We start from the raw sequence: 53658 nt of genomic DNA on the forward strand, positions 1-53658 counted from the left end.
GACGTTGGGTCAGTCGCCATCACCGGCAACTGATGCTGCGCTTTCGCGAGCAGGCTCGCTCCCACAGTAATTTGCGCTGGTAAAAAACAACCGGAGGTTCGACCTGTCATCTTCGGCAACGTAGAATGCGCGCCTTTCCCGGGCAATCGTCCCCACGATGGCGCCCGCGCATTTATCGGAGCACTTGACCATGACCGTCACCAAGACCAGCGAGTACCTGGAAACCCTCTACGAAGGCTACGGCCAGCGTTTTCGCATGGAAAAACTGCTGCACGAAGTGCGCACCGAACACCAGCATCTGGTGATCTTCCAGAACCCGCGCATGGGCCGGGTGATGGCGCTGGACGGCGTGATCCAGACCACCGAAGCTGACGAATTCATCTACCACGAGATGCTCACCCACGTGCCGATCCTCGCCCATGGCACTGCCAAGCGCGTGCTGATCATTGGCGGTGGTGACGGCGGTATGCTGCGCGAAGTGACCAAGCACGCCGGCGTCGAGCACATCACCATGGTTGAAATCGACGGCACCGTGGTCGACATGTGCAAGGAATTCCTGCCGAACCATTCCGCCGGTGCCTACGACGATCCGCGCCTGAACCTGGTGATCGATGACGGCATGCGTTTCGTCGCCACCACCACTGAAAAATTCGACGTGATCATCTCCGACTCCACCGACCCGATCGGCCCGGGCGAAGTGCTGTTCTCGGAGAACTTCTACCAGGCATGCCACCGCTGCCTGAACGAAGGCGGCATCCTGGTGACTCAGAACGGCACACCGTTCATGCAAATCGACGAAGTCAAAACCACCGCCGGTCGCCTGCGCAGCCTGTTCCCGGACTGGCATTTCTATCAGGCCGCCGTGCCGACCTACATCGGCGGTTCGATGACCTTCGCCTGGGGCTCGACCAACCCGGCCTACCGCAAGCTCAGCCGTGAAACCCTGCAACAGCGCTTCATCGGCAGCGGCATCGTCACCCGTTACTACAACCCGGAAATCCACATCGGCGCGTTCGCCTTGCCGCAATACGTGCTGCAGGCGGTCAACAAGCCGAGCAACGACTGATCACGCTGAAGTCGCTCTGCAAGGGAGCTTTTGTGGCGAGGGGATTTATCCCCGTTGGGATGCGCAGCATCCCTGAACCGGCCTGCGCGGTGTCTCCGTCAAACCGCAATGGACGGTGTTACGACTGCTGCGCAGCCGGACGGGGATAAATCCCCACGCCACACAGTCCGCCCTATCGATCGGATGGTTATTTTCACCGTTGTCGGCTGTAATCCTTTTGAACCAACTATCGCGGAAAAAAGTCGAGATAGAGGTAAGCCCATTTACGGGTTGATCGAGGAGGCACTGATGCAAAAGTGGAAAGTCACTTTCGTGGATGATCACGGTGAAATTGTCGATGAAGTCTTCGAACGTGAGGAATGCCCGTCCGATGATGAAGCCGCACGGCTCGTCAAAGAGCGGCTTCTTCCGGTCGCCGCCAAGCTGGATCTCAACGATCTGGAAGGGCGCACCGCCGATGCCGGGGTGAAAAACCTCAAGACCCAGAACGGCATCGAAATCCGCAGCATCACCCCTGTCTGAACACTTCCTGTCATCTCGTAAACCAGGCCTTGGCAGCAGCGCTCTCTTGGGGCTACTCTGCAAGCGAGATCAGCGAATGGATCGCTAAGGTCTGGTCTTGTCAGCTACATGCTTGTTTCCCGCGCGCAACCACGTTGCCGTAGTACTTAGGCCAAAAGGCCCGGGGCGGGAATACGGAAAGTCTATCCATCAATCGAGGGGGACGATTCATGAGCACAGCCTATCAAGAAGACATCAGCAGCAACGTTCTGCGCCGCATGAAAGAAGGCGGTTTCGATTTTTCCCGGTTCCATCCCATCGAGTTCTACGCAATTTTCCCGGACGAGGAGCGGGCGCGCAGGGCAGCAGGCAAATTTCGTGGTGAATCCATCAATGCCCAGGTCAGTGCGCGCGACGACGGCGCCTGGTCGCTGGAATTGAGCAAAGTGATGTACGCAACCTATGACGACATCGGCGATTTCGAGCAAGGCTTTTCAGCCGTGGTCGAACCGCTGGGCGGCATTATCGAGGGTTGGGGCGTGAAGCAGGAGGTGCGCAATCGTTACCGGTTGAATTGATATTGCGCATTGTCTGTCGGGCAACGGCTGACCTTCGGGTCGGCCGTTGTCGTTTCTGGCTTCTGCACATCGCAGTGGCAAAACCCTGAAACAAGAATCCTGGGCAAAAAAAAGCCACCGGAGAGGGTGGCTAAAAGGGAAGACGGGTATGCAATAAAGTCCTGTCGGGACGGGGCTGCCAAGGCAGTTCAGATCAGTTGAGCTGTCTACTTCGCGGCGGCGTGCCGGGGAAGTTTTGCAGCGAATGCGCGGATTATCCGCAGTCGTGGCCGGGCAGTGAAATCAACTCTGACTATGCTGGTGATAGGCGATGCAGTGCGTCGCAATGAAGCGGGGGCAATCGGACCGGGGCATTTGCCGCACAGGAATGGTGCGCAGCCTTCGGCGTGGATCTACAACCGATTGAAATCAAAGCGTTTATGCCGATGGCACGGGCCTTGCGAAGGCCTGTATGTCCGGAGTGACAAGGAGTACGGCATGATCCGCACCTATTTTGACGAGATGTACGATGCCGGCGGCCTGGTCCGCCCGCATTACCGGGAATTTGCCCGATGGCTGGCCGAGACGCCCGACGAGCTGCTCGCGCAGCGCCGCCGCGAGGCCGATCTGCTGTTCCACCGAGCCGGGATCACCTTCACGCTCTATGGCGACGAGCAGGGCACCGAGCGCCTGATTCCGTTCGATACCATTCCCCGCAGCATCCCCGCCAGTGAATGGCGGATTGTCGAGCGCGGCTGCATCCAGCGGGTCAAAGCGTTGAACATGTTTCTCGCCGACCTCTACCACGAGCAGCGCATCATCAAGGCCGGGATTATTCCCGCCGAACAGGTGCTGGCCAACGAGCAATACCAGTTGGCGATGCAAGGCCTGGATCTGCACCGCGACATCTACTCGCATATCTCCGGCGTCGATCTGGTGCGCGATGGCGATGGCACTTACTACGTCCTCGAAGACAACCTGCGCACCCCCAGTGGCGTCAGCTACATGCTCGAGGACCGCAAGATGATGATGCGCCTGTTCCCCGAACTGTTCTCCGCCCAACGCATCGCCCCGATCGATCACTATCCCAATCTGCTGCTCGACACCCTGAAAAGCTCAAGCCCGATCGACAATCCGAGCGTAGTGGTGTTGACGCCGGGACGCTTCAACAGCGCGTTCTTCGAACATGCGTTTCTTGCCCGGGAAATGGGCGTGGAACTGGTCGAAGGTGCGGATCTGTTCGTGCGTGACGACAAAGTCTTCATGCGCACCACCGATGGCCCGAAAGCGGTCGACGTGATCTATCGTCGCCTCGACGACGCCTTCCTCGATCCGCTGGCATTCAACCCGGACTCAATGCTCGGCGTGCCTGGGCTGTTGTCGTCCTATCGCTCCGGCAATGTGGTGCTGGCCAACGCAATCGGCACCGGAGTGGCGGACGATAAATCGGTGTACCCGTTTGTCACCGACATGATCCGTTTCTACCTCGACGAAGAGCCGATTCTGAAAAACGTGCCGACCTGGCAGTGCCGCAACCCGTCCGAGCTGTCCCACGTGCTGGCCAATCTTCCGGAACTGGTGGTCAAGGAGACCCAAGGCTCCGGCGGTTACGGGATGCTCGTTGGGCCAGCCGCGACGACGGCGGAAATCGATGCCTTTCGCGAGCGCATCAAAGCCAAACCCCATGCCTACATTGCGCAACCGACACTATCGCTGTCGACCTGTCCGACCTTTGTCGAAAACGGCATCGCGCCGCGCCATATCGACTTGCGTCCGTTCGTGCTGTCCGGCCGCGAAACCCGGGTCGTGCCCGGCGGTTTGACCCGTGTCGCGTTGCGTGAAGGCTCCCTGGTGGTGAACTCCTCCCAGGGCGGCGGCACCAAGGACACCTGGGTAGTCGAGGATTGAAGGAAGCTTGCCATGTTAAGTAGAACTGCCTCGGATCTGTACTGGATGTCGCGTTACCTGGAGCGTGCGGAGAATCTCGCGCGCATGCTCGACATCAGTTATTCGCTGTCGCTGATGCCGCAGGACGGGCGCGGCGACGGTCTGCACGAACTCGCCATGCCGTTGCTGATCACCGGCACCCTGGACGATTACCTTGAACGCCACGGTGACCTACACGCTGAACGCTTGCTGCATTTCTTCGCACTGGACGCGGCCAACCCGGCGAGCATCTACAGCTGCCTTGGCGCTGCGCGGGCCAGTGCCCATGCCGTGCGCGGGCGAATCACTGCGGACATGTGGGAAAACATCAACGCGACCTGGCTGGAAATTCGCGGCATCGCCGAACAGGGCTTGAGCCGCTATGGCATGAGTCGTTTCTGTGAATGGATCAAGGAACGTTCGCACCTGTTTCGTGGCGCCTCATACGGCACGATCATGCGCAACGACGCGTTTCGCTTTATTCGTCTGGGCACGTTTATCGAGCGCGCGGACAACACGCTGCGCCTGCTCGATGCCCGTTACGAAATGGCCGGAGATCAGGCCGAAGCAGTCAGCGACGGCACGGCGCACGCCTATTACCAATGGAGTGCGCTGCTGCGCGCCTTGTCCTCATTCGAGGCCTACACCGAAATCTACCGCGACGCGCCCGGCGCCCGACATGTCGCCGAACTGCTGCTGTTACGCGCCGATGTGCCGCGTTCGCTGCGTGCCTGTACCGAAGAGATCGACCAGATCCTCGCGCAACTGCCAGGCGCCAACGGCCGACCGGCACAACGCCTGGCGGCGGAAATGGACGCACGCCTGCGCTACACCGGCATCAACGAAATCCTCGAAGAAGGCCTGCACGCCTGGCTGACCGAATTCATCCCGCTGGTGCGCCAGTTGGGCAACGCCATTCACAGTTCCTACCTGGAGGCTGCATGAGACTTTCCATAAGCCACGAGACCACCTATCACTACGAAGATCAGGTGCGCGCGAGCATCCAGTACCTGCGCCTTACGCCCCACGACAGCGAGCGCCAGCATGTCCTCAGTTGGCAACTCGACCTGCCGCGTCCGGTGCGTGCGCAGCTCGATCCGTTCGGCAACATCCTGCATGTGCTGACCATGGACGAGCCGCACGAAGCGATCATCATCGGCGCCCGTGGTCAGGTCGATATCGATGAATTGCGCGAGGCCGAACATGAGAGCCAGTCGGCGCTGCCGTTCCTGCGCTTCACGCGCCTGACCGAAGCCGATGAAGCCTTGCGCGAATTTGCCGCGAAGAACTGCAAGCAACGGCGTGATCGCACCGCGCTGATCGACTTGATGCACGGTTTGAATCAGCACATGACCTACACGCCGGGCTCAACCGAAGTCGACACCAGCGCCGCCGAAGCTTTCGCCGGTCGCGCCGGGGTTTGTCAGGATCATGCCCATGCGTTTCTGGCCTGCGCGCGCAGTCTTGGCGTGCCGTCGCGTTACGTGTCGGGGTATCTCTACAGCGAAGATTGCGAGCATCTGGCCAGTCATGCCTGGGCAGAAGCGTGGCTGGATGACGCGTGGTACAGCTTCGACGTGACCAACCAACTGGCGCGTCCGGAGCGACACTTGAAGCTGGCGGTCGGCCTGGATTATCTCGATGCCTGCCCGGTCCGTGGCATGCGCCGGGGCGGCGGCTGCGAGCAAATGCACGCCAAGGTATTCGTCTCGCCGACGCCGGTTATATCCGTCCAGCAACAATAGATTCGGGATACCGCTATCGCTGGCAAGCCAGCTCCCACAGGATGACCGGTGATTCGAACTCTGCGCATACCCTGTGGGAGCTGGCTTGCCAGCGAAGAGGCCAGTAATAACACCCTAAGGCTTACGGCTTGGCTTTGCGCCCGGCCATGTGCTTGAGATAGCCCACCAGCATTTCCAGGTCTCCATCCGGCAACACCTGCGCGGAAAACCCGGGCATCTTCGCCTGCGGCCACTGACGCAAACTCTGCGGATCGCGGATGTAGCGCTTCAAGAAATCCGCCCCGAAATACTCGGTCGGGCTATACGGAATATTCAGATCCGGACCGAACTGCGCGTCTCCGGCACCATTCAACCGGTGACAGGCCAGGCAGTTTTTCTGAAACAGGGCAAAACCCTTGTTCACCGGATCATCGGCCTTCAAGGCAGGATCGGGCAGCAGGGCAGGGAAGCGTTGGGCCACCGGCGCCATCAGCTTGATGCTGGCGACTTCGAACGGCCACTGTTCGGGGCTGATATTACCGGCCTGCGGATCGGTCCAGACCAGATAGAACGGCCCGGCGCTGTGCTTGCCGGCAGACAGCGGTGGCCACGGCCGCGCCGGGTCCTCGATTGCCAGCCATGCTCGTGCGCCGTCCTTGTTCAGCAAGGGCGCGGCGGCCAACTCTGCGGCAAAGCCATCCAGCGCTACCGCCTGCAAGTGATCCTCCGGCTTGACTCCCTTCAGCAATGCGACCAGAGGCACAGCCTGATAGGTCATGTCCTTCTTGTAGGAAACATCATTGTTGATCGTGAGCGTTTGCAGCTGAGGATGCTTGAGCAGCTCTTCGGTCTGCCAGGTGCGGCTGTTTGCGCCCAACTGCAGATCCAGTTGTGCGGCGGACAAGGGCAAGCTCAGTAGCAAGGCACCGAGCGCAATGAGCGTTTTCAAATGATCGCCGTCCATGTCGAGGAAGTGCGCAAAGGTTGGCACAACCACGCTGGCCCGGGTAGCGGGCCAGTCACATTTTCAGTGGCGATATACCGCACGCGACGTTTGAATCAGCCGATGACCTTGGTCAGATTCGGCAAGATCAGCAACAGCGTCGTGGCGAAAAGAATGAGTCCTGCTTGACGTACTTTCGGTTGTTTGAACATGGCTTGACCGCCTTTATTGTTATTTCCTGATGCATGCCTGACTGCATATCCCTGACGGCACGCGTTGCACTTCCTGTTAAAGGACGCCCGTCTCGGCAAAACCCGACGACGATGGCGTACATCTTCACCTTAGAGCCCGCGTCTCCCTTCGCTTAGATCCATTTCATATGGAGTTCTTTGCAAAAGCTCTTAAAACGGCATGAGGCGTATTGCCAGCTTCTTTGCCGCCCGCTGGCTAGACAACTCGGCGACCTGAACCGGTTCACCTGATGACGGATGACCGTCCGTCTGAGCGTGTGCGTCAAGCGCTTTGAGCAATGTGGTCATTGCTTGCCAGTCGGCGCAGGGCGAAAGTGAAGTGACAATAAATCAGGTTCGAGGACGTCATGACTGAAGCTTTGATTTTCGATGCGTTGCGCACCCCGCGTGGCAAAGGCAAGGCCGATGGCGCGCTGCACAGCGTGAAGCCGGTCAACCTGGTGGCCGGTTTGCTGAGCGCCTTGCAGGCGCGCACCGCGCTGGACACCAGTCAGGTCGATGATGTTGTCCTCGGCTGCGTCACGCCGATTGGCGATCAAGGCTCGGACATCGCCAAGACGGCGGTGCAAGTGGCCGACTGGGACGTCAGCGTCGCCGGTGTGCAGATCAACCGTTTCTGCGCTTCGGGTCTGGAAGCGGTGAATCTTGGCGCGATGAAAGTGCGCTCGGGCTTCGAGGATCTGGTGGTGGTTGGCGGCGTCGAGTCGATGTCGCGGGTGCCAATGGGCAGCGATGGCGGCGCCTGGGCGCTGGACCCGCAGACCAACCTGCACAGCCATTTCACCCCGCAAGGGGTCGGCGCCGATCTGATCGCCACCCTCGAAGGCTTCAGCCGGCAGGATGTCGATGCCTACGCACTGCACTCCCAGCAAAAAGCCGCGCGAGCACGGTCCGACGGCTCGTTCAACAAGTCGCTGGTGCCGGTGCAGGATCAGAACGGCATCATCCTGCTTGATCACGATGAGTTTATCCGCGCCGAATCGACCCTCGAAGGCCTGGGCAAGCTCAAGCCAAGTTTCGAAATGATCGGGCAGATGGGCTTTGACGCCACGGCGTTGCGGGTCTACAGCCATGTCGAGCGGATCAACCACGTGCACACGCCGGGCAACAGTTCCGGGATTGTCGACGGTGCGGCGCTGATGCTCATCGGCTCCGAAGCCAAGGGGCGCGCGCTGGGGCTGCAGCCACGCGCGCGTATCGTCGCCACGGCCGTCACCAGCACAGATCCGACCATCATGCTCACCGGCCCGGCGCCGGCGACTCGCAAAGCGCTGGCCAAGGCCGGATTGCGGGTGGAGGACATCGATCTGTTCGAGGTCAACGAAGCGTTTGCTTCGGTGGTGTTGAAATTCATCAAGGACATGGCCGTCGACCCGGGCAAGGTCAACGTCAACGGCGGCTCGATCGCCATGGGCCACCCGCTGGGCGCCACCGGTTGCGCGATCCTCGGCACCCTGCTTGATGAACTGGAAGCGCGCAACTTGCGCTACGGCCTGGCGACGCTGTGTGTCGGCGGCGGCATGGGCATTGCCACCATCATCGAACGCCTCTGAGCCCCGACTTCAAGGAACCCTGTTATGAGCGAAGCCATTCGTTACGAAAAAGGCCAGGACGGTATCGTCGTGCTGACCATGGACATGCCGGGCCAGAGCGCCAACACCATGAACGCCGTGTACCGCGAGGCCATGGCCGCTTGCGTCGCCCGCTTGCTGGCCGAGAAAGACAGCATTTCCGGAGTGATCATCACCTCGGCGAAGAAAACCTTTTTTGCCGGCGGCGACCTCAATGAACTGATCAAGGTCGGCAAGCCCGAAGCCAAAGCTTTCTACGACATGGTGCTGACCCTCAAGGCGCAATTGCGCAGCCTGGAAACCCTCGGCAAACCGGTGGTCGCGGCGATCAACGGCGCCGCGCTGGGCGGCGGCTGGGAGATCTGTCTGGCCTGTCACCACCGCATTGCTGTTGATGACGTCTCGGTGCAACTCGGTCTTCCGGAAGTGACCCTGGGCCTGCTGCCGGGCGGCGGCGGGGTGGTGCGCATGGTGCGCATGCTCGGCATCGAAAAAGCCCTGCCGTACTTGCTTGAAGGCAAAAAAGTGCGCCCGCAACAGGCGGTGCAGGCCGGGCTGATTGATGAACTGGCAGCGGATCGCGGTGAGCTGTTGGCCAAGGCGCGCGCCTGGATTCTCGCCAATCCGGCGCCAGTGCAGCGCTGGGACGTCAAGGGTTACCAGATTCCTGGCGGCACGCCATCGAACCCGAAAGTGGCGCAAATGCTGGCGATTGCGCCGTCGATCCTGCGCGCGAAAACCCAAGGCACTCTGCCGGCGCCGGAGAAGATTCTATGCGCGGCGGTGGAGGGCGCTCAGGTCGATTTCGACACCGCGCACCTGATCGAAACCCGCTACTTCACCGAGCTGACGACCGGGCAGATCTCGAAAAACCTGATCGGTACGTTCTGGTTCCAGTTGAACGAGATCAACGCCGGCGGTTCAAGACCGCAAGGTTTTGCGCCCTATAAAACCCGCAAAGTCGGTGTGCTCGGCGCCGGAATGATGGGCGCAGGCATCGCGTTCGTCAGCGCCTCGGCCGGTATCGAGGTCGTCCTCAAGGACATCAACCTCGCCGCTGCCGAAAAGGGCAAAGCGCATTCCGCAGCGCTGCTGGACAAGAAAGTTGCCCGTGGCCAAATGACTGCCGAACAGCGCGAAGCGGTGCTGGCGCGAATCGTTGCGAGCGAAAGTGATGCCGATCTGGCCGGTTGCGATCTGATCATCGAAGCGGTGTTCGAGGATCGCCAGCTCAAAGCCAGGGTGTCCGCCGCCGCGCAACAGGTCGTGGGCGACGAAGCGGTCATTGCTTCCAATACGTCGACGCTGCCGATCACCGGTCTGGCGACGGCGGTGGCCGATCAAAGCAAATTCATCGGCCTGCATTTCTTCAGTCCGGTAGAAAAAATGCCGCTGGTGGAAATCATCAAAGGTGCGCAGACCAGCGCCGAAACTCTCGCTCGCGGTTTCGACTTCGTCCTGCAAATCAAGAAAACTCCGATCGTGGTCAACGACAGTCGCGGCTTCTTTACCTCGCGGGTGTTCGGCACGTTCACCAACGAAGGCATTGCCATGCTTGGCGAGGGCGTCAGTGCGCCGATGATCGAGGCCGAAGCGCGCAAGGCCGGGATGCCGGTCGGGCCGCTGGCAATCTCCGACGAAGTTTCCCTCAGCCTGATGAGCCATATTCGTCAACAGACGGCCAAGGACCTACATGCTGAAGGGAAACCGCTGATTGAGCACCCGGCCTTTGCCGTGATTGACTTGATGCTCAATGAATTCAAGCGACCGGGCAAAGCTGCCGGAGGCGGTTTTTATGAGTATCCAGCGGGCTCGCAGAAGCATTTGTGGCCGGAGCTGAAAACGCGCTTCGAGAAGGCCGACGGACAGATTTCTACGAAGGATGTGCGTGATCGCCTGTTGTTCGTGCAGGCCATCGAAACCGTGCGTTGCGTGGAGGAGGGCGTGCTCACCTCGACGGCGGATGCCAACGTCGGTTCTATCTTCGGCATCGGTTTCGCCGCATGGACCGGCGGGGCGCTGCAGTTCATCAACCAGTATGGCCTGAAGGACTTCGTCGCCCGCGCGCAGTATCTGGCCGAGCAATACGGCGAACGCTTTACCCCGCCAGCGCTGCTGCTGGACAAAGCGGCGAAAGGTGAAATGTTCTAGGGCCAGCGAGCATTTCGGGGCTTGCCTTGGCCACGCGTTTCAAGGCAGGCTCTGGGGTGTTCATTATTCCCATCACGTGTCAGGTATTTTTTATGTCGCTGCGCATCTGCATTCTCGAAACCGACATCCTGCGGCCCGAATTGATTGACCAATATCAGGGCTATGGGCAGATGTTCCAGCGCCTGTTCTCGCAGCAACCGATCGCCGCTGAGTTCACTGTCTATAACGTGGTGAAGGGTGAGTATCCAAGCGACGACGAGATTTTCGATGCGTACCTGGTCACCGGCAGCAAAGCCGATTCGTTCGGTACGGATCCGTGGATCCAGACCCTCAAGACCTATCTTCTGAATCGCTACGAACGCGGCGACAAATTGCTCGGCGTGTGCTTTGGCCATCAATTGCTGGCGCTGCTGCTTGGTGGCAAGAGCGAGCGGGCCTCCCAGGGTTGGGGAGTCGGCACTCACAGCTATCAGCTGGCAGCCAAGGCGCCGTGGATGAGCCCGGTGCGCGAAGAGCTGACACTGCTGATCAGCCACCAGGATCAGGTCACCGAACTACCGGAAAACGCGACAGTCATCGCCTCCAGCGATTTCTGCCCGTTCGCGGCTTATCACATCAACGACCAGGTGCTGTGCTTCCAGGGCCACCCGGAATTCATTCACGATTACTCGCGCGCGCTGCTCGACCTGCGCCAGGAAGCGCTGGGCTCGCAGATCTACAGCAAGGGGGTCGCGAGCCTAGAGCAGGAGCATCATGGCGCCACCGTTGCAGAGTGGATGATGCGCTTCGTGGCGCACAAGCCAGAAGCGGCTCAACGCTGAAAGGACCTGCTCCCACAATCTCTGTGGGAGCAAGGCTGATCGCGAATCGCCGGGGCAACGCGGTCCCGGCTATAACCACCCCGACCGCTTGAAGCTCGCCCACAAACTCACACACCCCACCGCAATAAACCCCAGCACTGCAAAATAACCGTAATGCCAGGTCAATTCCGGCATGTTCTGGAAATTCATCCCGTAAATTCCCGCCACCGCTGTCGGGAACGCCAGAATCGCCGCCCACGCTGCAAACTTGCGCTGCACCACGCTCTGCCGTGATGCCTCGAGCAACACGCCAATCTCGATGGTCTGGCTGGCAATGTCGGCCAGCGTGCTCAGATCTTCCATTTGCCGCGTCACGTGAATCTGCACATCGCGAAAGTACGGACGCATGTTCTTGTCGATGAACGGGAAACTGAGCTTTTGCAGCTCTTCGCCAATTTCCACCATTGGCGCCGCATACCGGCGCAAGCGCACCACGTCTCGGCGCAGACCGTGCAGCTTCTGGATGTCACGCTCGTTGAGGGCGCTACACAAGACGTTGCGCTCCAGCTCATCGATCTCGGCGTGGATCGCTTCGCCCACCGGCTGATAGTTCTCGATGACGAAATCGAGCAGCGCGTACAGGACGAAATCCTCCCCGTGCTCAAGCAACAGCGGGCGCGCTTCACAGCGTTGGCGCACATAGGCGTACGACGCGGAATGGCCGTTTCGTGCAGTGATGATGTAACCCCTGCCGGCGAAGATATGCGTTTCGATAAATTGCAAGACGCCATTTTCGCGAACCGGTGAGTAGGTGACGATAAACAGAGCGTCACCAAAGGTTTCCAGTTTCGGTCGGCTGTGTTTTTCCAGCGCGTCTTCGATGGCCAGCTCATGCAGGTTGAACTGTCGCTGCAGGTTGGATAATTCCTGTGCGTCCGGTTCTTCCAGACCGATCCAGACGAAGTGACCGGGTTTGGCGGCCCAGGCAGCACCTTCGTCCAGCGAAATATTGGAGACTTTCTTACCCTCGCTGTACACCGCAGCAGCAACAACTCGACCCATGGTGGTGATTCACTTCTTCTTGGCAGATGGCAGGGAAACAAGGCTTCAGCTTAGCCGTGTCGCTGCTTGAGAGTCAGTGAAACTTCTACAGTTCACCCGGCAAAAGAAAACCCGCACGGGGCGGGTTTGGTTTCACGCGGCTTGCAGTTGTCGATCCATCGACTCGATGCACTCGCGCATCTGCTCGCGGCATCGCTCGATCAGCATGGGCATGTCGTCCATGGTCAATCCGACTGTAGGAATCGCCGGCAAGGAACGTATGAGAACGTTGCCACTGCGCCAGCGATTCAGGCGCATGTGCTTTATATAGCTGCTCACGCACACCGGAACGATCGGCACGCCAGCGGCAATCGCCATCTGGAACGCGCCTTTCTTGAACGGCAACAAATCTTCACCGAGGTTGCGGGTGCCTTCCGGAAACACCCAGATCGAGGTGTCTTCGTTCTGCAAGGTGTGGGTCGTCGTCAGCATCGACTGCCGCGCCTTGTGCGCATTGCCACGGTCGATCAACACATTGCCGGCCAGCCAGAACAACTGGCCAAACAACGGCACCCACTTCAGGCTTTTCTTGCCGATACACACGGTGCGGCGCGGGACGACATTGCCGAAGACGAACAGATCGTAGTTGGACTGATGGTTGGCAATGATCACGCAACTGTCGGGCTTGTTCATCAAGCCGTTGACCTCGGACCTGACCCGCAAACGCAAGATACACATCGCCGGCAAAGCGTAGAGGCGGGCGCAGAGTCGGCTGTTGTCCGGGTTGAACGGGCGGCACAGTCCAAGGATCACGCCGAGCACGCCGGCCAGAATAAAGTGCAGGCCCATCAACAACATACGAAACACAAACAGCATTTTTGCACGACCACCGGGACAAAAGGTGGCGCAGTGTACGGATGTGCACTGTTTTCGGCAATTGCCGTTATAGAGTCCGGAGATGGCCGATGTTTAAGCGCATGTTTCAGTCTTGCCTGTCAGGCGCGTCCTAGAGCTTTCCGCGAATCTTCGACGTGTGACGTAAGAAAAAGCCCGACACGAGGGTCGGGCTATTCACTTACCGGCAGATCCTGGACGAGTCAGCCCAGATGTTGCTGATCCTGCAGGATGGCGTCGTCAAGAGTTTCCAGCAGTTGCTTGCGCACTTTCAGCTTGGTGTTCTTGTGCGCGAGCATGTTGATCTTCTTCAACTGCCGCGCGGCAGCCAGCGCGGCGCCCTGCAATTCTTCGGCTGTGACGACTTTGTCGAGGAAGCCTGCATCAACAGCACTTTGCGGATCGAACATCTCGCCATTGATCACCGAGCGATGGAAAGCCGAACGCCGCAAGCGATCACGCGCCAGCTCGATACCGGCGTGGTGCATGGTCATGCCGATCTGCACTTCGTTCAGGCCGATGCTGAACGGGCCATCGACACCGATGCGGTAATCGGCGGATAACAGCAGGAAAGCACCCTTGGCCACAGCGTGCCCCGGGCAAGCAACGATCACCGGGAACGGGTGAGAGAGCAGGCGGCGGGCCAAGGTCGAACCGGCCGTCACCAGCGCAACGGCTTCTTTCGGGCCGGCGGTCATCACCTTCAGGTCATACCCGCCCGAGAGGATCCCCGGCTGCCCGGTAATGATCACCACCGCGCGATCCGCCACCGCCTGATCCAGCGCCGCGTTAAACGCCGCAATCACATCCGGAGAAATCGCGTTGACCTTGCCATTGTTCAGGGTCAGGGTCGCGATACCGTCTTCGAGGTGGTAGGCAATCAACTCGCTCATGACGCTATTCCTTATTAGAAAGATGGGCAGACGTTACCCACCGCCGCAAGCCAGGTAAAGCGCCGTGACTGACCTGCCAGTCACCGTTTTGCGCTTCGGCCAGCGTCGCGCGCGTGTTGCCTGCTATAAAGGAAGCGTGCGGCTTACCCGAGATTGACGGGTTTGCCATCGCCCGCTTTGGCAGAATGAAGCGTGCTCTCTTAAGCGCATGAAAATTCTGAAAAAAAGTTTGCCATCGCAAAAGCTTTCGACTACATTAGCGCGCCTCGACAGACAGAACATGTCTGCGGAGATACGGTGAAGTGTCCGAGTGGCTTAAGGAGCACGCCTGGAAAGTGTGTATACAGGAAACTGTATCGAGAGTTCGAATCTCTCCTTCACCGCCACATTCAGAAAACGCAAACCCCTGATTTTCCTAGAGAAATTCGGGGGTTTGTGGTTTTTGGCATCCGAAAAATGGCCATATGGGACAGATTTGGGACAGATGCGCTATTTTGGTGCGGACTCTTGTGCCTTCCATCTTGATTGAGCGTGACGCTGAACTTCCACTACTGACCAGTGAGCGGCCGATAATAGGCTGGAAGCGGCTGACCTTCGCGCATGCTCCATCTGCCGCCCAGGAATAACGTAGGTAGGGCGTTATCTAATGTCTGACCAAACTCTTTGAATTTTTGGGAGCGCCCGACATCACTTGATCATCATCAAAGGAGGTCTCGTGACTCAGTCCGATATGTATGTCATCAATTACCAACTCCACGGGGAACCAAAGAGTTTCGTCATCAGAGCGAAGCTGATGAACAATGCGGAGGCATGGCAGTGGGCGAGCTGTGACGCTGGTCTTGCGCCTATTCCCAAGCCAGGGCGTGCCCCGTTGAAACGTTTTTCCAAGCCTATGGCCGAACGTTTCGGTGTGACGAATGTGCAATGGCGCGCATCCGTGTCGCTGGCCTGGGACTAAGGTCGTGGAATAGGATCGATTAACTCAGACCAGCGCTAAATTTTAAGGAAGATACAGATGCCAAGGAAGACAGACCCCAATGTCATTACAGCCGACGCGCTCACATTGCTGCTGCACAACCAGCATGCGCTGGGCGCCGCAATAGAGGAGATCACTCAGTGGATCTCGGGAGCGGGTGCAGATGACGTTGCTGATAACGCCATCGTGGCTTTGGAAACGCTAGACGCAAATGCTAACGCGATCACCGAAGCGATCATGCGTTTAAGACAGCGCTAAAAAATTGCCGCTTTCGAGCGAACGGTTAACCTAGATCTATCGAGCGTTAACCGAAAACAGTTTGAGAACTGTGATCTTCTAGCTTTGCTGGCTATCTATGACGTGCGGGACGCACCATGGGAGTGACTCACAGGGATCAAGCCCTGTGTCTAGGTGATAACGCGTATCTAGCCGTACCATCGATTACTGCCGGGATTAATCCCGCGCACTCTGAGTCTTTGATGAGTTGTCTCATCACTTCCACGTCAGCCGTGTTGCCCACATTTTCTTGCATGAAGTGCTTGCTGATAAGGTAACGGCCGCAACCGTCACAGGCGATGTTCTGCCAATCGCCCACCTCATATTTGAGCACCGCGTTTTCCCAACAGATCCAGCACATACATTTCATAAAACTTCTCCTAGTTGGCTCATGGATTGCGCCAGAAAGAAGCTGGTTCAATGCAGAGGGTCGACTGGCATAACCGTCGGTCTGGTACGGGTGTGGATGCAGAATTCGCCAATTATGACGTATTGCGGCTATTGGCCACTAGTGAATATAACGCCATTTATGTTCAATCGGTCCCCACACCTCGCCTCGGTGTGGGGCCTTTTTTTGCGTCTCGGAAACCACTTGTCATAAGTCTGGTCTACCATCCCCCTACCGCTTGGCTTTCTGCAGGCTTCCCGACTGATAAGGACACTCATGTACGTTTATGAAGGTCTGGCCACCGTCACCGTGCTGGCTCGCTATGTCGGGCAGCCGTCGATCGAGTTGACTACCCTGGAATGTCCGGTGCGGCTCCTCAATGCCGGTCCAGGCCGCGTTCGCGTCGAACTGCAGCACTACCTGCAAGGTCCCAAGGACGCCAACACGCTGCGGGTGATGCTGCCGCACGGAATGATGGTGCAAGGGCCTATCCTCCAGGGATGCAACGAACCGGCCGGCGGTTGGCTACTGGTCAATGTCGAGCAATACGACTTGGCGTTTGAGCAGGCAAGAACCGAGGGGGGCTGGCAATGGCAGTGACGGATGACGTGACCGCCATGAACCTGCCGCACGCGGTGCAGGTCCAGGTCCTGAAACTCCTTGCCCAGATCGGCCGTGCGCAGACGGCCGATGATCTGTTTCGCGCCAGTGATCGCGCCGAAGGTTTTGTCTTGGGGCTGGAAACCGCCAAGGCGCTGAACGCTGGCAGTATCGAGGTCTTGTATAAGGCCTTTGACGACGCTGCTACGGCTCGGCGGCTGGAACATGCGCAGTGATCGGCGAAGGCATTCACGAAGAGGTATTGCGCGCCCTGGTGGAGCAACATGCGGTGCGCGACTGCATGGTCGCCAAGATTGAAGGTGGCCCCGATTGGGGCCTGTCGATTCGTTTAGGCGGCAGCGGCGCACGCTGGGTGCCGGTGCGCTCACGGCGTGAGCGACTGCGCACCTGGGCCAGTTTGACCGCTGTGGGGCGCTTTGCCGAAAACGTCGGCCTGCGGGGTTTTAGTGTGGAGCTGTGACCGGCGTCAGCTTCAACGCCATTTGCAGCATCCCCACCACATCGGGGCCGTCTTCATTGATCCACGTTCCGTAGTGCTGACGGATCATGTTGCCGTTGGTATGTCCCATCTGCTCGGCGATCCAGTCGATAGACGCCACGCCGGTGGTCAGCAGCTGACTGGCGTAGGTGTGCCGGCATTGACCCGGTCCCCGATAACGCACGCCGGCGGCGAGCAAGTGCGCCTTAAAAAAGCGATCGCGCACGACAAAATCGTTGGCGTGCGGCAAGCCGGTTTTGGTGTTGAGGAACACAAAGTGCAGTTTGTGTTTTCGCACCGTCTTGTTGTCCCGCTCGACCACCTCCACGGTTTCCGCTTTTCGGTTGCGGTTCAGCGCATCGATTTTGCGCAGGGCATCCCATGCCGGTGCCAGCAGGCGCACCCGCCGCGTCGATCGGCGGGTTTTGGTCACGCGGTAAGCCCCGCGCACCTTGGACCGCCGGAAGGTCACCGTGCCTTGCGCCAGGTCGACATCCTCCCAGGCCAGGGCGATCGTTTCCGAGACCCGAGGGCCTGCCCATAACATGAATTGCACCATTAACAGTTCCTGCGTGCGCAGGGTCGGGGTGCTGAGGATCTGGCTAATTTCCGCGCGGGTGAACGGATCCGGCGCTTCGGGATCGGGCAGGCGCACCATCAATCCTTCGGTCGGGTCATGCGCGACTTTCATCCGCGTGCGGTACAAGCGAAACACCTGGCGCACGTTGCTGATGATGTCGCGGATGGTCTTGTTCTTAAGCGTCTTCGACAGCGTGTCCTGAATCCATTCCTGCAGGTCCAAGTGATCGATGTGGTTGATCTGCACCTTGCCCCAGCGCGGACGCACATGTACTTCGGCCTTGTTGGCGTAACCGCGGTAGCTGGAGGCGGCGACGCTATTGGCCTTGATCTTCAACCACAGGTCCAGGTAATGGCCAAAGGTGTTTTCCACCAGCCTGGAGGAATGCGGAAAGTGCCGCGCATAGTCAAAGGTACCGGTCTGAATTTCGTATTCGATGATGTCGACCAGGCGTCGGGCCTGCGCCACGTTCGCCGGTGTGTTGCCGCCCGGGATCGCTTCCCGGCACTTTTCCCCGTTGTATTGAAAATAGATTCTCACGGACTTTCCGCGAGCTTCGACCCCACTCATGTAAACCCCTAACGCTGTACTCGTATGTCGACAGTCTGACGATCGGAAACAAAAAGGCCCGTTTCCGGGCCAAGTATCTGCGGGTGCGTCTTCTGGTGGACGCGGCCTATGCCTTGGGCTTGGGATGGCGCAGATGAGCATTCAGCCGCTGACGCCGCCGGCTGCATTTATCGTGATTGCCCTGGGCGCGCCACTTGCCGCACTGATCGCACACGCTGGTGTAATCGATGTTCCAGGGAAAGCGGCGCACCGGTGTTACGGCTGGGTCACTGGACATGGCGCGAGTCTCCCTGTGTGGCGGGGCGGGCGAGTAGCTGACTGATCACGGCGGCATCCGTCGCGCTCAGATCGCCCAAGCGGCTGGCCATCTGGCTCAGGCTTTCAAGGCGCGTGCGGGCCTCGGGGGTTTTGTGCACCAGGTAGCCGATAACGGCGGCGCCGATAATCGCGGTGGCCACCAGGTGCGGCGCCGGTGTGGTAGCCTTCGCGCCGCTGCTGCTGTGGTTCTGTGCTTGCATGGTTAGGGTCCTCAGTTGTAGTCGGGTGTCGAGGAGCTGCAACTCCTCGACACTGTTTTTTTTCCTCAGTCCTTACGTGCCAGGTGGATCACCAGGCCGTCGAAACGCGGCTCATGTTCAACACATGACTGCCATTCCAACACCCGCAAAATCTGTTGCCGGCTGCAGTCGTCCACGAGGATTTCGCGCTGGCCAGCGGCGGCTCGAACTTCCAGCATCTGCAACAAACCGTCCTCTGCGTAAGCACCGGCCTGAATGATCGGCGCGCGTTGTCCCGCCAAATCCAAACGGTCTTGCACCGACTGGAGCTTGTTGGTGTGGCCGTTGCCGGCATGGCCCATAAACACTTGGATCTGCATCGGTCTTGCTCTCCTTTACGCCTTGAATGTCCAGCACTTGACCGTGGTCGGCCGGGGTTGGGAAACAGGGTTGCGGTGATTGAAGGCGGCGCGCACGGCGCTGTGCACGGCCTTGTTGCTGTCGAGAAATTTGCGCGAGCGCGACTCCTTGAGCAGGTCGCGCAACGTGGCCACGTCCGCCAGCTTCTGTTTGTGTTCGGCGGCGCGCTCGCAGAATTCGTTGAGGTTGATGGCAATCACCGTCGGGTCACTGCTGTGGTCGACCACCGGGTCTTCGCTCAAGGATTCGAGGTAGTCGTAGACTTCCCAAAATTCGGCGACGGCCGGATGGTCGGAGCTGATCGAGGCCTGGCGTTCAATCGCCATCCGCACGATCTGCCGCTGCGTGGCAGCGACCTGCGGATCACTGAGTTTCAGCACCAGGCGCAGGCCATCCAGCAGCGACAACAATTGCGCGTGGTTCTTGCTGATGCGCTCGACCCGGATGTAACCGCGCAGGTCGTAGCCGCAACTGCTGCAGTTGCCTTGCTCGCTCGCATAGGCCGTACCGCAGGCAAAACAGTGCGTGTGCAGACGGCGCAGCTTGGCTTCGTGTTCGGGCATGCGCTGGGCGAACAGATCGAGTACGGCAGATTCTTTGCCCACCGCTTTCAAGAGGAAGTGGCTGAGGGTGCCGCCGTCCAGTGCGTTCAACTGGTCAGCGGCCGCACGGCTTTCCGGGGTGACAGTCGGGCGTACAAAGTGCAGCTTGACGATGCGCGTCATGATCGCTTCGTGAGCCACCACGGCGGCGTTCTGGCTGATGGCGATCGTTCCGCGAAAGGGCGGTTCATACGTTTCGTTGCCCGCTGTCTTGACGCCTTTGGTCGCCAGCGTGCCGCCGCCGTAGAAGTCTTTCAGCTCGTCCCATTCAAAGGTTTTGGCGTGTGCCCGATCGTCGCTGTGGCGATCGGCCTCAAGAAACACCACTGGCATGCCGGACACCTGACCCATCAGGCGCGAACGCCCGGCCTTGGTCGATTTCATCGGGTCGAAACCCTCATAACCTTCGCGGCCGAGCAGTTTCCACAGCAGGTTGAGCAGGGTGGTTTTACCCGCGCCCGCTTCACCGGTGGCTTCCAAAAAAGGGAAAGACTGGTACCGCGCGCGGATCTGTTCGCAGAACAGCGAGCCAAAAAAGAACACCAGTGCGACGAAGCCCTGGGCGCCGAAACAGGTCCACAGCAACTGTACCCACTTCTCGTTGAAGTCTTTGCCATCGCGCTGCAGCTTGATGGGTACGCCTTTCTGCAGCGTTTTCAGGCGCAGCTTGCCGAACTCGAAATAGTCTTCGCTGTTGACCTTGTAAGTGGTGCCATCCTTGATCGCGAGGTCGCCGTAGACGTAGCAGGCGTATTCCTTGCTGTAGCCGACGTAGTCGATGGTCGATACGGTTTTGATGCCAAACAGCTGATCCTTCATCAGCTTGTCGAGCTGCTGGCCGCTGCCGGTGAACATGGCGCCGGCGGCCATGCCGAGCAGGCGTTTCTTGAATTCACTGGCCGCAGACAGCTGACCGCTGGTGAAGGTGTTTTTCACACTCTCGGAGTCATGGGGGAAGTCCACGCGCAGGTAATACCAGGACTCGTCGGTGACTTCGTTGCGCTGGAAATACAGGGCTTGCGGGTAGCAGTTGGCAATCTCCACGACGCTGCCGGACTGCTGCAGTGCCTTTTCGCGCTGTTGCGCCTGGTTAAGCAATTGATCGTCATGGTTCTCGCTGTCCTCGATGTCGGACATGGCGCGGTTGAACTTCTCCATGTCCAACTTGAACCAGTACAAACGGTTGCCAAAGCCCAGGTGAAATTCGCCGCGTTTGTTCCAGTCGTACATCAGCAAGGCTTTTTCCGCTGCGCTCTCAGCCAGCAGCAGCGCACCCTGGTGGCGAGCCTGTTTGAGATCCGTAGCAATCTGCTCGGCGCGCTTGGCGTCATCCTGAATAAAGCTCCAGCGCTGGTGCATGTCGTTCCAATCAGCCTTGCGTCCGTCGCGTTGCGGAATCAGTGCTGATTCGCAGACGAAACCCAACGCGCGGGCATCGCGGACCCAACGTCGGGTGTAGGCGTTGGCGCTCGGCTCGTTGTCCAGCGCCCATACCAACTTGGGTTGCTTGCCGCCCTCGCGGGTCTTGATGAGGGCTTTGAGCGAGTCCGCAGGGAACGCGTTAGACGACATGGCCGACACCGCCGCGATGTCGTTATGCACCAAAGCGATGGCATCGAAGATGCCTTCGACAATCCACAGCTCCTTGACCTCAAGCAGGTCGACGCAGGGCGGGCACCACCAAACGCCGCGATAGCTGTCCTTGGATTTGAAACGCGCCTTCATCTTGCCGAAACGGTGCGGCTGATCGATCAGACGTTCCCACCAGCCGCCTTTTTCCAGAGCAAAACGCACCGTGGCGCTGCCGGCGTTGTGTTCAGGCGAATAGAAGCTTTCTTGTGTGAACCAACCTTGGATCAGTTCGAACCGAAAGCCTCGAGCGAACTCCAGATAAGCCCGGGCAGTGGCATTAGGGTGCTGGTCCGTCGCCGGCGCACGCTTACTCCAGTCTTCAAACAGATCGTCGTACAGCTCTTTCACGTGCAAGGTGTGGCCGCACTTTTCAGGACGTCCACAAATCACCATCCATGGCGTATCGAACCGTGAATACAACTCCTTTTTCTTGCACTTGGGGCAGGTGCCCCCGCGCATGTAATCGGTGCCCACTCGGTGCTTGAGTCCGAAGTCGAACTGGAGGCGTTGCAGCACATCGTGGCGGAGATCTTCTTTCATGGTTACTTCACTGCTTTGAGGCTGAGGGAGAGGGCGGCCATCAGGCGTTTCTGCGCCGCCATCACCGGAGTTCTTTCGAGAATCGAGCTGTGCCGTTTTTCTTGCGGGACGTACCGGTATTCATCCGCGTACCAGTAGTCGTTGAGGCTCAAGCGGTACTGCTCGCGCATCGCAGCCAGCAGTGCTTCGGCTTCTGCGGGTGGCAGCTGGGTGGTCAGAATTACGGCGTTTCCCATCTTGAAACCTCGATTTCGGGCGCAGCTCACCCAAACCCACGGGATGCGGGACAGGCGTTGGTTTTGGGGTAGGTGTTACGAGTTGGCTAAGCGAAAGCGGCCGATGTCTGGCGCGTTGATGATTCGCTCATAGATGACGCTGACCGGTACGGCCCACTGTCTGCCGGTGGCCGGATCAACGATTACGGTGTGCGTCGACGTGCTGCTCTGGATGTTCAAGCGTTGCCGATCGCGTACAGCGACCATCGTGGTGCCCGCCAGATGGACGATCTTTTCGGCGACCTGCGTTTTCACGTCATAGTCTGCAACCAGGAACTGAACAGCCCGGCTGAACAGTTGCTGGTCGTCGCTCAGGTGTTCGCAGTGGTGACGCTCAAGGAACGACAGCGCAGCGTTCTGCAGAACATCTTGATATTCCGGTACTGCAGACAAATTGTTCATTGAGCTTTTCCCGCGCGGTAGAGAGCGATGGCAGCCAGCACTTCTGCGTGCCGGGCTGCTACGTGGAGGTTATGCGCGCCCATGATGAATTCGGCTTCTTCATCACTAATCGATCCGTCTTCAAGAGCGGCGGCGATTGCTTGATCAACGCAACCTCGCTTGGCAGAAACTTGAACGGAGCGTGCGTAAAGTTCGACGTTGTCCAGCGTTTCAGGATCAGCCATTGGCACGAACAGTCCCCCATACATCGAGGCAATGTAGTTGGGGAAGTGGTTCGTTCCACAGTCCTGCTCGAGCATGAAAACTTGGGTATCACTCAGAGGACTGCAACCCGCATTTTCGTAGGCATGGTTGTCGAATTTTTTGAGCTTCAGACCTAAGCGTGCTGCTGCAGCTTCGCGGCCGCCGTTATAGCTGCGAATGATCTCGCTCATGACTTCTTTGCGTGTGTCTAGGATTGGAGTTTTCAACTTCTACTTTTCCCTGTTTGCCCCTGCCGTTACTGTTCGATCACACCTTGCTTAACGCCTAGTAAAACGGCGGCTCGGTGTGCCTCCCCACGGCGACACTGGCTTTGGCCACTCAGCACCGCGTATACGGTGCTGGGACTCAAATCGTGAAGAAGTGCAAAGTCCTTCGCGGATTGCCCGCGCTTTTCTAAATCTTCCCGCGCTTTCTGGCGGGCTTGCTCGCTGATACTCATCTTCGGCATAGTGCAAATCCATGCAATTTCATGTGGTGTGAAATGCAGAATGATGCATCTTGATGCATTTGTAAATATTTGGGATGAATGATTTTGCATCTTTCTGAAGAAATTGGTTCTCGCCTGCAGGAAGAGCGGAAGCGCTGCGGCATGACACAGGGTGAGATTGCCGAGGCAATTGGGGTCGTGAAGCGAACCCAAGCGAATTACGAAGCTGGGACAAGCGATGCTCCCGCTCCGTACCTCAGCAAGGTCGCGCAGCAGTTCGGATTTGACGTTCCTTACATCCTCACCGGTATGCGTACAAACCTTGCTGAAAGTGCTCTGAACGAGACTGAAGACTGTTTGATTAAGCAGTTCCGCAGCATTCCAGAAGAAGACCAGAAGGCGATTCGCCGAATCCTTGAGGCCATGGCCGACGACGTCGCTCGGCAACGGTCTTAACTCGCAACAAACCCGTACAGGCATTGGGGTATCTCTTATTCCAATGCACTGGCGCGCCCCCCATAAAGTCCATTCTGCAATGCACTTTATGGAGTAGTTAGCATGTTGGATCGCAAGAAGAACGATCAAATCAACCTCGAACAAGCCGGGTCGGAAATCGCCGTACTCACGGACATCGAGCGTCGACTGATCGATCTGTATCGCCGGCTGAGCCGCGTAGAACAGCAGCAAGTTCGCCGCGTGGCCGAGATACTGGCAATCAACCCAAAGGAGAGCGCAGAGGGCTGACCGTCATTCTTTGAATGATCCCGATCGCCGGCGCTTGTACGTCGGCGATTTGTAACTACGCCACCGCCTGCGATCCCAACTGTTCGAAAAGCTCCCGCTGCTTCGCTCTGGGCATCTCGCGTAAGCGATCTATCAGCATCCGCTCGAACGTCTGAGATGACGGGCTGAGCGTGTGTGAAAACGTCAGATTTGCCACCCATGTGTGCCCGCACTTTGCGTCCAGGCATTGGCAGTACAGTTTTACAAAGGCTCTGGTTACCTCTTCCCGCGAGGCAATCCGGCCCTTGTGTCCGCAATTGCATACAACTCTCATTATGTCCCTCCCCAGGGGCAGCTGATCGCCACCATTTTGCCACAGCTTGTAGTGGCTTTTCTTTCTGCGGGCACTTCATGTAGTGATATCCGCTGCTTCTGGCGTGGCTTTCCAGCTAAAGCGCCTGTCTTCGCGAAGGGTGTCATTCAATTGGTTGAACAGCTGACAGATCGGCCGGATCTCGTTGCTCGTGTACACGCGATCAATCTTTTCGATGTCCCCGAAACCACCGGTGTTTTCCGGAATGATGCCGGCCAGTGCCGGGTTCATACGCCAGGCGGCGATGACGTCGTTTCGGGTGATGTTTTTCACCTTCTCCAGCTCGTCTTTCGCCTGAAAGTCACCGACGGGGATGATCTGAATCGCGTTTTCCTTGCCGTTAGGGATGTTCACGAACATCGAGCGGAAGTTGCCCACGCCCTTGCTGGCACTGATCTGTGCGCGCAGTTCGTCTTCGTCCTCTTCCGTCAGGTCGGGGTCGTTGGTGTAGAAGATATAACCGGCGTGCGCGCCGTTACTGTAGTACCGGCGACGGAACAGGGTCGCCGCCTCGTTGAGCAGCAGCGCCTGCAGACCGCCCAAGTAGTCGGGGATCCCGTAAATGTTCTGTTCCACGTCGTAGTCCAGAACGTGGGAGATCTCGTGCTGTTCGAACTCCATTTCCTTGTTGTCCGGCAGCAGCATCACAAACCCGCCGTCGACCTTTACCCGCATGTTGATGGCGGGTAGGTGCTGCAGCTCCAGCACCTGGCCGAATGCGTTGGTGTCGTTGTAGAAGTACGCTTCGCCAAACACCATGTAATCGAGTCCGGCGCGGCCCATCGTTTCGGTGCTGCAGCCGGCCGAGGGGATGAACTCACGCAGCAGCAGGTTGCGCTTGAATTTCGGAATGGCGCCGTGGTGGGCATTGGCCCGCAACAGCTTGGCCAAGCCAACCCGGGAAACGGGAGGCTTGTAGATTTTGCCGTCGTCGCTGGGGAACACGCCCACGTATTCGCCGATGTTGCCGGACAGCACCTGTTCCGGCTCCCCGAACGTAAACGAGCGCATTGGCTGTTGCTGTCGTTGGGCTACGTGTTGCTTGCTGCGTTTGCGGTTGGCCATGGCTGGTCTGATTACTCGTGACGTAGCGGCTGCGACGCCGCTTGTTGGTGTTCAAAGGTTCGTTGGCCAGAGCGTGCATCACCGCCCAGGCAATGTCGGCGTGCCCGGTGGCATCGGTGCGCGAAGCGCTGTAGGTGATCTGGCCGCTGTTGGTGGCGCCGCGCTTGATGGTCAAGAACGCCTGCGCGATGTCCGTCCACCCGGCGTCCCACTCGATTCGACTGCCTTGGATCGTGTCTTGGGCTTTGAGCACCAAGGCGTTTTTCGCCTCAAGGCTGTAGTGAATGGGCGTTGCCTTGGCGTAGAAGTCGCGCACCAGGTCGAACACGCCGTAACCCACGCCAGTGACGTCGATGCCGATATGCTGGACGTTGAAGCGTTCGGTCAGTTTCTTGACCTGTGAAGCCTGGTAGGTGAACGAATGGCCACGCCAGCTGTGCTTCTCCAGAATGCGGAACTTCGCGCCGGGTTCAAGCGGCGGTGCGATGACCACGCAGGTGGCGTCGTCGCGTGTGCGGCTCGGGTCGTAGCCCAGCCAGACCGGGCTGTTGCCAAACGGTCGATCAAGGTCTGGGTTGTAGTCCTCCCACAACGACAGATCCGAATAGCAGCGCTCCAGATCCTTGAGGCTAAATGCGCTTTGGGTGCTGTCGATGAATTTGCAGTAGAACAGCTGCTGAAATTTGTCTTCGTCGTACTCCAGCTGCAGCTGCTCCAGGTCGAACAGATCGCAGCCGCCGGCGATCGCATCGTCCAGGGTGATCGTCTTGCGCCACTGGCCGTCTGGACACAGCGCGCCCTGCGTGTAGGCCGCTTCGCTGGGCCACACACCGCCGGCCTTCTTGCCGCGTTTGCTGTTGCGAAATTCCTCGCCCGACCAGAACGGATACGCCTGGTGCGACACCGCGCTGGGCGTCGAGAAATAGGTTTTGCGCCATTTCTTGTGGGTCCCCATGGCGCTGGCGACGGTGCTGAGTTTTTCGAAATCTCGAATCCAGAAATATTCGTCCACATAGACGTGGCCGTGATAGCCCTGGGCGGTGCTGCTGTTGGTGCTGAGAAAGCGCAGTTCGGCGCCGTTACTGAGCGTGATCGGGTTGCCGGTCAGCTCGATATCAAACCACTGCTTGGCAAACTGGATGATGTAGCTGCGAAAGATCTCGGACTGCGATCGGCTGGCAGACAGAAAGACCTGGTTGTCACCGCTCAGCACGGCGTCCATGAACGCTTCGCCGGCGAAGTAGTAGGTCAGGCCAACCTGCCGGCTTTTGAGGATGTTCCGGACACGGCGTGTCAGTGGGTTCTGCTTCGCCTCGAAAAGCTCTTTCTGATAGCCGTACATCTTCGAGATGAATTTATCGAGGAAATCCACTTCGGTCAGGCCGCTGATGTCGTTCTTGGCCTTCTTTTCGCGCTTCTTGGCGCCGCCTTCGCCCCGTTCACGGCGTTGACCAGGCTGCCGTTCGCGGGGCTCGTCCGGACGATCAGACGGCAGCGCCGGCGAAGGTTTCGCGGACAGCTTTTTCAGGCGTTCAAGCAGGCCGGTCAGTCGCTCCAGCTCGTCCAGTTCGGCTTTCGTCAGCGGATCGACTTTTTCCAGGATCAGGGTGATGCGCCGATTGACCGCGCTCAACGGTTCTTCATCCGTGAGCATGTCGTCCCAGCCGCCTTGGCGGATCCAGTAGTAGACGATGCGGATATTGGGCAGCTTCAAATGCGCCTGTATTTCCTTTACCGAACAGCGGCGCAGGTAGAGGCGTTTTGCGGCTTCTTTAACTTCGGTCGGGTAGTTCATGGTCCGCAGTCTATGCGGCGAAAATCCCGGAAACGCGGGGTGAAATGCTGCAATTCGCCTATCTGGCGGAAATAGGAGAACACTGAATTTCAACCGTTTGTTTGACGGTAAACGGCTCCCTATCGTGGCGGCTCATTCAACGATTGAGCGCAGTCACCACTCATGCCCCGTTCCCTTGTCTCCTACTGGAAACGTGTTGCCACCAGCGGCCCGACCGTCGATGGCCGCGAGATTCTTCCCCAGGAACTGCGCGACATCGCCGAGACCTACACGCCGGCCAAATACACCGCTGTGATCTGGTGCGACCACGAGCGTTGGCCTGGCTCTCACGGCACCGTATTCGCCGTGCGCTTGGTGGAAGAGGGCGACGATCTGGAGCCGGGGCAAATTGCCCTCGAAGCGCAGCTAAAACCGAACGATCGCCTGCTTTATCTCAACGATCAAGGCCAGAAGCTCTTCACCAGCATTGAAATCACCCCGAATTTTGCTGGCAGCGGCAAGGCCTATTTGACCGGTCTGGCGGTGACCGATTCGCCGGCCAGCCTCGGCACTCAGGAACTCTACTTCTCCAACCGTACCAGCCGGGCTGCGTACTACGCCGCATCCCAGGAACTCGGCCCACTGCGCGACACCGAGACGCAGGGCGAGATCGGCCGTCTGGCCGCCATGTTCACCCGCCTGTTCAAGCGTTTCGGTATCGAAGACAGCCCCGCCGAAACCACTCCGCAAACCCCAAACGAGAGCAAACCCCCAATGGATGAAGCTACCGCCACGGCCCTCAAAGCCCTGCTGGCCCAGCTGCTGGTTGTCGCCGCCGGCATTCAAGCCGTGATCGAGCCTGCTGCAGAAGACGCACCAGAACCCGATCAAGCCCCGATCGATGATGTCACTGAGGCGGTGGACGAGATCGTCACCACGGCCGAAGAAGAGCGCGAATTCAAGCGCAACGGCGGCGGAAACAAAGCTGTGCTGGCAGCGTTGACCAGCTTGCAGAAGCAGTTCACTGAACTGAAAAACACCAGCAACGGCCGTCAGTTGCCGCGCTCTGCTGGCCCCGCTGATAAATCCAAAGTACGGGTGCTCTGATCATGGCCCGTTCCCTGAGCGCTTACGGCGCCAAGATGTACGCCGAAATGCAGCTGGCGATCGCCGAAACCTACGGTGTTCCGCTGTCGAGCAAGATGTTTTCCGTTGAACCGTCGATCGCCCAGGAGCTGAACGACGCCATCACCGCAAAGGCCGATTTCCTGCAACGCATCAACGTCATTCCAGTGACCGAGATCAAAGGCGAGAAAGTGTTCATCGGCGTGTCCGGCCCGGTCACCGGTCGCACCAATACCAAGACCACCGATCGCGAAGCGAAGGACGCGTCGGAGCTGGATAACAGCACCTATGAGCTGTCGTCGACTGAATCTGACGTGGGCCTGCCGTACGCGAAAATCGACGCCTGGGCCAAGTTTCCGGACTTCCACCAGCGTTACTCGGCGGCCGTGCAGAAACAGATCGCCCTGGATCGCATCATGGTCGGTTTCCACGGTTTGAAAGCGGCTGCGCAGACCGACATCGAAGCCTATCCAATGCTGCAGGACGTCAACAAAGGCTGGCTGCAGCAGCTGCGCGAGCAAGCGCCTCAACAGGTTCTCAAGGAAGGCAAGGAAGCGGGCAAGGTGACACTGGGTCCGGATGGCGATTACGCCAACCTGGACGCCCTGGTACATGACACCAAGCAGATGGTGGACGAACGTCTGCGCGACGGCGGCGACCTGATCGCCATCATCGGCACCGACCTTTTGGCGGCGGACAAAGCGAAGCTGTACGCCAAGCAAGGCGACGTGCCGACCGAGAAAGAGCGCATCGAAGATGCCCAGGTGATTGCCACCTATGGCGGTCTGCCGAGCTTCAGCGTCCCGTTCTTTCCGGTCAACGGTGTGCTGGTCACCAGTTGGGACAACCTGTCGATCTACTTCCAGGACTCCAGCTGGCGCAAGCAAACCGTGGACAACCCGAAACGCTCCCGCGTCGAGGATTACAACAGCCGCAACGAAGGCTATGTGATCGAGCAGCTGGAGAAAATCGCGCTGACCGAGAACGTGGAGCTGGTGAAGTGAGCCTGGCTCTCGCACACAAGCGCCGCACTTTGGCTCAGGGAACCGCTGCAGTGGTTGCTGCTGCAGCGGCACCGCTGGCGTATTCGCCGGCGGAAGCCTTGAGCAGCCCGGCCAACGCGAAAAAGCACCTGCTGCTGATGGAAGCCTCGCTGGATCAGGATCTGCAACGCCTGAGCGAAATCAAGGGTCTTGCCGGGCGTCAGGCGCTCAAGCGTGAGGAACTGCTGCCCAAATATCAGGACTTCATTCAGCGCTACATGGACTCGGGCTTGGTGATGCCGAACCGCGTCCTGGTCCAGGTGATGGTCTGGCTGTTCGACACCGAGCAGTTCGAAGATGGCCTGGCACTGGCTGACTTTGCGATCGGGCAGGGGCAGGAGATGCCCGAGCGGTTCAAGCGGCGCGACGTGCAGACCTTCGTTGCCGACGCGGTAATCGATTGGGCTTACGCGGAATACAACGCCCAGCGCAGCCCGGAGCCATACCTGTCTGACCTGCTGCCCCGCGTCGACGGTGAGTGGGAGCTGACCGAGCAAATCCCGAGCAAGTACCACAAGTTGATCGGCATGCGCGCCATGGAGGCCGAGCAGTGGGAAACCGCGCTCCAGCACCTGGAGCGCTCGACCGAGCTGTACGCGAAAGCCGGCAACGAGACGCGCATTGCGAAGTGCCGCAAAGCGATCGCCAAACAAACATCCGCCGTCACCGGCGCCCAATAACCGACTACCCCCCCCAGCGGGGAACTGTGGACGTGTGTCTGCCATTCATGGCCAGCCCCATGGAAAACAGTCTCCCCGCCCTATTTGAGCGGTCAGCAATGAGCTTTTCCGGTAAACCCACCACGTTTGTGGAACAGATGATCGAGAACGACGGCTTTTGGCCGGATCTGTCTGTTGCCGAATTCCAGAAAGGATACCGCCTGCCGGCGGAGTACCTGGTGGACATGCTGGCCGCTGACCTGACCATGGCAATGGTCGAGGTCAATGCCGATCTGGCAGAGCTGAAACAACGCTGGCGAGCCCTTGGCGTAAACAGTGTCGAGGTTCCCGATCCGCTCAACCTCCCGCCGAAGCAGATCAAGGTATGGCCATTCATCCAAACTGATCAGAACCTTCTGCCTGATAACGCGTTGAAGCTGAAAATCTACCGTCGCGCCGTGTACTGCCGGGCCAAGGCGAGCGCGTTACAACAGTTCGCCACGGTGACCCGCCGCGAAAGCGCAGAGAACACGGGCAAGGAAGCGCCGGAACGAGAAAGCACGTTCCTGGCATTCAGCCAAGCGGCAGTGCGCGCCTTGCAGGGCCGTGGCCGCATCACGGCGGCGCTGCTATGACCAAGCTCCAGGGGCTGACCGCCTACCTGCAGGAACGCCGTCTGGTCGAACCCGAACAGCTCGACAGTTTCACCGAGCAGGTGAAGCTTGCACTGATCTGGAAGCCCGACGTCGACGGGATGCATCTGGGCGACATGCACTATCGCGCCGTGATCGTCTTGGAGCGCTTCGCCGACCATCCGGCGCGGCTGATGGCTCTGGTGGGCAGTTGGCTGGAAAACCACGACGCCAACCGCGACCGTCACGAGCTGCCGGCGCCGGAATTTCTTGTCGAGCCGGTCGACAACGACCTGTTCGACGTGGAAATCACGCTGGAGTTTGTCGAGCCGCAGTATCTGGCCGAGGACGTTGCCGGCGAGATCCAGGCCTTTGGCAAAACGTGGGCGTTTGTCCCGTTTGACCTCTGGGTCGCCGAGCGCGGCGAGGTGGCCACCGATGGCCGGCCGTAGCACGTTCGAACTCGACATTCGCGGTCGTTTGGGCGTTCGCGAGCAGTTGGCATTGCTGAGCCTTCCGCCGCAATTGCGCCGCCGCTTGCTGAACCAGGTCACCAAACGCGTGCGCACGATGAGCCGCAAGCGCGTGCGTGAGCAGAAGAACCTGGACGGCACGCCGTTCGCCCCACGCAAAGGCGACGGCAAGGGCAAAAGGAAGATGGAAGCCGGTCTGGCCAAGTTGATGGTGGTCACCCGGGTAAGCCCTGATGAAGCGGAACTGGGGTGGAAAAACGCCCTGACCCGATGGGTTGCCGCGCAGCAACACAACGGCGTCAGCGAACGCCGTACCGCTCAACAGATGCGCCGCTGGAACAAGATCCCACCGGGTTTGGCAGCCACCGACAAGCAGGCCAAGCGCCTGCGCCGGTTGGGCTTCCGCGTGCGCCAAGCGGGCAAAAAGACACTGACCCGGCCGTCGGTGGCGTGGATTCAGGAGCATGTGAACTACGCCAAAGCCGGTTTGCTGATCCGGATCCTCGACGACCAGCGCAGCGAAAGCACCGGCGCGCAGAGCTGGGAAATCACGCTTCCGAAACGCCAGTTCATCGGCGCCGAAACCGAACGCGAAACCAATCTCCTGATTAACCAGGTGTTGCAACAAATCCTAAATTCACCCCGCTAACGAGGCACTGCATGGCACTCGGTCAAGTCACCGTCGACAATCTCAATCTAGGCCAGGGCGCCGTGACTGAGGTTGAGCGTTACTTTCTTTTCATCGGCCCAGCCGCCAAGAACGTCGGCCAGTTCATCCCGCTGAACACCGATAGCGACCTGGACGCCGCGCTGGGCGTTCCAGCGAGCGACCTCAAAACCCAAATCGCTGCCGCGCGGCAGAACGGTGGTCAGCGCTGGGCCTGCATCGCGGCACCGATCGGCGCCGAAGGTGACTGGGCCACTACGCTGGAAAAGACCCAGCAACAGGGCGTGTCCGTCGAAGCGGTGATCATCACCAAGCCTGTAGTGAAGGCTGACGAGCTGTCAGCGATGCATGACGCAGCCGTCGCCCTGAACAACACCTACGGCCGCCGAGTGTTCTTTCTGGCGAGCAGTGTCGGCATCGCCGTCGACCAGACATGGGCGCAGTACCTCACTGAGCAAAAGGCCTTGGTGGCAAACCTCGCCGCGCCGCGCGTAGCTGTAGTGCCTCAGTTGCATGGCAACGATTTGGGCGTGCTGGCTGGCCGCTTGGCCAATGCGGCGGTGAGCATTGCTGATAGCCCGATGCGCGTAGCCACCGGTGCCGTGCTGGGACTTGGCGAGGTGCCTGTCGATAGCGAGCTGACCCCGCTGCCGTCCGCGGTGCGCACTGAGCTGGACCGCGCGCGGCTGTCCGTGACGCAAACCTACCCGGATTACCCAGGCGTGTACTGGGGTGACTGCAACATGCTGGACACCCCCGGCAGTGACTTTCAAGTCGTGGAATACCTGCGCATCACCGACAAGGCCGCTCGCCTGATTCGCCCGCTGCTGATCCGTCGCGTCGCCGATCGCCGATTGAACAACACGCCCAACAGCATGGCGGTGAATACCAACCAACTGATGGCGCCGCTGCGTGCCATGGCCAAGTCCATCAAGTTTGCTGGCGAAGTGTTCCCCGGCGACATCGAGCCGCCGAAGGACGGCGACCTAGTGCTGGAATGGCTCAGCAAAACCAAGGTCGCGGCCTACATCAAGCTCAAACCCCTCAACTGCCCGAAAGACCTCACGGCGAACATCGCCCTCGATCTTTCCACCGACAAAACGGAGTAACGCCCCATGGCAAAGATTGGCGGCAAGAACTTTGACGTGAGCCTAGGCGACATCGCGCTGCACGTTGAGAACTGCACCCTGGACATTACCGACAACTCGGCAGTGGCTCAGACCCGAGGTGTTCCAGACGGCTACGTGGACGGCGACGTGGCCGCTGCCGGCGAACTGGAGCTGGATACCACCAACTTTCAACTGCTGATCGATGCAGCGCGCTCGGCCGGTAGCTTTCGCGAGCTCAAGCCGTTCGACGCGGTGTTCTTCGCCAAAGCCGGTGGGGATGAGGAACTGCGCGTGGAAGCCTTCGGTTGCAAGGTGAAGGTGTCCAGTCTCCTGGCGATCGACCCGAAGGGCGGCGAAAAGACCAAGCACAAGGTGCCATTCGACGTCACCAGTCCGGACTTTATCCACATCAACGGCGTGCCGTACCTCGCTGCCGTTGAGATCGAAGGTATTCGCTGATGGTGGACTGGTTCGATCGCGCCCAGGAACTGGAACAGCGCCAGCGTGACCAGGCCATCAAGGCCCAGCTGCTGAAGCCTGTGCCGCTCGGGCCAAGCCTGACCCATTGTCAGGACTGCGACAAAGAGATCCCGCCGGCGCGCCAGGCGCTGGGCGGAAAAACGCGGTGCGTCCCGTGCCAAACGGGTTTTGAGCAGAGTAATCGTCGATGACCACTGACGCCGTGCGCCTCGGAGCGCTGGAACAGAAGTTCGCTGTCTTCGAACACCGCTTGGGTGAGTTGGAAGACCGGCATGAAACCGTCCCGACCCGTGTCACCAAGTTGGAGCAGGGTTTCGAGCACATGGCGGGGCAGCTGTCTGAGCTGAACGCCGGCCAGCAGACCCTGACGGTCGCGGTGAACGACATCGGCGCGAAGGTTGGCCGCTTGCTGACCATCCTCACGGTGGTCGCTTCCGTGCTGCAAATGGTTGTGCCGGCACTGCTGCGGGTGTGGTTTCCATGAGCCTGCGCGGCCGGATTCAAGCTGGCGCGCTCGCGCTGGCCAGCGCTCCGCTGGTGATCTTCCTGGGCACTTGGGAAGGCCGTGGTCAGAACACCGTCTATGCGGACAAGTTGGCCAGCGGACTGCCCACTGTCTGCAAGGGCATCACCCGGCACACCAGCCCGTTTCCGGTTGTGGTGGGTGACTACTGGTCACCAGGACGTTGCGCGGAGGTGGAGCAACTGGTGATCCGCAAAACCCAACTGCAGCTGGCCGACTGCATCACCAACCCCGATGTGGGCCAGAACACTTTCGACGCGCTGACCAGCCATGGCCACAACGTTGGTGTGCCCAGCACTTGCGCCAGTCGGGCGGTGGCATTGATCAATGCCGGCCGCATCGCTGACGGCTGCAGGGCGTTGGCCTGGGCACCGGACGGCAAGACACCGGTATGGGCGTATGTGACCGACGCCGAAGGCCGCAAGCGCTTCGTTCAAGGCCTGCACAACCGCCGGCTGGCTGAAATGGCGCTGTGCCTGCGATGAGCCTTTCCCCATTGCGCCTGGCGCCTTTGCTGCTGGTGGTCCTGCTGGTGTGGGTGGCGTTCGATCGGGTAACCGATCAGCGCGACGACGCCAGGCGCGAGCGCGACAGCGCGCAATGGGAAGCGAACGGCCTGCGTGAAGCGGCCCGAATCAGCGGCGAAATGTTGGCCGATCGGGACGCGATCGACCAACGAAATACTCAGGAATTGACCGATGCGCGCACCAAGAACGATCGCCTGCGCGGCGCTGTTGACGATGGCACTGGCCGGTTGCACGTTCGCGCCGCCTGTCCCGCCGGTGGATCTGTGCCCGCCACCGCCGGCGCCGCCCGCGTGGCTGATGCAGAGCGCCCCGAACTCGCAGCAGACGCTCGACCGGATTATTTCACCCTTCGGGATCAGCTCGCCGTAAGCCGGCAAATGATCCTCGGACTGCAGCAATACGTCCGGGACGTGTGCCAGCGATCGCCAGCGCACCAGGACACCACTTTACCCAACCTCAACAAGAGAGCACCCCAATGAGCCAAAACACCGAAATCACCCTGGAAGTCGGCGAAGCGGAATTCACCTTCACCCTCACGCCGGCGGACGTCACCAAGTACTTCAATGCCCTGACCCAAACCAACAAGGTGGCCCCGGGCAACAACCTGCTGATGACCACCGTTAAGCAAGAGGAAAAGGCCACGCTGAAACCGCTGCTGGGCAACCCGGTGATGGTGATGCAGATCGCCGGCGCGCTGCTCGAGGAGTACGCGCCCAACGTTGAGGTGATCGTAAAAAAGCGCTCGAGCACGCTGAGCGCCTAAGCGAAAACGGACTGGGCCAGTTAATGGCCCTGACGAACCGCTGGCTTCCTGGTACTGAACCCACGCCCGAGGCGATGGGGACGGCCAAGTGGCTGGAGGACGAACACTGGAGACGCATGGAGTTCGCCGTGGCTAACGGCATCGCCCTTGCGCTGAACGGGTAACGACTTTGGCAGACCGTAGCGCCAGCCTGGCTTTCATTCTGAGCTTGCAAGACAAGGTCACCGCGCCTCTGGGCAAGGTGAAAATGGGCTTCTCCGAGCTTGCCGATCAGAGTGAAAAACACATCAAGACGATCGGCATGGGCATCGGCGGCGTGACGGCGGCCGTTGTCGGGATCCGTGAGTCCATGGAACCAGCGCTGGAGGTCAATCGCGCCTTGGGCGACGTCCGATCGCTCGGCGTCGCCGAGGATGCGTTGTCAGCGCTTAATGCCAAGTCGCTGCAGTTCGCGGTGAGCTACGGCGAGAACGCAAAGGATTTTGTGGCCTCGGCGTATCTGATTGAAGGCGCCATCAAAGGCCTTGCCGGCAACCAGCTCGCGATCTTCACCAACACCAGCAACCTGCTGGCCAAGGCCACCAAAACCGACGCTGAAACGATGGGTGAATACGTCGGCACGCTCTACAACCTGCAGAAGTCCCAAGCGGACGCGATGGGGAAGGGCGCGTGGGTGGAAAAACTCGGCGGGCAAACGGCGTTGGCGGTGCAGCTGTTTCGCACCAGCGGCGCGGCGATGAAGGACGCTTTCAAAGAAGCCGGCGCGATCGCCACCACATCCGGCGTCGACCTGGCTGAGCAGATGGCAGTGATCGGCACGCTCAGCAGCACCATGGAAGGCGGCGACGCCGGCGGACGCTACAAGGCGTTTTTCGAAAACATCGGCGCGGCGTCGGACAAACTTGGGATGAAGTTCACCGACCAGCAGGGCAAGGTGCTGCCGATGATGGCGATCCTGGACAAGCTGCAGGGCAAGTTCGGTGATCTGACCAGCGCATCGGCCGGCGCCGAGTTGATGGAGGCTTTCGGCGGTGAGGGCGCCCAGGTGATCGGCGCGCTGGCCAAGGACACCGATCGGTTGCGTAACGGCATCGAGCAGTTGGGCAAGGTGCGCGGGTTGGAGAATGCCGAGCAGATGGCCCGGGCTATGGTGGACCCTTGGCAGCAGTGGGCCTCCCTGGTCGAGGTCATGCGTGTGGTGTTTGGCCAGGTGTTGATCCCGGTGCTGACGCCGTTCATGAACAAGATGGTGGATATCGGCAAAACCCTGGTCCGCTGGTCGCAGCTGTTTCCCAACATCACCCGCGTGATCGGCCTCACCGCACTGACGATCATGGGCATCGTTGGCGCCATGTCGTTGCTGACGTTGGTCGTTGGGATTTCGCGGATGATCTGGCTGGGTCTGGTGTCGGTGTGGAAAGTCGTCCAGTTGTTAAACCTGCGTACCGTTGCCGGCTTCGTGCTGCAGAAACTCGCGATCCTGGCTTACATGGCCGTGATCTACACCCTCAGCGCGGGCCTAGCGGTGGTGCGCGGCGCCATGTTGCTGTGGCAGGGCGCGATCTGGCTGGTCAACGCGGCGCTGCTGGCCAACCCGATGGTATGGATCGTGGTCGGTGTTCTCGCCTTGGTGGCGGTCATTGTTGCGGCCGTCCACTACTGGGACGAATGGACGACCGCTCTGATGAATACGGCCGCGTTCCAGTTCGTCGCCGACAAGCTCCAGAAACTGGCCGACTGGTTCAACTCTATGGGCGGTTGGTCAGGCATGGCCAAGGCGGCATGGGACAGCATCGTCGGCATTTTCACCAAGGCCGTTAACGGCGTGATCGAGCTGCTCAACAGCATCCCGGGCGTGAACATCGAAGCGCGTTTCGGCGGCATGCCAGAGGTGCCTGGTGTTGACGCTGCCACCAATGCCGCCGACACCGCCAACGCCGCGCAGAAAGCCCAGCAGACCATCAACGCGGCCATTCCCAGCCTTTCACCGGCGCGCCCTGCAGCGGTGCCGCCCGGTGGCCTGTTGACCAGCATCCAGAACACAAACAGCAGCCAAAACAAGGGCACGCATGTGGAGAACGTGAACATTCACACCAGCAAACCGATGAATCCGCTGGAAGTGGAAAACATGGTCGCTATGGCGGTGGGCGGATGAGCGAGTACGTAGACCTGTTGATCGTCAATAACGACCTGGCACTGGATCCGTCCCGCCAGCCGCTGCTGATCGATGACCGAGCCTGTATCGCCCAGGACATCGCTCACATGATCCGCGACAGCGGGCTGCTGGTGACGTTGGTCGCAGAACGCGATCGGCTCCGTCAGCGCGACTGCGTCCAGCAGCTGGAGCTGTTGGTGGAGGATGACCAGCGCCTGGTGCCGGGTACGGCGCGCATCACCCAGCAGGAACCAGGCGTCTACCTGGTCACTGCGAAAACTCTGAAATTTGGTTCGATTGAGGTAAGTCTGTGAGCCAGGTCGACTTTAAAAAAGTGATCGCCGACGCCGGCATCCCGACCACCGAGGCCGGCCTCAAGGCCGCGTGGGAAAAAGAAGTGGAAGCCCAGGGCGCCAAAGTGGCCAACACCAGCAGCTATTCGCCCTTCTGGCGAGTGATAACCGCACTGGTGACCAAGCCGGTGCTGTGGCTGTTGGATTTTATGTGCCTGACGGTGCTGCCCAATTTCTTCGTTAAAACAGCGGTAGACGCTTGGCTGGACACGCTCGCGTGGGCGGTCAACGTCGAGCGCAAAGGCGCTACCAAGGCACGGGGGAAATTGTTGTTTACCCGGGCTTTACCGGACGGTGTCCTGGAGCTGGAAAAAGGCATTGTGGTCCAGTCTGCCGCGATCAACGGCAACGTCTACCAGTTGATTACCACGGCGCCGGCGACATTCGTTGCGGGTCAGCTGCAACTGGACGTACCGGTGGAGGCGGTCGATTCCGGCAGTGGTTTCAACCTTGCCCCGGGCTACTACGCGATCTTGCCGGTGCCGGTACCGGGCATCATCCAGGTCGTGAACAAGGACGGTTGGCTGGAGTCACCAGGTGCGGATCCGGAGCCGAACGACCAGCTGCGCTTGCGCGTGCGCAACCAGTTCTCGGCGGTAAACCAATGGCACACCGACGCCGTGTATCGCGCCATGATTTCAGCCTTCCCGGGCGTGCGTCCGGATGGCGTCTATTTCGAGCACGGCGCCCCGCGTGGGCCAGGCAGTGCCAATGCCTTCGTGCTTTTCGATGCGGGTGTGCCGGCGGCGACTTACCTGGAGCAGATCAATTCGCATATCCGCGACCAGGGCAATCACGGCCACGGCGATGACCTGCTCGCCATGGTCATGCCCGAAGTCCCTGTGGACGTGGAAATGACGCTTTGGCCGCAGCCCAACCTGAGCGCCGAGCAGGTCGACACGCTCAAAGCTGAGGTCGAGCTGTTCATTCGTGCAGCGTTTCGAGAAAGCACGCCCCGCGACTATCAACCCACACTGACTTATCCACAGTCGCGTTTCAGCTTCAGTCGACTCGCGGAAGAATTGCACCAGCAGTTCGCCGATATCGCATCACTGCGGTTCACCCCCGGCGTCGACATCACCAGCGGATTGGACATTCCTCGGCTGGCCTCGCTCAAGGTGAACGTGCAATGAACAAACTGAAACTGCCGTTCTGGCTCGGTGGTACCGAGCTGTCGAAGTTGGTGGCCGCTGCCCAGGCATGGTGGGAAACCGCGACCGGCTGGCTGCGCTGGCCTTATTCGCAGATCGATCCCGATACCTGCCACCTGAATATTCTTGAATTGTGGGCCTGGCAGCGAGACGTGACGCGGTTCAAAGGCGAACCCGAATCCCTGTTTCGGCTGCGCGTGAAATACGCGTTTATCAACTCGGTCTACGCCGGCAGCACCGCCGGCTTGAAACGCATTTTTCTACGCCTCGGTGTGGGTTACGTCGAGATCGAGGAGCGTCAGCCCGATCGGGATTGGGACGTCGTGCTGCTCAAATTCAGCAACGCTCAGCTGTCTCTGAACCCCGAGCTGCTGCGTGTATTGATCCAGCAATACGGCCGAACTTGTCGGCGCTATGACTTCGTCACCATCACCCCCGTAGGGCTACAAATCGCCCTGATCGACTTCAACGACGACCAGCAAACGCTGGTCGCCAGCCTGTAGGAGCGCACCGTGAGCGCCAGTATTACCTTGGCCGGCGAAAGCCAAATCGCCCTGAAACAAAGCCTGCAACAGCCGCTGATTGTTACCCAGTTCATCTTTGCCAACGTGCCGGGGCTTGACCCGACCAAGCCGCTCGATCGCGCTGCCGGCAAGCCACCCGCTGAACAGATCGTCCACGTCTATACGATCCCGGAAAAAAATGCCGGCTACGTGAATCCGAACCAGGTGGTGTACAGCGCCCAGTTGGGATCGGATATTGGTGACTGGGATTTCAACTGGGTCGGCCTCGAAGATGCCGATGGCATCTTGTTCGCCGCGTCTTCGGTGCCCCTGCAGCAAAAGCGTAGAAACATTCCGCCGGAGCAGATCGGCAACAACGTCACTCGCAACTTTCTGGTGGCCTTTGACGGTGCGATGCAGCTCACCGGTGTGAAGATCGATGCCAGCACTTGGCAGCATGATTTCACGGTACGCCTTGCCGGCATCGACGAGCGCGAGCGGCTGAGCAATCGCAATCTCTACGGACGAGCGTTCTTTTTCAGTGACTCGTTGATGTTCGAAAAAGCGGAGACCGGTTACCAGATCAACGGTGGCACGGCCTACGTCGAGGGCATTCGCGTGGCGATCGCGAAGGCAGAGGCCGTCCAAGAAGTTATCCCAGTAGGCAAGATCTGTTTAGACGTTTGCCTGGAGCGCCAGTTGAACGACCGGGTGGCTGTGTGGAAAGTGGTGTTTGGTGAACAAACCGACTATACCGACGCCGCTGGTGTGCGCCATTACTGTGTACCAATCGCCGATTTCGTATCGCCAACCAACATCGTGGACTTGCGCGATGCCGAGCCCGTCGGCGGTGCGTTGATCAAATATCTCGCTTCTCGTACCGGCGACTATCCGTTACTGCGCGCCCGGGCCACGACCAAGGCAGACGTCGGACTCGGCAACCTGCCCAACGCAATCAGCGACGACCCGGCCACCAACAGCAGCGAGATCTTGGCGTCTACGGCCGCGCTGAACAAACTGCAGAAACAAGTCGGGGATTCAATGACCGGCATGGTGGCGGGTTTCGCCATCTCTTGGGCGCCCGAAGGATGGCTGAAGTGCAACGGTGCGGCGGTATCACGCACAACCTATGCGCGACTGTTTGCATTGCTCGGCGCGCACTACGGCGCTGGCGATGGATCAACGACTTTCAATCTGCCCGACATGCGCGGCTTGTTCCCAAGAGGTTGGGACGACGGTCGCGGTCTCGATGCAGGACGAGCCTTCGGCTCTTATCAGGACATGTTGATTCAATCTCACAACCACGGTGCGTCAGCGGGTGCCGTTGGCGACCACGCCCACTCCGCATGGACGGATGCGCAAGGCGAACACATTCACTCCGCCTGGACCGATGTGCAGGGCAATCACCAACACACCGCCCCCCGCGCGCAAAACAACAATGTCGGTGGCGGTAGTCCTAACTTCACGACAGCAAACCTGCAGAACGGCACCACGGCACCGACCGACTGGGCGGGTGCTCACGCCCACAACATTGGTATGGGCGCTGCCGGCGCCCACGGCCACAACGTGGGGGTAGGCGGGGCGGGGAGTCACAGCCACGCCATCACTGTTGCCGCAGCCGGCGGCGCCGAGACACGTCCACGAAACCTGTCTCTCCTTTTCTGCATCAAGTACTGAGGTCGAGCATGACTGAAAAAATTGTGTACCAAACTGACCACCTTGGCATTTTCATTGGAGCCGTAACGGCCGATGAATCGCCGCTGGAGCCGGGCGTATATCTGGTTCCTGGTGGTTGCGTCGAAGTGACGCCGCCTGCAGTACCGGAGCAAAAAGCTGCGTGGTGGAACGGCAAGGCCTGGCAGTTGGTGGATTACTTCGGCGGCGTCGTGGTGTACAGCATCGTTACCGGTGAGGCGCGAACGTTGGAAGGCTTCGAAGCCGTGCCAACGGGTTACACCATGAAAAAGCACGGACCGAATCAGGTCTGGAAAAATGGCGGCTGGGTAGACGATATCGAAGCGGTTCTGGCGACCCTGCGTGACGAGAAGCTGCAAGCGATCGCGACGGGCTGCGCTGGCTACATCGCTGGCGGTTTTACTTCCCAGGCATTGGGCGAGCCATACCGCTACAGCAGCGCCATCGATGACCAGGTGAATCTCAACGGCCAGGTGCTGTTGGGGCTCGACGACGTCTACCCCTGCTATGACATCGACCAGGTGCTGGCCTTCCGGCCGCACACCATCGCCCAGTTGCAGCAAGTCAGCCTTGATCTGGTTCGGTTCCGACGAGCCGCGCAGCAGCATGCCGAGGCGTTACGCCTGGCTGTGGAAAAGGCGCAAAAAGACAAAAACCTGAAAGCGATGAAAGCCATCCGCTGGACTGCGCCGGCATGACCTGGGCACCGGTGACCATGCGCTGGCCAGAGCAGGCCACTCAGTGGCTGGGCGGGCTGTCAGCAGCCAAGGATCTGGCCGGCGGCGAACTGGCCAGCACCGCCGAGCGCCTGGCGAGTCTGAGCGGGCTGGCCAACACCAACCCGGGGCCAGTAGGTGATATGGCCAAAAGCGCGATCGCGGCCGGACGCAAGGCGCTGGCCGAGCAAATGGACCAAGTGCCTGCGTGCCTGGTGGTAACGCCGTTTCAAAACGGTGTGGGGCAGGGCGCGGGGTATCAGCGATTTCTGTCAGCGCCGAATGCGCTGGAACATCTCGCCAAAAAACTTGAGGACGCCAGCGACAGCGGGCGCCCGAGTGGGCCGCAGTACGCACTATCGATCCTGTTTTTGGCGACACGCCTTGAGCAGCTGGCCAGCAGCTTGGCGCGGTTCAATGCTTTGCTGCCGATCCCTGACCTGGTGCGAACCGAGCGCCGTGCGCAACACCTGGTGAAACTGGAAATCGAAAAGTGGGAGATCCCCGGCGCCGGCACGCTTCCGCGCTGGCAGGGTTTGCCGCTTGAACGTTGCACGGTGGTGAAAGCTGCCAAGCAGTCCATGGCGGGGCAGTTGGCGATGCTGGAAGGCTACGCGGCCGACAGCTCGCCGTTGGCCGATCTGGCAACGCTGGCGGCACGCAAGAGCGCTCAGCAACAGGGACGGGACAAGCAACTGGCTGACCTGAAAGACTTGCTGATCGGTGGCAACCCAGACGTCAGCATGCGCGCGCGAATGATCGGCCCAGGCACCGCTGGCGAATTGCGCCGCGAACTGCTGGCCGGCGATGCGCCTGGCCACGAATGGATTCAATGCGCGGGCTTGCTGTTGGTGGGTAGCAAAGAAGGGCTGAGCTTCGTGCAGGAGCTGGTCGGCCTATGACGCTGCTACTCGACGGGCAAAAAGTCCAAGGCAAGAACCTCAAGGTCACGGCCAATCTGCGCATTGAAAGCGGCGATATGTCCGGACAGACGAGCAACACCGACAAGGCTCACAAAGGGTTCAAGCCCAAAACGCTGGCTGTTTCGCTGATGATTCCCTTCGCGGATAAAACCCAGCTGACGGAACTGCTGCGTTTGGCTGAATCCACCGCCGGCGGTGGTCAGCTCCATCTGTACCGGATTGTGAACGATACGGCCGAGGCCTTCGGTGTGCGCCAAGTGGAGTTCTCCGACGGTGTCAGCGCTCGGGAGGCGGACACGCTGAAAGCATGGCTGGTGCAATTCACCCTGAGCGAGCGTGAATCGAACCCGGAGAAAGTCGAAGGCCGGCGCGCCGGCAACAAGGTCACCGCGCAAGGCGCTCCCGGCAGCTCAGTCGGTGACGCCGGTGCCGGCAACGGAGAATCAACCGGCAACGATCCCTCGCTGAGCGGCTTCGAAAAAGTGCTCGGGCGTGTGGACAAGTGGCTTGGCGGGAGTGAGCCGGCGTGAAACTGCACAAGATACTTTCGATCAATGGCGCGCCGATCGCACTGGTCAAGGAGGACGTGCGGTTAGACGCCAGCAGCCCCGGCCGGGCGAACTTCACAGTCCAATCTCCTATGCCGCTGAAAGGGTTGGTGACGCTGGACATAGGCTACAACGAGGGCACGCTGCAACGGCACTTCATCGGCTACGTCGAGCGCTGCACGGCCGCCAACACGGTCGAACAGGTGCTGTTCTGCCGTGAGCTGGCCGCCGTGCTGGCTAACCCGTTGCCGTTGAACCTGCGTCATGTGGACATGCGCGCCGTGCTGGCGCAGGTCAGCGAACAGACCGGGCTGCGCTTTCGTGTTCCCGATCGACCATATGCCAGCGTGAAGGCGCCGTTTTTTTACAGCCTCGCCGCTGGCTACCAGGCGATGGACAGCTTGGCCCGAGTCTTCAGCATTCCCGACTTCACCTGGCACCAGTTGGGCAACGGTGAGGTGTTCGCCGGCAGTTGGGCCGACAGTTTTTTCGGCGCCCGTGCGCCGCTGCAAATCCCCACGGAGCTGTTCGACGGCTACCAAGGTAACCAGAGCGCAATGGTCGCGGCCCTTCCCGGCGTGCGACCAGGTGCAACGATCAACAACGGCGAGCGTATCACCACGGTGGCGCTCGCCAATGACCAGATGGCCATCCGATGGACGACGCAATCCGCCGCGCTGTAGAGCGCCAATTCCCCGAACTCACCGGTGGTTACCACCTGCCGCGTTTTGCCCGGGTTACCGCCGTGGCCGACGCGCCGGCGGACGCCGGACTGTGCGACGACTTCCGTCCGCGCTACGCCGTCGACATCGAGTTGCTTGGCCCTGACGATGAACCAGACCCAGCCATGCCGCCGCTCTCTGGTGTTCCGTTACCGCTGCCCACCGGTGGGGAGGAAATGGGCATTTATGCCTTTCCGGAGGAAGGCACGCGGGTGGTGGTGTGCTTCGCCTACGGCCTGCCGAACAAGCCGTATATCCAATCGATCTTGCCGCACGGCCTGAGCATGCCGAAGGTGCCTAAAGGCGATCAGGTTTGGCAGCACAGCGCCGCTGCCCAGCAGCGCGTCGACGCCGACGGCAACTGGTTGCGCCAGACCGACGGAAAGATCCGTGATCAGGCGATTGAGCGCGAAGTGGAAGCCCTGGATAACCGCGAGCAGTTCCAGAGCCACACGCAGACGGTCGATGACCATTCGACCGAGGCCGTGGGTGGTGTGAAAAAGATCGAAGCGCTTGGCGCGCTCAAGCTGATGTCAGGAGGATCCGCAAGCCTGGCGGCGGTGGACGATCTGCACCAAGCGACCGGGCGGGATCTGAACGTGGTGGTGGGTCAGAAGTACAACGCCACGGTGGGTGGCGATATGCAGGAACGGATTGAAGGACTGCGAAAGAGCGTAGCTGGAATGAGTCAGCGGATGCAGGCGCCGAAAAACTGGATTGGTTCTGAAACTGTGAACCTTTTCAAGATCGTATGTGACACGCTCGATCTTTTACAGTTAATGAACTCAGCACTCGCGATCCATACGCATGGGGCAAGCCCAGTTCCTGTTAATGCATCTCTTTTTACGGAACAAGCTGTGCAAATCTCGAAGCTAGGGACAATGTTGAAAAGTGTTACGTCTTGATTACCTTGGCTGGTCGAGTTTAGTTGCTTTCAGTATAGGGGGCTGTAAAGGTCCAAAGAAAACTGTCGCTTTCGCGTTCTTTTTGTTTTGGGTCAATGAGCGATTGGAGTATTACTTTTTTTTGTTGGCTTTATTTTTAAGGTGCAGTGCTAGGCTCTGAAATCTGGTGAAAATGGTGCCGATCACGAAAGTTTTGAAAAGCCCGTGGTGGCTGATAGCTGCTTCCTCGTAGCTATCATAATCATTATAGTCATAACCTGCTCGCTCTACAGTTATAGTGCAGGATGCTGCTTTCGATGTTGCAAGAGCGCTTCGTAGCTCATCGGTGCTAGAGAAATCGTTCGTTGTTATCTTGTTGCCCATTATCGTGTAGGTTGCGTCACGGTAAAGTCGGTGTTCTTCAGGTGTTCCTACATTATCTGTAATGCTTACAATGTACTGCAGTGCGTCGCTGTAGTATTTTTCTTTGTGATATTTTTTTACCGGATGAACAGGGATGATGAAGTAGTTTTTTAGCGACTCTATGTAAATGTTCCAAATTGTTTTGTATCTTTTAACTATTGAGATTCCTTGTGGTGTGGCTATTACTAAAGTCTTACGCACCTTGTGGTCTGTAAGCATGGAGTCGATGGTGACTTTGAAAGTCGAAGAGATATAACCTGAAACACCTTCGTGGAAACCGATTTTAAGAGTTTCGAATGGGGCTACAATTCGTGGGGAATTTGAGTAGTCTACGAGTTCAAGATAGATATTTCTTCCGATCCTTAGATATATTGTACTTATCGTGGCAGCTTTGTCTTTAGTGTTTTCTATTATTACTTCCCCAACATAACTTTGATTGCTCCATACGCTACGGGATATTGAGAAGGTGCCGTAAAATTTTGAGCCTCTTTTTAATAGGAATTGATAGGCTGCGTAGAATAGAACGATTAACGCTATCGCCAAAGACAAGGCCGCGATGCCTAGCGATGAGATGGAAATAAGTAGGTTCAATGCTTCAGCGTCTGACATCTTTAAAATGTCAATTTTAGATATTTTACTGAATACATCTTCCATTGTGCTCATTCAAATCCCTCGTAGTTTCTCTGTCTTGCACAAATCTCAAATTGAGATGATTTGGTGCGTGTAGATTGATGTCGGGTTGTGATCCTAGTCGGCTCTAAGTGATTTTTCCAATAGGTTATTTTCTTTTTTAAAGTACAAGGTGATTGGGTCACTCGGAGTGAGGGATTGTATAGAAGTAATTAGAAGAAGTTTCGTGCATTACACCTAGAAGCTCTACACTGCCAGTCCCATCTTTTGGTTCAAGAGTAAATATCATTGGGAAGTTCGGTCTTATAGTGCCCGTCAGCGGTGCGCAAATTTTACTGCCGACTTCTCCTATGCCATCAATTGTGCGTTGTTGATCCGGGCCTGTATTTGCGGCTGCCGCGCCTTCTATCCAGAGAAATACATTTTCATAATGGTTTCTTAATAGAAACATGAATTTCGGGTTTGACTCCTGTAGATGAGATGCTTTGATGGTTACCTTTAGTTTCTTTGCAGGATCACCTGAGACACTGAAAGTGATATTCGAAAAATTTTCATGCTGGGGAGTATAGTTTGATTCGCCTTGAACTATTTTGATTATGCTCTCAATTGTGGAAGGCACCCCATGTGTAAACATGTCGATGTAACATTTTTGCATGATTATAGCGGGCATCGCAGATCCGTCTACGCGGATGGGGATGAATTGGACTTTTCCATTGGTTGCTTGATATAGCGCGCTTTGCCATTCTAACTTCACCATGTTGCTATTTAAACTTTTTTCAGTCACGAAAAATAGGACAAAGTCCGGAGATGTTAGGCCTTCGTTCATTTTTTCAATAATGCTGTCACCTGGTTTAATGGACCAAGCATCATAAAAAACGTTCTCCTGACCGAAAATCTTTCGAAGCTCAATTGCTACGGGTTCGACTAATGGCTTGTCATTGAAGTTGTGGCTTAAAAAAATGCTCGTCATTGCGATACCTCCATTTGTTCTATGAGCGATTATCCTAGCATCAAGCTACCGATTCAGTAGGTGAAGCGTCGAGCCAAGCTACAAAAACCGTCATTTGGCGGGTTCTCTTTTAGCGGGAGAGAAGTTCGTCGAAGCTAGATTCAGTCCTAAGCGGCCCCTCGAAAACCCAGCAGCGTATCGATTTTCCTTCAATGGAGCTGCCTTTCGGTCCGTTCGTTACGTACCGTGGCTGTTTACTCGCTTTCATCGCATTTCGCAGCGCCGAGTCGAAGTGCAAGACGATGCTGTGCTTTTCAAATAGCTTGGCCAAGTGTGGGAGTTTTAGATAAATCATCCCGCTCATCCACGGGGCGTGATTGTACCTTTCACCTTTACGATCCAAGATCTCTAGGGCATCCCATAACCGTTTGACTACATCGCAAGCACCCGGAGCGCTTAAGCCGATCGTCTCAAGTGCAGGCACAGACAGACCCAACTGCCGAGATATCTGTGCTAATTGTTCGTGCAATGCAACCCGCAAACCGTTGTCTCGGTTTCTGTGCAGCTCTTTCAATAGGGCTACTCGATGCCGTGAAAGAGCGATCTGTTGGCTGACATTTGGTGCCACAGAGCGCACGGCGCTGCCCTTCGTCCAGTAGTCCCACAGAACGTCGTCGCAGTCCTCTTGATACTGAAGGACTTTGTCGCGTAATTCGGGAGCAACTTTGTTTGGGCTGATGGAATAGAGCCAGGCGGGAAGCTTACGTAGCGGTAAACAGATCATGCCTCTGATTTTTCCATCCTCAGCAACCGTGTCGATTTCCGACACGGTTGAATCAAACCGCTCCGCTATCTTGATTCGCTGCGCTGACCAACCCAGTCCCATGTTTTCAACAATTGGTCGCATTGCTACATATGGCTCGTTTTCTTTGCCCACCAGAACAATGGTGTCATCGTAAAAAGGGACTGACATTAGCTGTGTTTGCATTTCGCGTCCTTACGCAGATTCTCAGTATCCAAGAGGTATCGCCGATTGGTTTGAATTCTGCGTGAGTTGTGGGCTGATCGCCATCATCGTTGGTCGTCCGAAATTCTGTCGCCACCAAAAAAACTTCCTGAAAAAGCACTTATCCCCCTCCCGCCAACGGGCCTTAGGTCCTTTTTTTGTGCAAATTCAAAATTAGTGCAAGTGCCCCTGTAACCCGCGCCAGCCGTGGGGCAGCACAGGTGCTTTCGCATTTCACGGTTTGCAAATTTTGGAAGAAAAATGCATCGGCGTTGCACAGCTCGTTCATGGCTGGCTTGCAACGGGAGCCCGCTGCAGCTCCCGGCCTGGCTGGCGGACCTGCTCAAAAACTCTGGTTTAAGCGACTTTTCATTTGTGATCGCTCAAGTTCAGAGGGTGCTCCGCGGATGCAGGGAGCCCGAGCAATACAGCCGCAACGCCCTAAAGCACAACGCTGCGGCCCGCTCTCGGCCTTGGCACAGCTTTCACAAGACTGCACTCGAATTGAACAGGTAAGCGGGTCCGATCCGACATCTGAAAAATTAACTGATCGGCAAGCGACCGTGTTTTTCCCCATACTCAACATGCCTATTTCCAGATGAGGGCTGGGAAAAAGGTAATTTTGGTAAGCGGAGTATAGAAACGGCCTGCAGCCCTTATGGCGCTTGGCTTTCCGTCATTACCTCACGGGGTAATTTTAGGTAAGGCTGAAGGTAATATTTTCCGAAGTGCCCGATTTTACTGGGTTTGACGCTGATGAAGGATTACCAAGCTTAAAGGTAATTTTCTAACCTATTACTTACCTGATTATTACCTTTGCTAAAACCTACCAAAGCCCCGGTTTTGAAGGCTTCCAGCGGCTACCGCTACCCACATTACCAATATTACCTTTTTCCCATGGCTGAACATAAAATGCAAAAACTCCCACTGCGAACCGTTTTTACGTCCTAACGCGTTTTTCCTCTGGGACAGCCATGGGACAGATCTGGGACAGATTTTGGACAGACGACCGGGCTGCAGCCCTTATAAACCGGGGGGGTAGGTTTCAAAAATCGAAAACGGGTAGTTTCGAATCTCTCCTTCACCGCCAAATTTGAAACGACAAAACCCCTGAAAACGTTAAAGTTTTCAGGGGTTTTGCGTTTCTGGAAGCCAAAAACGACTAATAAAACGAACCCGACTCAGTGTCGGTTTTTTTGTGTCTTGGATGGTGCGCCAAGAGCACAGCTCCCTCACCTTTTTCTCGCCAAAATATCTGTGCTATATCGCGGTTCCCCAATTCTGATACTCGGAAAAGAACTCTGCCTGTCGGAAACGGAAAAGTCGCTCTTCCTCACACAACTCCGAGAATTTGCCTACAACCGCGCATTGAGTCTCTCGTTATCCTGATGCCGTACCAGTCTGCAGCGGCTTCATCAGGAAATACGTTTCCCGCAGAAAGCAGGCTTTCTCCTCGTAATTGCGGTTTGCCCCAGTTGCCCTACCATCGCGGTATCATGATCTAATACCATGAACAACAAACAGCGCGGCACGCTCAAAGCTATTTTTTCAAGGCCGGTCCCGAATAACTTGGAGTGGGTGCGTATGGAATCGCTCTTCGGCGCAGTGGGCGCCCAGACCATTGAAGGCAATGGTTCAAGAGTGCGCTTTGAATTGAACGGTGTGGTCGTGACTTTTTCACCGGCCCCACCCAGACAAAGAAGCAAAGCCCTATCAGGTGCGCGACGCTCGGGCTTTTCTTGAGCAAGCAGGAGTCATCCCGTGAACGTAATGAACTACAACGGCTATGCCGCCCGTATTGAATACAGTGACGAAGACGGCCTCTTCGTCGGCCATATCGCCGGTATCAAGGACGTCGTCGGATTCCATGGTGAGTCGGTCGCAGAGCTGCGGAACGCGTTCCAGGAGGCCGTGACTGATTATCTCGATACCTGCGCCAGGCTCGGTCGCGCACCGCAGAAACCCTATTTGGGGAATCTCAGCCTGCGCTTGGCGCCAGCGTTGCATGCGACGGTCGCTGTAAAGGCGCAGCTAGCCCATAAGAGCATCAATCAATGGGTTGCAGACGTGCTCGATCGTGAGGTCCACGCGTAGTGGCGAAATCTGGCTCTCAGTAGAAGTTGTACAAAACCCTGTCACCCGTCGAAATCTCCTACACGCCTCATTGACCCTCCGAACCGTCCCGAGTTTACTGTATGCGCATACAGTAAATTCACTATCAGGTTCGTATCATGAGCGTCACCATCCTCGGCCCTTTGTCAGGCGCGGGCGAAAAGCTTGCGCTGTATTCGTTTCGGATTCCCGCCGGTTTTCCTTCGCCTGCGGCTGATCACATTGAAAAGCACATCTCTCTGGACGAGGTTTTTGATATTCGTGCGCCGCACGTTTATCTGGCGAAGATCGAGGGTGAGAGCATGCAGGACGCGGGGATATTTTGCGGTGATCTGGTGATCGTCGATCGCAGCCTGAATGCCGAGCACGGCGATATCGTCATCGCCGGTCTCAACTCCGAACCCATCTGCAAGCGCCTGCACATGCGCGACAACACCGTCATCCTTCTTTCGGCCAACAGCAAATACCCGCCTCGCTACGTGATGGAAGGGGATGAGCTGGTGATCTGGGGTGTGGTGACTTACAGCGTGCGCGACCATGGCAAACCGTGAGCAGGTCTTCGCGCTGATCGATTGCAATAGCTTCTATGCCAGCTGTGAGCGAGTGTTCCGGCCCGATCTGGCGAAGACGCCGATTGTCGTGCTGAGCAATAACGATGGCTGCGTGATTGCGCGCAGTTATGACGCGAAGCCCTTTGTGAAAATGGGCGCGCCGTATTTCCAGATTCGCGATGATTTGCGCCGCCATGGCATTCAGGTGTTCAGCAGTAATTACGCCTTGTACGGCGACATGAGCGAGCGGGTGATGACGATCATCGAATCCATGGTGCCGGCCGTCGAGGTGTACAGCATTGATGAGGCGTTCGCCGATCTCAGCGGCATCCCTGGGGACCTGACCGCGTTTGGCCGCACCATCCGCTCTGCTGTTTATAAGCGCACCGGCATCCCGGTCGGCGTCGGCATCGCCCCCACGAAAACGCTGGCCAAGCTCGCCAACCACACTGCCAAACGCTTGCAAGCGCATACCGGCGGCGTGGTCGACATCTGCGATCCGTCCAAACGCGACTGGGTGCTGCGCAATACCGATGTCGGTGAAGTGTGGGGCGTCGGGCGGCGGATGAAAGCTCATCTGGAAAGCATGCAGATCAGAAGCGCGATGGACCTGGCGAAGGCCGATCCGTGGACACTGCGGCGCAAGTTCAGCGTGGTGATCGAGAAGACCGCGCGCGAACTGGGCGGCACATCCTGTCTGGAACTGTCGGAAACAGAACCGCCGAAGCAGGAAATTTGCAGCAGCCGCATGTTTGGCAACCGTTTGACTACCATCGAACCGATCAAGGAAGCCGTGGCGACTTATGTGCACCGAGCGGCGGAAAAGCTGCGCGCGCAGAATTCGCTGTGCAAGAAGATCCGCGTGAGTATCCGCACCGGCATGTTTAATCCCGAGGAGGCCAAGTACGCCAATGGCGCGCTGATCGAGTTGCCTTATCCGACCAATGATGTGCGATTGCTGAGCAAGGTCGCGAGCGAAGCGATTGATCGATTGTTCCGGCCGGGGTTCAAGTACAGCAAGGCTGAGGTGCTGTTGATGGATCTGCGACAGCCCGGAGAATTTACCGAAGACCTGTTTGCACAGTCCCAACCTCAAGCGGCGGAGAGGGTAATGGGCGTGCTGGACCAGATCAATCAGCGCTGGGGGCATGGAACGTTGCGAGCGGGGAGTGTGCCGGCGGATCCGGCCTGGGGCATGCGGCGGGAGATGATGAGTTCGAGTTTTACGACGAAGCTGGATCAATTGTGGGTGGTTAAATCCAATTGAGGCACGGGCCAGATCTGGTGCCGCGTTACAATCGCCGCCTTCACTTTTGCAGTAAAAGGACGACTTTCATGATCATTTCCACCACCCATTCCGTCGAGGGGCGGCAGATCACGGCCTATCTGGACATTGTCAGCGCCGAGTCTGTGCAAGGGGTCAACGTGATCCGCGATATGTTCGCCGGCATGCGCGACTTCTTTGGCGGGCGCTCGCAGACGTTGGAGCGGGCTCTTAAAGAAGCACGCATTCAGGCAACCGATGAATTGAAAGATCGGGCGCGGGCATTGCAGGCTGACGCGGTGGTTGGCGTGGATTTTGAGATCAGCATGCCGGCAGGCAAGGGTGGCATGGTCGTGGTGTTTGTCACCGGAACGGCGGTGAAGCTGCGTTGATCATTGCGTTGAAGGCAAAGCCCACTCGCACGAGGAATGGGCTTTTTTCGCGTCAATCAGCCTTGAGGTTTGAGCGACACAGCACCTCTTGCGTCATAGGTCAGCGGTGTATCGATGGCAACGAGGGGCGGTGTCCCGTCAGGCTGCGCCGATGGCGCTGGCTCGCTGGGATGGTAGACGACGCCCGGCTGGAGAAGCGGTTTGTCCGGGTATTTGATGGTGATTTCACCCGAGGCGATCTTTTCCTTGAGTTTTTCCGCACCGGCCTTGCCGGCAGCGATCTGCTCGTCCGTGAGTTTTACGACTGGCATGTTCGGGAATCCATTGATCTGCATGATCTCTCCTTGAGATTCATTGGTAGGAGTCAGGGCAGCGGCCGTTCGATGGAAATCTTTAGCGAATGATCGCTCGCGACACTTTTTTCCATTCGTCGGTGATCAGCCTTTCTGGACGGCAAGTCCAGTAGTGACCAGCTAGTCTCAAAAGCGCTGAGGGACGATATTTTCCAGGCAAAACTGTTTTGCCGGTGTCGGCCCGGTTGCGTAGGGGAGAGTCTATGTCAGGTCCATTTATCGAAGATGATGGCGCTGAGTTTTCATTCAACAACTGTGTGCGCTGCGGTCAGTCGGAGTATCAGTCGGGGTTTGGCGAGGATCCGGTCAGCATCGGCAAAATCAAATCCACGGCCCCCAAAGGGCCGAAAGCGAAATTCCTGCCCAAGGTCACGGCAAGGACCAGAAAGTGATTTCATCCTGCACCCCGTCATTGAACGGGGTTTTTTATGTGCGCAAGAATAGGGTTTGAAATCTCTGGCAGGCATTGACATTAATGTCGGTTTTTTTTCACAAACTTTTCACGTTGGCCAACGTAGTGTGAAGCCATCCGTTAGAAAGCAAGTCTCCAGCCCGTCTCCCCAGCGGGCTTTTTTTTGCCCGGCATAAAACCTTTTCCCTGATTGCGGTCCAATCGACGCTGCCGCCCGCGTCTGGACTTTCCTGCGCCGAGCGCATTAAATCCCGCTCCTTTTCGTCATCCCGTTTATTTGAGGTTTTCGTCATGCGTTTAACACTGCCTGCTCTGGTTCTTGGCCTTCTGGTTGCTCAAGGTGCGATGGCTGCCGGTGATGGCACCGCTGCGCTGGGCGGTGGCCTGGGTGGCGCGCTGGGTAACGTGGTCGGTCAGAAAATGGGCGGCAGCACCGGTGCTGCCATTGGTGCTGGCGTCGCGGGCGCAGCGGGCAGCGCAGTCGCCGCACGCAAGGGCAGCCGCACCAAAGCGGCGATCGGCGGCGGTGTCGGTGCAGCCGGCGGTTCGGTGATCGGCAACAGCCTGGGCGGCCGCAACGGCGCCACCATCGGCGCGGGTCTGGGCGGCGCGGCCGGCGGCGCAGTCGGCAGCAACCTGGGCAAAGGTCACAAGCGCCACTGAGACTGATGGCCTGTCAGAAGAAGCCCGACTTGATGTCGGGCTTTTTCATGG

67 protein-coding genes and 1 tRNA gene are annotated in these 53658 nt (G+C 58.3%); 48 read left to right on the forward strand and 20 right to left on the reverse strand.

Features of this window, described 5'->3' with window-relative positions:
- The first annotated feature begins 190 nt into the window (after positions 1 to 190).
- The 6 genes from speE (at position 191) to QMX86_RS09735 (ending at position 5795) form a co-directional block, all read left to right on the forward strand.
- On the forward strand, positions 191 to 1066 hold the full coding sequence (gene speE, locus QMX86_RS09710) for a polyamine aminopropyltransferase (RefSeq protein ID WP_016773785.1): 876 nt from the start codon (positions 191 to 193) through the stop codon (positions 1064 to 1066).
- A gap of 288 nt (positions 1067 to 1354) precedes the next feature.
- Entirely contained in the window at positions 1355 to 1588 is a 234-nt protein-coding gene (locus QMX86_RS09715; protein ID WP_024012230.1) for a hypothetical protein, read from the forward strand.
- Between the two features lie 209 nt (positions 1589 to 1797).
- Complete coding sequence (locus QMX86_RS09720) at positions 1798 to 2145, forward strand: ribonuclease E inhibitor RraB (protein ID WP_003223226.1); 348 nt, start codon at positions 1798 to 1800, stop codon at positions 2143 to 2145.
- A gap of 477 nt (positions 2146 to 2622) precedes the next feature.
- Positions 2623 to 4032 carry a circularly permuted type 2 ATP-grasp protein gene (locus tag QMX86_RS09725; protein WP_016773787.1) on the forward strand — a complete coding sequence of 470 codons (1410 nt, stop codon included), beginning with the start codon at positions 2623 to 2625 and terminating at the stop codon, positions 4030 to 4032.
- Between the two features lie 12 nt (positions 4033 to 4044).
- Complete coding sequence (locus tag QMX86_RS09730) at positions 4045 to 4995, forward strand: alpha-E domain-containing protein (protein WP_016773788.1); 951 nt, start codon at positions 4045 to 4047, stop codon at positions 4993 to 4995.
- Positions 4992 to 5795: a transglutaminase family protein gene (locus QMX86_RS09735; protein WP_073472583.1), complete on the forward strand. Its 804-nt coding sequence runs from the start codon at positions 4992 to 4994 to the stop codon at positions 5793 to 5795. The genes QMX86_RS09730 and QMX86_RS09735 overlap by 4 nt, the downstream gene beginning before the upstream one ends.
- 121 nt (positions 5796 to 5916) lie before the next feature.
- On the opposite strand, the gene QMX86_RS09740 is transcribed toward QMX86_RS09735, so the two are convergent.
- On the reverse strand, positions 5917 to 6738 hold the full coding sequence (locus QMX86_RS09740; RefSeq protein WP_282383309.1) for a cytochrome c: 822 nt from the start codon (positions 6736 to 6738) through the stop codon (positions 5917 to 5919).
- A 577-nt stretch (positions 6739 to 7315) separates the two neighbouring features.
- Between QMX86_RS09740 and QMX86_RS09745 the strand changes: the two genes are divergently transcribed.
- From QMX86_RS09745 to QMX86_RS09755, 3 genes are all read left to right on the forward strand, one after another.
- The gene (locus QMX86_RS09745) at positions 7316 to 8521 is read left to right on the forward strand and encodes an acetyl-CoA C-acetyltransferase (protein WP_122880964.1); all 1206 of its coding nucleotides are present in this window, start codon (positions 7316 to 7318) and stop codon (positions 8519 to 8521) included.
- 24 nt (positions 8522 to 8545) lie between these two features.
- Positions 8546 to 10690: a 3-hydroxyacyl-CoA dehydrogenase NAD-binding domain-containing protein gene (locus QMX86_RS09750; RefSeq protein WP_282383191.1), complete on the forward strand. Its 2145-nt coding sequence runs from the start codon at positions 8546 to 8548 to the stop codon at positions 10688 to 10690.
- A gap of 92 nt (positions 10691 to 10782) precedes the next feature.
- Positions 10783 to 11511, forward strand: a complete 729-nt coding sequence (locus QMX86_RS09755) for an amidotransferase (RefSeq protein WP_110645140.1) — start codon at positions 10783 to 10785, stop codon at positions 11509 to 11511.
- A gap of 69 nt (positions 11512 to 11580) precedes the next feature.
- On the opposite strand, the gene QMX86_RS09760 is transcribed toward QMX86_RS09755, so the two are convergent.
- The 3 genes from QMX86_RS09760 to QMX86_RS09770 all read right to left on the reverse strand — a co-directional run bounded on the left by QMX86_RS09760 (position 11581) and on the right by QMX86_RS09770 (position 14318).
- The gene (locus QMX86_RS09760) at positions 11581 to 12552 is read right to left on the reverse strand and encodes a magnesium and cobalt transport protein CorA (protein WP_122612025.1); all 972 of its coding nucleotides are present in this window, start codon (positions 12550 to 12552) and stop codon (positions 11581 to 11583) included.
- 132 nt (positions 12553 to 12684) lie between these two features.
- Positions 12685 to 13407: a 1-acylglycerol-3-phosphate O-acyltransferase gene (locus QMX86_RS09765; RefSeq protein ID WP_024012238.1), complete on the reverse strand. Its 723-nt coding sequence runs from the start codon at positions 13405 to 13407 to the stop codon at positions 12685 to 12687.
- Between the two features lie 221 nt (positions 13408 to 13628).
- Positions 13629 to 14318, reverse strand: a complete 690-nt coding sequence (locus tag QMX86_RS09770) for a crotonase/enoyl-CoA hydratase family protein (protein WP_076566844.1) — start codon at positions 14316 to 14318, stop codon at positions 13629 to 13631.
- A 296-nt stretch (positions 14319 to 14614) separates the two neighbouring features.
- Between QMX86_RS09770 and QMX86_RS09775 the strand changes: the two genes are divergently transcribed.
- From QMX86_RS09775 to QMX86_RS09800, 6 genes are all read left to right on the forward strand, one after another.
- Positions 14615 to 14704, forward strand: a tRNA-Ser gene (locus QMX86_RS09775).
- A 329-nt stretch (positions 14705 to 15033) separates the two neighbouring features.
- Positions 15034 to 15276 (forward strand): DUF6555 family protein, encoded by a 243-nt coding sequence (locus QMX86_RS09780; protein ID WP_282383197.1) that lies wholly within the window; start codon positions 15034 to 15036, stop codon positions 15274 to 15276.
- 57 nt (positions 15277 to 15333) lie between these two features.
- Positions 15334 to 15552, forward strand: a complete 219-nt coding sequence (locus QMX86_RS09785; RefSeq protein WP_282383199.1) for a hypothetical protein — start codon at positions 15334 to 15336, stop codon at positions 15550 to 15552.
- Between the two features lie 682 nt (positions 15553 to 16234).
- Positions 16235 to 16558, forward strand: coding sequence for a hypothetical protein (locus QMX86_RS09790; RefSeq protein WP_243241664.1), 324 nt, complete (start codon positions 16235 to 16237; stop codon positions 16556 to 16558).
- Positions 16549 to 16794 carry a hypothetical protein gene (locus tag QMX86_RS09795; RefSeq protein ID WP_243241665.1) on the forward strand — a complete coding sequence of 82 codons (246 nt, stop codon included), beginning with the start codon at positions 16549 to 16551 and terminating at the stop codon, positions 16792 to 16794. Before QMX86_RS09790 ends, QMX86_RS09795 begins: the two co-directional genes overlap by 10 nt.
- Positions 16791 to 17039: a hypothetical protein gene (locus tag QMX86_RS09800; RefSeq protein WP_282383206.1), complete on the forward strand. Its 249-nt coding sequence runs from the start codon at positions 16791 to 16793 to the stop codon at positions 17037 to 17039. The genes QMX86_RS09795 and QMX86_RS09800 overlap by 4 nt, the downstream gene beginning before the upstream one ends.
- Here QMX86_RS09800 and QMX86_RS09805 read toward each other — a convergent pair.
- From QMX86_RS09805 to QMX86_RS09845, 9 genes are all read right to left on the reverse strand, one after another.
- Entirely contained in the window at positions 17023 to 18207 is a 1185-nt protein-coding gene (locus QMX86_RS09805; RefSeq protein WP_282383209.1) for a DUF3596 domain-containing protein, read from the reverse strand. The genes QMX86_RS09800 and QMX86_RS09805 overlap by 17 nt on opposite strands.
- 106 nt (positions 18208 to 18313) lie before the next feature.
- Entirely contained in the window at positions 18314 to 18484 is a 171-nt protein-coding gene (locus tag QMX86_RS09810) for a hypothetical protein (RefSeq protein WP_178081155.1), read from the reverse strand.
- Positions 18474 to 18725 (reverse strand): hypothetical protein, encoded by a 252-nt coding sequence (locus QMX86_RS09815; protein ID WP_282383212.1) that lies wholly within the window; start codon positions 18723 to 18725, stop codon positions 18474 to 18476. Before QMX86_RS09815 ends, QMX86_RS09810 begins: the two co-directional genes overlap by 11 nt.
- A gap of 65 nt (positions 18726 to 18790) precedes the next feature.
- Positions 18791 to 19084, reverse strand: a complete 294-nt coding sequence (locus tag QMX86_RS09820; RefSeq protein WP_282383215.1) for a hypothetical protein — start codon at positions 19082 to 19084, stop codon at positions 18791 to 18793.
- A gap of 15 nt (positions 19085 to 19099) precedes the next feature.
- Entirely contained in the window at positions 19100 to 21898 is a 2799-nt protein-coding gene (locus QMX86_RS09825; protein WP_282383218.1) for a toprim domain-containing protein, read from the reverse strand.
- Positions 21899 to 21900: 2 nt separating this feature from the next.
- Entirely contained in the window at positions 21901 to 22134 is a 234-nt protein-coding gene (locus QMX86_RS09830; RefSeq protein WP_064392761.1) for a hypothetical protein, read from the reverse strand.
- Positions 22135 to 22209: 75 nt separating this feature from the next.
- Entirely contained in the window at positions 22210 to 22575 is a 366-nt protein-coding gene (locus tag QMX86_RS09835; protein ID WP_243241672.1) for a hypothetical protein, read from the reverse strand.
- Positions 22572 to 23045, reverse strand: coding sequence for a YmfL family putative regulatory protein (locus QMX86_RS09840; protein ID WP_282383227.1), 474 nt, complete (start codon positions 23043 to 23045; stop codon positions 22572 to 22574). The genes QMX86_RS09835 and QMX86_RS09840 overlap by 4 nt, the downstream gene beginning before the upstream one ends.
- A 29-nt stretch (positions 23046 to 23074) precedes the next feature.
- Positions 23075 to 23287, reverse strand: coding sequence for a DNA-binding protein (locus QMX86_RS09845; RefSeq protein ID WP_282383230.1), 213 nt, complete (start codon positions 23285 to 23287; stop codon positions 23075 to 23077).
- 78 nt (positions 23288 to 23365) lie between these two features.
- On the opposite strand from QMX86_RS09845, the gene QMX86_RS09850 reads away from it, so the two are divergent.
- A complete protein-coding gene (locus QMX86_RS09850; RefSeq protein WP_258378277.1) occupies positions 23366 to 23722 on the forward strand; it encodes a helix-turn-helix transcriptional regulator in 357 nt (118 codons plus the stop codon).
- Positions 23723 to 23824: 102 nt separating this feature from the next.
- Positions 23825 to 24010, forward strand: coding sequence for a hypothetical protein (locus tag QMX86_RS09855; RefSeq protein WP_130929242.1), 186 nt, complete (start codon positions 23825 to 23827; stop codon positions 24008 to 24010).
- Between the two features lie 55 nt (positions 24011 to 24065).
- Here QMX86_RS09855 and QMX86_RS09860 read toward each other — a convergent pair whose 3' ends face one another.
- The 3 genes from QMX86_RS09860 to QMX86_RS09870 form a co-directional block, all read right to left on the reverse strand.
- Positions 24066 to 24323: an ogr/Delta-like zinc finger family protein gene (locus QMX86_RS09860; RefSeq protein ID WP_064392752.1), complete on the reverse strand. Its 258-nt coding sequence runs from the start codon at positions 24321 to 24323 to the stop codon at positions 24066 to 24068.
- A 75-nt stretch (positions 24324 to 24398) separates the two neighbouring features.
- The gene (locus tag QMX86_RS09865; RefSeq protein ID WP_282383244.1) at positions 24399 to 25253 is read right to left on the reverse strand and encodes a phage portal protein; all 855 of its coding nucleotides are present in this window, start codon (positions 25251 to 25253) and stop codon (positions 24399 to 24401) included.
- Positions 25180 to 27222, reverse strand: a complete 2043-nt coding sequence (locus tag QMX86_RS09870) for a terminase family protein (RefSeq protein ID WP_282383245.1) — start codon at positions 27220 to 27222, stop codon at positions 25180 to 25182. Before QMX86_RS09870 ends, QMX86_RS09865 begins: the two co-directional genes overlap by 74 nt.
- A 162-nt stretch (positions 27223 to 27384) precedes the next feature.
- Between QMX86_RS09870 and QMX86_RS09875 the strand changes: the two genes are divergently transcribed.
- The 24 genes from QMX86_RS09875 to QMX86_RS09990 all read left to right on the forward strand — a co-directional run bounded on the left by QMX86_RS09875 (position 27385) and on the right by QMX86_RS09990 (position 44873).
- The gene (locus QMX86_RS09875; protein ID WP_282383247.1) at positions 27385 to 28308 is read left to right on the forward strand and encodes a GPO family capsid scaffolding protein; all 924 of its coding nucleotides are present in this window, start codon (positions 27385 to 27387) and stop codon (positions 28306 to 28308) included.
- Positions 28309 to 28310: 2 nt separating this feature from the next.
- Positions 28311 to 29330, forward strand: a complete 1020-nt coding sequence (locus QMX86_RS09880; protein ID WP_110645156.1) for a phage major capsid protein, P2 family — start codon at positions 28311 to 28313, stop codon at positions 29328 to 29330.
- On the forward strand, positions 29327 to 30049 hold the full coding sequence (gene gpM / locus QMX86_RS09885) for a phage terminase small subunit (protein ID WP_282383250.1): 723 nt from the start codon (positions 29327 to 29329) through the stop codon (positions 30047 to 30049). The genes QMX86_RS09880 and gpM overlap by 4 nt, the downstream gene beginning before the upstream one ends.
- Before the next feature lie 98 nt (positions 30050 to 30147).
- Positions 30148 to 30663, forward strand: coding sequence for a head completion/stabilization protein (locus tag QMX86_RS09890; protein ID WP_252885621.1), 516 nt, complete (start codon positions 30148 to 30150; stop codon positions 30661 to 30663).
- Complete coding sequence (locus QMX86_RS09895; protein ID WP_282383252.1) at positions 30660 to 31112, forward strand: phage tail protein; 453 nt, start codon at positions 30660 to 30662, stop codon at positions 31110 to 31112. Before QMX86_RS09890 ends, QMX86_RS09895 begins: the two co-directional genes overlap by 4 nt.
- Positions 31099 to 31782, forward strand: a complete 684-nt coding sequence (locus tag QMX86_RS09900) for a phage virion morphogenesis protein (RefSeq protein ID WP_252885623.1) — start codon at positions 31099 to 31101, stop codon at positions 31780 to 31782. The genes QMX86_RS09895 and QMX86_RS09900 overlap by 14 nt, the downstream gene beginning before the upstream one ends.
- A gap of 11 nt (positions 31783 to 31793) precedes the next feature.
- Positions 31794 to 32909, forward strand: coding sequence for a DUF2586 domain-containing protein (locus QMX86_RS09905; RefSeq protein WP_273527231.1), 1116 nt, complete (start codon positions 31794 to 31796; stop codon positions 32907 to 32909).
- Positions 32910 to 32915: 6 nt separating this feature from the next.
- A complete protein-coding gene (locus tag QMX86_RS09910; protein WP_280074517.1) occupies positions 32916 to 33368 on the forward strand; it encodes a phage protein in 453 nt (150 codons plus the stop codon).
- Entirely contained in the window at positions 33368 to 33580 is a 213-nt protein-coding gene (locus QMX86_RS09915) for a TraR/DksA family transcriptional regulator (protein WP_130929232.1), read from the forward strand. Before QMX86_RS09910 ends, QMX86_RS09915 begins: the two co-directional genes overlap by 1 nt.
- A complete protein-coding gene (locus QMX86_RS09920) occupies positions 33577 to 33873 on the forward strand; it encodes a hypothetical protein (RefSeq protein ID WP_110645164.1) in 297 nt (98 codons plus the stop codon). Before QMX86_RS09915 ends, QMX86_RS09920 begins: the two co-directional genes overlap by 4 nt.
- Positions 33870 to 34397: a lysozyme gene (locus tag QMX86_RS09925; protein WP_282383255.1), complete on the forward strand. Its 528-nt coding sequence runs from the start codon at positions 33870 to 33872 to the stop codon at positions 34395 to 34397. The genes QMX86_RS09920 and QMX86_RS09925 overlap by 4 nt, the downstream gene beginning before the upstream one ends.
- Positions 34394 to 34918, forward strand: coding sequence for a lysis system i-spanin subunit Rz (locus QMX86_RS09930; protein WP_282383256.1), 525 nt, complete (start codon positions 34394 to 34396; stop codon positions 34916 to 34918). The genes QMX86_RS09925 and QMX86_RS09930 overlap by 4 nt, the downstream gene beginning before the upstream one ends.
- Complete coding sequence (locus QMX86_RS09935; protein ID WP_263469644.1) at positions 34915 to 35202, forward strand: putative phage tail assembly chaperone; 288 nt, start codon at positions 34915 to 34917, stop codon at positions 35200 to 35202. The genes QMX86_RS09930 and QMX86_RS09935 overlap by 4 nt, the downstream gene beginning before the upstream one ends.
- Positions 35203 to 35225: 23 nt before the next feature.
- Positions 35226 to 35366 (forward strand): hypothetical protein, encoded by a 141-nt coding sequence (locus QMX86_RS09940; protein WP_191637013.1) that lies wholly within the window; start codon positions 35226 to 35228, stop codon positions 35364 to 35366.
- Positions 35367 to 35371: 5 nt separating this feature from the next.
- Positions 35372 to 37357: a phage tail tape measure protein gene (locus tag QMX86_RS09945; RefSeq protein ID WP_282383268.1), complete on the forward strand. Its 1986-nt coding sequence runs from the start codon at positions 35372 to 35374 to the stop codon at positions 37355 to 37357.
- Entirely contained in the window at positions 37354 to 37671 is a 318-nt protein-coding gene (locus tag QMX86_RS09950; protein WP_282383271.1) for a DUF2590 family protein, read from the forward strand. The genes QMX86_RS09945 and QMX86_RS09950 overlap by 4 nt, the downstream gene beginning before the upstream one ends.
- On the forward strand, positions 37668 to 38843 hold the full coding sequence (locus QMX86_RS09955; protein WP_282383273.1) for a baseplate J/gp47 family protein: 1176 nt from the start codon (positions 37668 to 37670) through the stop codon (positions 38841 to 38843). Before QMX86_RS09950 ends, QMX86_RS09955 begins: the two co-directional genes overlap by 4 nt.
- Complete coding sequence (locus tag QMX86_RS09960; protein WP_282383276.1) at positions 38840 to 39364, forward strand: phage tail protein; 525 nt, start codon at positions 38840 to 38842, stop codon at positions 39362 to 39364. Before QMX86_RS09955 ends, QMX86_RS09960 begins: the two co-directional genes overlap by 4 nt.
- Before the next feature lie 9 nt (positions 39365 to 39373).
- Positions 39374 to 41041 carry a phage tail protein gene (locus QMX86_RS09965; protein ID WP_130929224.1) on the forward strand — a complete coding sequence of 556 codons (1668 nt, stop codon included), beginning with the start codon at positions 39374 to 39376 and terminating at the stop codon, positions 41039 to 41041.
- Between the two features lie 8 nt (positions 41042 to 41049).
- Positions 41050 to 41757, forward strand: coding sequence for a hypothetical protein (locus QMX86_RS09970; protein WP_282383281.1), 708 nt, complete (start codon positions 41050 to 41052; stop codon positions 41755 to 41757).
- Positions 41754 to 42677 (forward strand): hypothetical protein, encoded by a 924-nt coding sequence (locus tag QMX86_RS09975; RefSeq protein ID WP_252887157.1) that lies wholly within the window; start codon positions 41754 to 41756, stop codon positions 42675 to 42677. Before QMX86_RS09970 ends, QMX86_RS09975 begins: the two co-directional genes overlap by 4 nt.
- Entirely contained in the window at positions 42674 to 43228 is a 555-nt protein-coding gene (locus QMX86_RS09980) for a DNA-binding protein (RefSeq protein ID WP_282383291.1), read from the forward strand. Before QMX86_RS09975 ends, QMX86_RS09980 begins: the two co-directional genes overlap by 4 nt.
- Complete coding sequence (locus QMX86_RS09985; RefSeq protein ID WP_282383293.1) at positions 43225 to 43929, forward strand: hypothetical protein; 705 nt, start codon at positions 43225 to 43227, stop codon at positions 43927 to 43929. The genes QMX86_RS09980 and QMX86_RS09985 overlap by 4 nt, the downstream gene beginning before the upstream one ends.
- The gene (locus QMX86_RS09990; RefSeq protein ID WP_282383294.1) at positions 43902 to 44873 is read left to right on the forward strand and encodes a hypothetical protein; all 972 of its coding nucleotides are present in this window, start codon (positions 43902 to 43904) and stop codon (positions 44871 to 44873) included. The genes QMX86_RS09985 and QMX86_RS09990 overlap by 28 nt, the downstream gene beginning before the upstream one ends.
- A gap of 111 nt (positions 44874 to 44984) precedes the next feature.
- On the opposite strand, the gene QMX86_RS09995 is transcribed toward QMX86_RS09990, so the two are convergent.
- The 3 genes from QMX86_RS09995 to QMX86_RS10005 form a co-directional block, all read right to left on the reverse strand.
- Positions 44985 to 45938, reverse strand: a complete 954-nt coding sequence (locus QMX86_RS09995; RefSeq protein WP_282383297.1) for a hypothetical protein — start codon at positions 45936 to 45938, stop codon at positions 44985 to 44987.
- 148 nt (positions 45939 to 46086) lie between these two features.
- A complete protein-coding gene (locus QMX86_RS10000) occupies positions 46087 to 46875 on the reverse strand; it encodes a toll/interleukin-1 receptor domain-containing protein (protein ID WP_282383299.1) in 789 nt (262 codons plus the stop codon).
- 109 nt (positions 46876 to 46984) lie between these two features.
- The gene (locus tag QMX86_RS10005; RefSeq protein ID WP_282383301.1) at positions 46985 to 47842 is read right to left on the reverse strand and encodes a phage antirepressor N-terminal domain-containing protein; all 858 of its coding nucleotides are present in this window, start codon (positions 47840 to 47842) and stop codon (positions 46985 to 46987) included.
- 1527 nt (positions 47843 to 49369) lie between these two features.
- On the opposite strand from QMX86_RS10005, the gene QMX86_RS10010 reads away from it, so the two are divergent.
- From QMX86_RS10010 to QMX86_RS10030, 5 genes are all read left to right on the forward strand, one after another.
- The gene (locus QMX86_RS10010) at positions 49370 to 49603 is read left to right on the forward strand and encodes a type II toxin-antitoxin system HicA family toxin (protein WP_309475472.1); all 234 of its coding nucleotides are present in this window, start codon (positions 49370 to 49372) and stop codon (positions 49601 to 49603) included.
- An 18-nt stretch (positions 49604 to 49621) separates the two neighbouring features.
- Positions 49622 to 49954, forward strand: a complete 333-nt coding sequence (locus QMX86_RS10015) for a type II toxin-antitoxin system HicB family antitoxin (RefSeq protein ID WP_282383303.1) — start codon at positions 49622 to 49624, stop codon at positions 49952 to 49954.
- Between the two features lie 137 nt (positions 49955 to 50091).
- Complete coding sequence (umuD, locus tag QMX86_RS10020; protein ID WP_071171561.1) at positions 50092 to 50523, forward strand: translesion error-prone DNA polymerase V autoproteolytic subunit; 432 nt, start codon at positions 50092 to 50094, stop codon at positions 50521 to 50523.
- Positions 50510 to 51790, forward strand: a complete 1281-nt coding sequence (locus QMX86_RS10025; RefSeq protein ID WP_016773800.1) for a Y-family DNA polymerase — start codon at positions 50510 to 50512, stop codon at positions 51788 to 51790. The genes umuD and QMX86_RS10025 overlap by 14 nt, the downstream gene beginning before the upstream one ends.
- Before the next feature lie 68 nt (positions 51791 to 51858).
- A complete protein-coding gene (locus tag QMX86_RS10030; RefSeq protein WP_016773801.1) occupies positions 51859 to 52179 on the forward strand; it encodes a YbjQ family protein in 321 nt (106 codons plus the stop codon).
- A 56-nt stretch (positions 52180 to 52235) separates the two neighbouring features.
- On the opposite strand, the gene QMX86_RS10035 is transcribed toward QMX86_RS10030, so the two are convergent.
- Positions 52236 to 52514, reverse strand: coding sequence for a hypothetical protein (locus QMX86_RS10035; RefSeq protein WP_122747084.1), 279 nt, complete (start codon positions 52512 to 52514; stop codon positions 52236 to 52238).
- A 221-nt stretch (positions 52515 to 52735) separates the two neighbouring features.
- Between QMX86_RS10035 and QMX86_RS10040 the strand changes: the two genes are divergently transcribed.
- Together QMX86_RS10040 and QMX86_RS10045 are read left to right on the forward strand one after the other, a co-directional pair.
- Positions 52736 to 52924: a hypothetical protein gene (locus QMX86_RS10040; protein WP_024012286.1), complete on the forward strand. Its 189-nt coding sequence runs from the start codon at positions 52736 to 52738 to the stop codon at positions 52922 to 52924.
- Between the two features lie 311 nt (positions 52925 to 53235).
- Complete coding sequence (locus QMX86_RS10045) at positions 53236 to 53607, forward strand: hypothetical protein (RefSeq protein ID WP_016773803.1); 372 nt, start codon at positions 53236 to 53238, stop codon at positions 53605 to 53607.
- The last annotated feature ends 51 nt before the right edge of the window (positions 53608 to 53658 follow it).

This window comes from Pseudomonas sp. PS01270 (genome assembly GCF_029959775.1).
In the GTDB taxonomy this organism is placed as follows: domain Bacteria; phylum Pseudomonadota; class Gammaproteobacteria; order Pseudomonadales; family Pseudomonadaceae; genus Aquipseudomonas; species Aquipseudomonas atacamensis.

What these genes read in the sequence shown, in the direction of transcription:
- QMX86_RS09995 (WP_282383297.1), bottom strand. Translation starts at nt 45,938, where the DNA reads ATGAGCACAATGGAAGATGTATTCAGTAAAATATCTAAAATTGACATT.
- QMX86_RS09980 (WP_282383291.1), top strand. Translation starts at nt 42,674, where the DNA reads ATGACGCTGCTACTCGACGGGCAAAAAGTCCAAGGCAAGAACCTCAAG.
- QMX86_RS09875 (WP_282383247.1), top strand. Translation starts at nt 27,385, where the DNA reads ATGCCCCGTTCCCTTGTCTCCTACTGGAAACGTGTTGCCACCAGCGGC.
- QMX86_RS09745 (WP_122880964.1), top strand. Translation starts at nt 7,316, where the DNA reads ATGACTGAAGCTTTGATTTTCGATGCGTTGCGCACCCCGCGTGGCAAA.
- QMX86_RS09750 (WP_282383191.1), top strand. Translation starts at nt 8,546, where the DNA reads ATGAGCGAAGCCATTCGTTACGAAAAAGGCCAGGACGGTATCGTCGTG.
- QMX86_RS10045 (WP_016773803.1), top strand. Translation starts at nt 53,236, where the DNA reads ATGCGTTTAACACTGCCTGCTCTGGTTCTTGGCCTTCTGGTTGCTCAA.
- QMX86_RS09845 (WP_282383230.1), bottom strand. Translation starts at nt 23,287, where the DNA reads ATGCCGAAGATGAGTATCAGCGAGCAAGCCCGCCAGAAAGCGCGGGAA.
- QMX86_RS09820 (WP_282383215.1), bottom strand. Translation starts at nt 19,084, where the DNA reads ATGCAGATCCAAGTGTTTATGGGCCATGCCGGCAACGGCCACACCAAC.
- QMX86_RS09905 (WP_273527231.1), top strand. Translation starts at nt 31,794, where the DNA reads ATGGCACTCGGTCAAGTCACCGTCGACAATCTCAATCTAGGCCAGGGC.
- QMX86_RS09830 (WP_064392761.1), bottom strand. Translation starts at nt 22,134, where the DNA reads ATGGGAAACGCCGTAATTCTGACCACCCAGCTGCCACCCGCAGAAGCC.
- speE (WP_016773785.1), top strand. Translation starts at nt 191, where the DNA reads ATGACCGTCACCAAGACCAGCGAGTACCTGGAAACCCTCTACGAAGGC.
- QMX86_RS09950 (WP_282383271.1), top strand. Translation starts at nt 37,354, where the DNA reads ATGAGCGAGTACGTAGACCTGTTGATCGTCAATAACGACCTGGCACTG.
- QMX86_RS10025 (WP_016773800.1), top strand. Translation starts at nt 50,510, where the DNA reads ATGGCAAACCGTGAGCAGGTCTTCGCGCTGATCGATTGCAATAGCTTC.
- QMX86_RS09960 (WP_282383276.1), top strand. Translation starts at nt 38,840, where the DNA reads ATGAACAAACTGAAACTGCCGTTCTGGCTCGGTGGTACCGAGCTGTCG.
- QMX86_RS10035 (WP_122747084.1), bottom strand. Translation starts at nt 52,514, where the DNA reads ATGCAGATCAATGGATTCCCGAACATGCCAGTCGTAAAACTCACGGAC.
- QMX86_RS09765 (WP_024012238.1), bottom strand. Translation starts at nt 13,407, where the DNA reads ATGCTGTTTGTGTTTCGTATGTTGTTGATGGGCCTGCACTTTATTCTG.
- QMX86_RS09925 (WP_282383255.1), top strand. Translation starts at nt 33,870, where the DNA reads ATGAGCCTGCGCGGCCGGATTCAAGCTGGCGCGCTCGCGCTGGCCAGC.
- QMX86_RS09740 (WP_282383309.1), bottom strand. Translation starts at nt 6,738, where the DNA reads ATGGACGGCGATCATTTGAAAACGCTCATTGCGCTCGGTGCCTTGCTA.
- QMX86_RS09870 (WP_282383245.1), bottom strand. Translation starts at nt 27,222, where the DNA reads ATGAACTACCCGACCGAAGTTAAAGAAGCCGCAAAACGCCTCTACCTG.
- QMX86_RS10000 (WP_282383299.1), bottom strand. Translation starts at nt 46,875, where the DNA reads ATGACGAGCATTTTTTTAAGCCACAACTTCAATGACAAGCCATTAGTC.
- QMX86_RS09835 (WP_243241672.1), bottom strand. Translation starts at nt 22,575, where the DNA reads ATGAACAATTTGTCTGCAGTACCGGAATATCAAGATGTTCTGCAGAAC.
- QMX86_RS09940 (WP_191637013.1), top strand. Translation starts at nt 35,226, where the DNA reads ATGGCCCTGACGAACCGCTGGCTTCCTGGTACTGAACCCACGCCCGAG.
- QMX86_RS09825 (WP_282383218.1), bottom strand. Translation starts at nt 21,898, where the DNA reads ATGAAAGAAGATCTCCGCCACGATGTGCTGCAACGCCTCCAGTTCGAC.
- QMX86_RS09890 (WP_252885621.1), top strand. Translation starts at nt 30,148, where the DNA reads ATGAGCTTTTCCGGTAAACCCACCACGTTTGTGGAACAGATGATCGAG.
- QMX86_RS09770 (WP_076566844.1), bottom strand. Translation starts at nt 14,318, where the DNA reads ATGAGCGAGTTGATTGCCTACCACCTCGAAGACGGTATCGCGACCCTG.
- QMX86_RS09795 (WP_243241665.1), top strand. Translation starts at nt 16,549, where the DNA reads ATGGCAGTGACGGATGACGTGACCGCCATGAACCTGCCGCACGCGGTG.
- QMX86_RS09730 (WP_016773788.1), top strand. Translation starts at nt 4,045, where the DNA reads ATGTTAAGTAGAACTGCCTCGGATCTGTACTGGATGTCGCGTTACCTG.
- QMX86_RS09810 (WP_178081155.1), bottom strand. Translation starts at nt 18,484, where the DNA reads ATGTCCAGTGACCCAGCCGTAACACCGGTGCGCCGCTTTCCCTGGAAC.
- QMX86_RS09735 (WP_073472583.1), top strand. Translation starts at nt 4,992, where the DNA reads ATGAGACTTTCCATAAGCCACGAGACCACCTATCACTACGAAGATCAG.
- QMX86_RS09880 (WP_110645156.1), top strand. Translation starts at nt 28,311, where the DNA reads ATGGCCCGTTCCCTGAGCGCTTACGGCGCCAAGATGTACGCCGAAATG.
- QMX86_RS09755 (WP_110645140.1), top strand. Translation starts at nt 10,783, where the DNA reads ATGTCGCTGCGCATCTGCATTCTCGAAACCGACATCCTGCGGCCCGAA.
- QMX86_RS09975 (WP_252887157.1), top strand. Translation starts at nt 41,754, where the DNA reads ATGACCTGGGCACCGGTGACCATGCGCTGGCCAGAGCAGGCCACTCAG.
- QMX86_RS09895 (WP_282383252.1), top strand. Translation starts at nt 30,660, where the DNA reads ATGACCAAGCTCCAGGGGCTGACCGCCTACCTGCAGGAACGCCGTCTG.
- QMX86_RS10040 (WP_024012286.1), top strand. Translation starts at nt 52,736, where the DNA reads ATGTCAGGTCCATTTATCGAAGATGATGGCGCTGAGTTTTCATTCAAC.
- umuD (WP_071171561.1), top strand. Translation starts at nt 50,092, where the DNA reads ATGAGCGTCACCATCCTCGGCCCTTTGTCAGGCGCGGGCGAAAAGCTT.
- QMX86_RS09720 (WP_003223226.1), top strand. Translation starts at nt 1,798, where the DNA reads ATGAGCACAGCCTATCAAGAAGACATCAGCAGCAACGTTCTGCGCCGC.
- QMX86_RS09805 (WP_282383209.1), bottom strand. Translation starts at nt 18,207, where the DNA reads ATGAGTGGGGTCGAAGCTCGCGGAAAGTCCGTGAGAATCTATTTTCAA.
- QMX86_RS09790 (WP_243241664.1), top strand. Translation starts at nt 16,235, where the DNA reads ATGTACGTTTATGAAGGTCTGGCCACCGTCACCGTGCTGGCTCGCTAT.
- QMX86_RS09785 (WP_282383199.1), top strand. Translation starts at nt 15,334, where the DNA reads ATGCCAAGGAAGACAGACCCCAATGTCATTACAGCCGACGCGCTCACA.
- QMX86_RS09850 (WP_258378277.1), top strand. Translation starts at nt 23,366, where the DNA reads ATGATTTTGCATCTTTCTGAAGAAATTGGTTCTCGCCTGCAGGAAGAG.
- QMX86_RS10005 (WP_282383301.1), bottom strand. Translation starts at nt 47,842, where the DNA reads ATGCAAACACAGCTAATGTCAGTCCCTTTTTACGATGACACCATTGTT.
- QMX86_RS09935 (WP_263469644.1), top strand. Translation starts at nt 34,915, where the DNA reads ATGAGCCAAAACACCGAAATCACCCTGGAAGTCGGCGAAGCGGAATTC.
- QMX86_RS09920 (WP_110645164.1), top strand. Translation starts at nt 33,577, where the DNA reads ATGACCACTGACGCCGTGCGCCTCGGAGCGCTGGAACAGAAGTTCGCT.
- QMX86_RS09860 (WP_064392752.1), bottom strand. Translation starts at nt 24,323, where the DNA reads ATGAGAGTTGTATGCAATTGCGGACACAAGGGCCGGATTGCCTCGCGG.
- QMX86_RS09930 (WP_282383256.1), top strand. Translation starts at nt 34,394, where the DNA reads ATGAGCCTTTCCCCATTGCGCCTGGCGCCTTTGCTGCTGGTGGTCCTG.
- QMX86_RS09900 (WP_252885623.1), top strand. Translation starts at nt 31,099, where the DNA reads ATGGCCGGCCGTAGCACGTTCGAACTCGACATTCGCGGTCGTTTGGGC.
- QMX86_RS10010 (WP_309475472.1), top strand. Translation starts at nt 49,370, where the DNA reads ATGAACAACAAACAGCGCGGCACGCTCAAAGCTATTTTTTCAAGGCCG.
- QMX86_RS09815 (WP_282383212.1), bottom strand. Translation starts at nt 18,725, where the DNA reads ATGCAAGCACAGAACCACAGCAGCAGCGGCGCGAAGGCTACCACACCG.
- QMX86_RS09715 (WP_024012230.1), top strand. Translation starts at nt 1,355, where the DNA reads ATGCAAAAGTGGAAAGTCACTTTCGTGGATGATCACGGTGAAATTGTC.
- QMX86_RS09855 (WP_130929242.1), top strand. Translation starts at nt 23,825, where the DNA reads ATGTTGGATCGCAAGAAGAACGATCAAATCAACCTCGAACAAGCCGGG.
- QMX86_RS09910 (WP_280074517.1), top strand. Translation starts at nt 32,916, where the DNA reads ATGGCAAAGATTGGCGGCAAGAACTTTGACGTGAGCCTAGGCGACATC.
- QMX86_RS09915 (WP_130929232.1), top strand. Translation starts at nt 33,368, where the DNA reads ATGGTGGACTGGTTCGATCGCGCCCAGGAACTGGAACAGCGCCAGCGT.
- QMX86_RS10030 (WP_016773801.1), top strand. Translation starts at nt 51,859, where the DNA reads ATGATCATTTCCACCACCCATTCCGTCGAGGGGCGGCAGATCACGGCC.
- QMX86_RS09970 (WP_282383281.1), top strand. Translation starts at nt 41,050, where the DNA reads ATGACTGAAAAAATTGTGTACCAAACTGACCACCTTGGCATTTTCATT.
- QMX86_RS09990 (WP_282383294.1), top strand. Translation starts at nt 43,902, where the DNA reads ATGGACGACGCAATCCGCCGCGCTGTAGAGCGCCAATTCCCCGAACTC.
- QMX86_RS09760 (WP_122612025.1), bottom strand. Translation starts at nt 12,552, where the DNA reads ATGGGTCGAGTTGTTGCTGCTGCGGTGTACAGCGAGGGTAAGAAAGTC.
- QMX86_RS09725 (WP_016773787.1), top strand. Translation starts at nt 2,623, where the DNA reads ATGATCCGCACCTATTTTGACGAGATGTACGATGCCGGCGGCCTGGTC.